This window comes from Bacillus sp. G1(2015b), from assembly GCF_001482475.1.
Taxonomy (GTDB): domain Bacteria; phylum Bacillota; class Bacilli; order Bacillales; family Bacillaceae; genus Bacillus; species Bacillus safensis.
The window spans coordinates 230,686-288,356 of the sequence record NZ_LKIC01000028.1; the positions used below are offsets into that span (position 1 = coordinate 230,686).

Genomic DNA, 57,671 nt, shown 5'->3' on the forward strand with positions numbered 1-57,671 from the left:
TGCACATGTGATGACAAGGCTTGTCGAGCCAGGTCTTTTAAAGAAATACAGTCAGAAAAAACTAAAAAAGAAAAAATTCTCATGCTCTACCTTTATGCTCTATTTAGGATTGGATACCATGTATGATGAACCGCATCATACCATTGTTTTTTCCGATGATTATGCTAGATTCGTCAAAGGCATTACGAAAACATATGAGCTGCCAGATGATCCGTCTATTTATATTCAAAATGCAAGTGTAACCGATGACTCACTTGCTCCAAAAGGAAAATCAGCTCTTTATGTGCTGGCTCCAGTTGCCAATAACCAAAGCGGTATTGACTGGGAAGCGCATCAAGATGAATTTAGAGAGCTTGTGCTGGATACATTGGAGCGGAAAACCGGCTTTCAGAATGTCAGGCAGCATATAGAAGTTGAGCGGATGATCACACCGAAGCAATGGGAGGAAGACCTTTACGTATATGAAGGAGCTACATTTAATCTTGGCCACCAGCTGACGCAGATGATGGTTCTAAGGCCGCACAATGAATTTGATGAATTAAAGCACTGCTGGCTCGTTGGAGGAGGAACACATCCAGGAAGCGGACTGCCAACCATTTTAGAATCAGCGCGTATCACGACAAATGCCATTCTTTCAAAAGAGAAACATTCACATAAAACAATGCGGCATCAAGAAAAGGGGAGCGCCTCATGAAACAACATATATTGATTGCAGGTGGCGGTATTGGCGGAATGATCTCAGCGCTTTATTTGAAAAAAGCGGGACATGATGTCACCCTTGTCGAAAAAAATGAACGGCTTGGCGGGAGACTTGCTTTTGTACGTGAGAAAGGATATAAAGTAGATGAAGGTCCGACCATTGTCCTACTTCCTGACATGTTAAAAGGCATTTTACATGAGGTAGGAATTGACGAATCATCTCTTGATCTGTTGCAGCTTGATCCGCTGTACACAATTCAATATCAAGATGGAACCTCCTATACGAAATACTCTGATGCACGTCGTCAGCTAGATGAAATCAGACGTGTATTTCCAAAAGAAGATCAAGGGTTCCAGAGGTTTATGGAAGAAATGACGGACCGGTTTCAAGAAGGGCAGAAAGCTTTTCTAGAAAAATCATTTCACGAAAAACGTACATTTTTTACAAAAGCCAATATGAAGATTTTAATGAAATTAAAGGCGTATCGAACGGTACAAAGCGCTCTGAAAAAATATTTCTCAGACGAACGCCTGCGAGATGCATACGCACTTCAAACCCTCTATGTTGGGGGAAACCCGTATGAAGCATCGGCTATTTATTCGCTTGTTTCATATAGTGAGCACGCACATGGAATTTACTATTTAAAAGGCGGTTATGCAAGTTTAGTAGATATATTGGAAGGGCAGCTTATCAAAATGGGTGTGCATGTAAGAAAAAATGAAGAAGTCACGCAATTTGAGTTTGAGGGAAAACGGGCAGTCAAAGCAAAAGTGAATGATGAACATGTAGCCGCTGATGCATTTGTGATTAATGGAGATTATCCAGCTGCGTTAAAACAGTTTGGTTTAGACGAACAAGATCGCCGAAAATACGTGCCGTCCTCTGGCTGTATGATGGTGTATCTTGGTTTAAACAAGATGTATCAGGAAGCACCTGTTCATCAATTTTTTATGGGAGAACACTTTGATCAGCATATGAAAGAGGTTTTTCAAACGAAAACGATTCCTCAAGACCCGTCATTTTATATATTTAATCCATCGATCATTGATCCATCTCTTGCCCCAGATGGTTGCAGTGTTCTATACATGCTCGTTCCCGTTCCTTCAGGAGATCATATCAACTGGGAAGAGGAGACAGATTTTGTCGAGAACATGGTGGGTGTCCTTGAAAAAAGAGGTTTTCCGGGATTACGAGAGTCGATTGTCTGGAAAAAGGTCAGGACACCAAATGATTCCTTGCGAGAAGGATTGTTTGAAGGCGGCAGCTTTGGACTTGCGCCTAATTTGTTCCAATCAGGTGTCTTCCGCCCGCAAGTGAAGGTCAGTGAGACAGATAATCTTTATGCGGCAGGTGCTTCCATCCATCCGGGCGGCGGGGTGCCGATCGTGATGCAAAGTGCGAAGCTCATGGCTTCTGTACTACTAAAAGATTTGAATGATAGAAAGGAAGTGAAGTTAAGTGGTTGATGTACAAACAGCATTAAAAGCGTGTGAGGAAACCATTCAAACCCATTCAAAAACGTTTTACCGGGCCTTTTCCATGCTGCCTAAAAAGAAAAGACAGGCCGTCTGGGCCGTGTATTCCTTTTGCCGGAGAGCAGATGATATTGTAGATGAGTCGCCTTCGCCACAAGAGGACCTTGCATCCTTTCGGGAGACGTTTGATCGATTTTTACAAGGTGAGGTAGACCGGAATGATCCGATATGGGTGGCGCTAGAGCATACATTTCAAGAGTTTCGGATGGATGAAGCCCCGTTTCGTGACCTGCTCCAAGGACAGGAGATGGATTTAGAGCAGCAGCGATACGAAACGTTAGATGAACTGCTCATCTATTCCTATCATGTTGCTAGTACCGTTGGACTCATGCTCCTTCCCATTATTGCACCGCGTAAAAAAGAGCAGCTAAAAGAAGCAGCCATTTCGTTAGGGATCGCTATGCAGCTAACCAACATTCTTCGAGATATCGGCGAAGATCAGGCTGAAAGAGACCGCATTTATTTGCCAAAGCAAGTGATGGATCAATTCGGGTACACAGAGCAAGAATTGAAGGAAGGGATTGTCAATCAAGCTTTTCAGCACGTCTGGGAATACATTGCTTTTGAGGCAGAGGCATACTACGAGGAGTTTTTTGACCATCTTCATGAATTCCCGCTATATTCACGTATATCGGTGAAAGCAGCAGCCCACTTTTATAAAGCCATCTTAGATAAAACAAGAGAAAACGAATACCGCGTCTTTACAGAGCGAGCATTTATTTCAAAACAGGAAAAAGCACTTATTTTAGAAGATATTACGTAAAAAAGGACTGCACCCCGCAGTCCTTTCAGCGTGTAGACAAACCCTCGCATTCGGTGTCAGGTCTGCGCTCCGGTGCTCACGAATGTCAAATTCGCTCCGCTCCGGTACTCGCCCTTCCTAGGACTGCAAAGGTTTTCAATCACGCTGAAAAGAAGACAAAGGGCTAAAATAAAAACTATTTTAGCCCTTTGTCAACAATCTAAAAAGGACTGCACCCCGCAGTCCTTTTTATGTGGAAGAAAAACGATACTCCGTCCATACTCTGGAACGCCAGCGCCTATACATAAAGATGCCTCTGACCCATTCATCCACGATAAAAGAAATCCAAACCCCGATGAGCCCCATTTCAAGCTGAATGCCTAACAAGTAAGCGATCGGAAGCCCAATTCCCCACATTGAAATCATCGCCATATACACTGGAAACTTCGCGTCACCAGCAGCCCGCAATGAATTAATAATGACCATATTAAAAGAGCGTCCCGGCTCTAAAATGATCGTCAATAGGAGAAGTGTGGCGGCGATTTGAATGATTTCATGATTGCTAGTGAAAAACGTAAGCAAATGCGTCGATGATAAAGATAAAGCAGTGGAAGAAAGAAGAGAGATCGCAATGGCCCAGTATAAGCTTTTCATACATCTGCGGTAGGCCGCATCGAATTCTTTCGCTCCAATATGGCGCCCAATTAAAATCTGTGTGCCTTGGCTAATGGCTGCACCAAATAACATAATAAACATCATCAAATTTTGAGTGTAGACCTTTGCTGCTAAAGCCTGCGTCCCCATAAATGTAATAAACAATGTAATGATCATTTGAGAGCCGTTATAAGAAAGCTGCTCTCCAGCAGAAGGAATGCCAATTTTCAGCAGCCTTTTTAAATGCGTACGCTGGATGTGAAACATGCTCTTCAGCGAAAAGCGCAGTCCAATTCGGCGGCGGACAATGAGAATCATCGCCATCAATCCGATCAATCGAGCAAGCGAGGTTGAAAAGGCAACACCCATGACACCTAATACCGGAAAGCCAAACGGACCAAAAATGACCAAATAATTGCCGGCAACGTTTAGCAAATTCATTCCGATGGTGACATACATCGTGTCTCTTGTATATCCGTAGCTTTTTAAAATAGCACTATACGTCATAATAAGTGCTTGAATAAAAGAAAGCAGCCCGACAATTTGTAAAAAGACCGCCGCATCCGGCATGAGTTCACTTGATAAGCCCATCATGTGCAGAATTGGAACAGCTAACATAAACATGAGGAGACTAATGACAAAGCTGATCAAGAAGTTGGTCCCTAGTGAGACATAGGCGACTTGAGTCGCTTCCTGCTTGCGGTCAGCTCCTAGAAGCTGCGCAATCACAATGGTCGTTCCTGTTGTAATGAAGCTGAACATGACAATTAATAAATTCAGGAGCTGGTTGCTTACACCTACTGCGGCCACACTGTTATCAGAGTATTGGCTGAGCATAAGTGTATCAGCGCTTCCCATGAGCATATATAAAGAGATTTCGATAAAAATAGGCCAAGTTAATGCAAATAATGAAGGGTGCGTTTTCTCATCTTTGGCTTGAACCTTTTCATATGACAGGGTTTGAGATTTCATCACATAGCCCCCTTTCGTATAAATCCGATTTATAGTGTACCTTGCATCGACTATAATAAGAAGAGATGAAACCGAAACTTATTGGAGAAATACGACTTCATAAGGGGATGAATATGAATCGATTTATTACATTTACTGTACCGCCGTTTCCTATTTATATAGCTTCAGGTAAAGGGATATTTCATCAAGGAGAAAGACATATCTCAAGAACCTTCACTGTATTTGATCTTCTCTATGTCACAAAAGGTGAACTATGGATGACAGAGGAAGAGGAGGCTTTTCACGTAAAAGAAGGTGAATATATGATTCTCTCACCGGGCCTGTCTCATGGCGGACATCTGCCATGTGAAGAGGATACCTACTATGAGTGGCTGCATTTCTCAATTGACCGATTTGAGCTGACGAACCGGCCAAGAGAACACTGGATTGATATGAAACAAAACCAAGCCACCTTCGAAAAGCCGGCAACATATGAATTTAGCCTGCCTCGTTTAGGAAAAGTGAAGGGACGAAGTGTGTTAGAAAAACACCTTTCAGCGATGAGCGCATTAAATCATGATGCATCTGAACTTCCGCTGAAAAAACAGCTTCTATTTGAGGAACTGCTCATTCACCTGCAAAAGGAAGCATTTCATATTCCAAGTGCAAAGGAGACTGTCGCATCAGAAGTGGTTCACTATCTTGAGCATCACTTTATGGAGAAATTGCATATGGAGCAGCTTGCAGAGAAACTGCACTATCATCCTGACTACATGACAAGGTGTATGCAGACGGTGTACGGATTGACGCCAAACCAGTACAGCCATCGTCTCAAGATCGAAAAAGCTAAAAGCATGCTCGCCTCAACAAATGAAAAAATCGCATCCATTGCAGAGCATGTAGGCATTGACGACCCTACTTATTTTTCTAAGCTGTTTCGGCAAAATGAAGGCATGACGCCGATTGAGTACCGTCATCTAGCAAAAAGAACGACAAAGTAAAGGAACGTGAACAGATGAAAAGAGAAAAGGAAGAGCTTGTAAACATACGTCCATTAACCGAAACGGATTTAGAGGCAGTGTGGCATTTAAAATTTAAAGCACCAGACCAGTCCTATCGAAAATGGAATGCCCCTTATTTTTATGAACACGAAATCCCGCTTTCTGCATTTAAGAAACGTTACTTACAGGATGAATCCATTCCCCAAAAGCTATATGGCATTGAAATAGACGGTGATATCAAAGGTACCGTATCATATTATTGGGAGAATGAACGTACACGGTGGCTTGAATGCGGCATTGTCATTTATGACTCACGCTTTTGGAGCGGGGGCATTGGGACAAAGGCATTAAATCTATGGATTGATGTATTATTTACGCATATTGATATCCCTCGAATTGGTCTAACCACTTGGTCAGGGAATGAACGGATGATGCGGTGCGCAGAGAAATGCGGATTTGTCCTTGAGGGGAGACTGAGAAAGGTCCGTTATTATCAAGGAGAGTATTATGATTCGATGCGCTACGGAATGCTGAGAGAAGAATGGCGAAGCCTCCCGCGCAATATCCTCTGAATCATTATTTTTTAGGAAAAAAGCATCGTATAATGGAATGAACTGAAGAAGAAGGGTGGCAGATGAATGTGGGCTGGATCACTGGATGGTTTGTTTCTATTTTAGTCGCAATCTATCTATTGATAGATGCACCAAAACATGGGAAAAATAAATGGTTATGGTCTATTTTAGGTCTTTTATTCGGGCTCTTTGCATTTGGGATATACCTCATCAAAACAGGAAGAAAAGGATTGGGCTGGACAGTTCTGATCGTGTCCATCATCATCTATTCTATTGCTATACTAGCCTATGTCTTTTACTTCCTGTTGCTGATCATCGGATACTCAAACGCATCATAGAGAGCGCGTATACATAATAAGGGGGAGTTTAATCTTGAGAATAACGGGTCTATTCGTTTCACTTGCTGTTGCTATCTATTTATGGTTTGATGCGCCAAAGCATCACAAAGACAAATGGCTGTGGGCCATTTTAGGCGTGCTTTTTAGTACCATCGTACTCGGCATTTATTTGATCAAGACAGAGAGGAAGGGGCTGGGCTGGACGATCTTGATTTTAACCATCTTGTTTTATCTCATGCTGCTCATCTCTGTTTTAATCGGTGTAATTCTTTTTTATCAGGCGCCTTCATGAAGAAGGGCCTTTTTCTTTTACCTTTTGAGCCGGCACACCAGCAATGACGATCTGCTCTTCATGAAAGGAATGATTCACCACGGCATTTGCTCCAATTGAGATATGATTTGCAATATAAATGTCTCCAAACAGCTTAGCACCGGGCCCAATCCATACGTGATCTCCAATGGTTGGTACATCCTTTTCGGAATGGTTTTGACCAATATTCACCCCTTGATGAATATCACAAAATGCTCCAATTTTTGCGTGCTTATTTACAATTAAGAGGCCAGTATGATTGATTCTAAGGCCGGGGCCAAAGACGCCAATTGGGATATCAAAGCCAAGCTGCATCCCTTTCTTTTTATGTAAATAGCGGTAAAACCATTTGCGCAATGTAGCGCCGCTATTAGAATAGTATTCATATTTTCGTAAATACCTTTGATATTTCCATATATCGTCCCCAAACCATTTTGGCCTTCTGCGCGTGATAGCTAATGCTTTCTTATCCTGCGTTAAGTAATGGTGAAGATCGTGCTTTGTTAAAATCATCAAAATTCCCCTCTCCATCCCTTATGTTTCAGAGAAATTATACCACCCAAACCATTTATATCAAGAAAAAACAGTGTGATTTCTTCAATTTTCTACCTTCATTTCATCCAAATTTCTGCATAAAATGAGCGCTTTGAATTGAATAGAACAAATGAACCAGGAAAAATGATTTGTAATTTTTTTCAATGTCAATCCGTCTCATGCGTTCCATCTCCTTATGGCAGTAAGGTTTGTAAAAATTACTCGAAAATACTCATTAAAAAGAGAATATTGTATTCATATGCTTTTCGAATCATCTTTTTGAATACAATTGACTTTCCTATCTCACATCCTCTAGGCTAGTAAATGAAAATGATAATGATAATCTTTATCAATTGGAGGAGTGTTTTATTATGTCCATCAAAACCGTTTCTAAAAATCAGCAATTTTTAGAGCAGCAAAGTCAAAGAGAATCTAATGCAAGGTCTTACCCGAGACGGTTCCCATTAGCCATGCAAAAAGCCGAGGGCATGATCGTGACAGATGCGGATGGCAGAGAGTTTTATGACTGTCTAGCAGGCGCAGGAACACTTGCACTTGGCCACAATCATCCGGTTGTGATAGAAGCTATTGAACGTATGCTTCATGAAAAAAGGCCATTGCATACGTTGGACATAACCTCAGAAATTAAAGAAGAGTTTGTGAATGAAATTTTTTCTCACCTGCCAGAAGAGTTTGCAAAGAGAGCAAAAATTCAATTTTGTGGACCAACTGGCGGTGATGCCATAGAAGCTGCGATTAAATTAGTCAAGACAGCGACAGGAAATCGTTCCATTCTTTCTTTCCACGGTGCTTATCACGGTGCGACACATGGCACGATGTCATTAAGCGGGAATTTGTCTCCAAAGGAAAGAGTGCAAGGGTTAATCCCAGATGTGCATTTCATGCCTTATCCATATGAATATCGCTGCCCATTCGGAATTGGCGGGAAAGATTCACACCGCATTTCCAGCTCTTATATTGAGCGTGTATTAAATGATCCTGAAAGTGGTATTCTTCCGCCAGCAGGTATGATCTTTGAAGCAGTACAAGGTGAGGGAGGCTCAATTCCAGCATCTATTGAATGGATGCAAGAAATGAGAAGAATCACAAATGAAAAAGGTATTCCGCTCATCATCGATGAGGTTCAATCAGGCATTGGCCGAACAGGTAAGATGTTTGCTTTTGAACATGCAGGAATTGTGCCGGACGTCATTGTATTATCTAAAGCCATTGGTGGCAGCCTGCCGCTTTCAGTTGTGATTTATGATAAAGATTTGGATCAATGGAATCCAGGTGCACACATTGGCACATTTAGAGGAAATCAAATGGCAATGGCTGCAGGAACCGCTACGCTTAAATTTATAAAAGAAACGAATCTGCTTGATCATGTTGACCAGTTAGGGAATCGCATGCAGGCTCATCTAAAAGACATTCAAAAAAATGTACCTGCTATCGGTGATGTTCGAGGAAGAGGCTTAATGATTGGTGCTGAAATAGTTAATCCAGATGAAAAGCAGGATGTGGATGGAAGTTATCCAGCAAATCCTGAGCTAGCCAGTCTCATTCAAAAGAATTGCTTCGATAAAGGCTTAATTGTAGAGACAGGAGGCCGTTTCGGCAGCGTCATTCGATTCTTACCGCCATTGATCATGACAGAAGAACAGCTTGAACAAGTTATCGCTATTTTCAAAGAGGCCGTATACGATGCAATCAACTAAAGCTTCTGTGGATTCATTATTTATCAATCAAAGCCAGCTTGGAAGAGAGTCCTTCCAAGCGGCTCTTCATACATCTATCGACAGCTTACAGGACCAATGGCAAAAAGACCAAGGCCCATACAGTGGAATATTGCCTGGGAAATTAGCGGCTAGTGTCGAATCATTATTTCAGTTTCAACCGTCTGGCGAATCAATTGAATCTGTCTTTCAAGATATAAAGCAGCACCTTTTGCCACATCTGGTTGATGTATCGCATCCAAAATGCTTGGCACATTTGCATTGCCCGCCGCTTATACCTGCACTTGCCGCAGAGGTGATAGTAAGTTCATTTAACCAATCAATGGATTCCTTCGATCAAAGCGGTATTGCATCTTTGGTTGAGGAGGAAATTCTAAAGTGGCTATGTGCGAAGTTTTCTTATGGAAATCTAGCAGATGGGACATTTACGAGCGGTGGAACCCAATCTAACTACATGGGGCTGCTTCTTGCAAGAGATGCTTTTTGTGAAAACACATGGCAATGGAATGTTCAGCAGAAAGGCTTGCCGAGTGAGGCTCACCGCATGAGAATTCTTTGCTCTAAGAATGCTCACTTCACTGTGAAAAAATCTGCATCCCAGCTAGGCTTAGGGGAGCAGGCGGTTGTTCTGATAGAGACAGATGAGCATCACCGCATGGACCTCAACGATTTGAAGAAGAAACTTGTTGAGTTAAAGGAACAGGATCTCCTGCCTTTTGCGCTAGTGGCGACTTGCGGGACAACTGATTTTGGCAGTATTGACCCGGTTCGAGATGTGTATGACATCGTCAAACCATACGGTCTGTGGATACACGCAGATGCTGCCTATGGTGGAGCGCTTGTATTAAGTGAAAACTACCGAGATAAATTAGATGGTGTTGAGCTGGCTGATTCCATCACGATCGACTTTCATAAACAATTTTATCAGCCGATCTCCTGCGGAGCATTTTTGCTGAAGGATAAAAGGCATTTCGGCTTGATCAATTATCATGCAGATTATCTTAATCCAAAAGAAGATGAACTGGATGGAATACTACATCTCGTCAATAAATCTGTCCAAACGACGCGCCGGTTTGATGCATTGAAATTGCTTCTTTCTCTTCGTCTGATTGGGGAGGAAGGGTTTGGTGACATGATTGACCATACCATTGATTTTGCGAAGGATGTGGCTGCGCTTATCGAGAGCAATGATCACCTTGAAGTGATCAATCCTGAGCCAGAAATCAATGCAGTGGTGTTTCGATTTAAGGGTGCGGATGACATCAATAAAATCATCCATCGAACGCTATTCACATCAGGAACTGCTGTTATTGCAAAAACAGTGGTGGATGGTCAAACATGCTTGAAATTCACTTTATTAAATCCGAGAACGACAATCACACATATTGAGGAAATCCTTTCTGACATCGTTGATATCGGGATCGCTCATATTCAATCCGGGAGGGTACTACGTTGAGTCAATATAAACAAATGGCTGAAAATGCAACTATGCAAAGCTTTTTAAACTGTTTTTTACGTGAAACAGGAATCGATCGATCTGCAAAAAAAGAGACGAAAGCAGATGGTTCGCTTGTATTCGTGGCAAAACTAGCAAAGCAAGACCTTGAGCTTGTGATTCCGATCCGATATTTTTCAACTGTAGGCCGTCATCTCTTTGATTTTCCGATTCGCTTTCGTCCGAGTGGCAGCGAGCAAGAGGGAACGATCGTCGATTACACGACACTTGTTGCTTTATGTTCAAAGGAACTTCTCATTGCATATGGCCGCACAGATGCAGAGGATGAATTCATGCTTCGCATCATTTTAAGCTGCCGAAATATTGAACGATTCTTAAGGGAGAGAGAAAGTGATCAAGCTGCTTTATCTCAAGCTGATTTTGAGTACATCGAGGCTGAGCAGTCACTTCTCCTTGGGCATTTAACACATCCTACACCAAAAAGCAGACAAGGGATGACAGAGGAGGAGGAAGCCGTCTATTCTCCTGAGCTGAAAGGGGCTTTCCAGCTTCATTACTTTAAAGCGCACCATTCGATTGTGCTTCAGGATTCATCTATTTCACAACCTGCGGCAAGTCTCATTTTAGAAGAGCTTTCGCGTCAAGTGCCAGAAGAAACAGAGAGACTGAATAGGTTAACAGAAAACGGAGAATATGTGCTCATTCCAATTCATCCGCTGCAAGTCAAAGTGGTCACGGAGAAGGCATTCGTGAAGCGGTATATAGAGGAGGGGAAACTGACTTATTTAGGACCGCTGGGGTCTGAATACACAGCGACCTCATCCTTTAGAACGGTCTATCAAAAGGATTCTGCTTACATGCTCAAATTCTCTGTTCCTGTGAAAATTACGAACTCGTTACGCATCAATAAACAAAAGGAACTGGATCGAGGAGTAGAGATGTCCCGCATCTTAAAAACAGAATTAGGCGTTTCTTTATATGAAAAATTCTCTGGATTCCGGGTCATTGAAGATCCTGCATATCTATCTATTCGAGGAGATGAAGCGGAATCTGGCTTTGAAGTGGTCATTCGTCAAAATCCATTCTTGCATCGTGAAAAAGGCGCAAGCTTAATTGCTGGGCTATGTCAGGATCATGCGTACGGAGGAAAATCAAGATTAGCAGGAATTATTCATAAAATTGCAGATGCAGAAGGCCGGTCAACAGAAGCGGTCAGCCAAGATTGGTTTAAACAATACTTAACCATTTCGTTAAAGCCGATGCTCTGGCTGTTTGAAACGTATGGTCTTGCACTCGAGGCCCATCAGCAAAATGCTGTTGTGCAAATGAAGGATGGTTATCCAGACACTTTCTATTACCGTGACAATCAAGGCTACTATTATAGTGAATCAAAAAAAGATAAACTCGCAAATCTAGTTCAAAACTTGAGCGTAAGAAGTGAAACCATTTGTGCGGATGATGTAGCCGTTGAGAGACTCCGTTATTATTTCTTCTTTAATCATTTATTTGGTCTCATTAATGGCTTTGGCACAGAAGGACTAGCAAAGGAAGAAGACTTGCTGGTACTCGTGAGAGATACATTGCTTGCTCATGAGGAGATGTACGGAGCTTCTGATCTGACAAATAGCCTTCTCCGTTCAAAAGAACTTCCTTCAAAAGCGAATTTGCTGACACGATTTGAAGATATGGATGAGCTGACAGGTTCTCTGGAAACACAGTCTCGTTACACAGCTGTCTTGAATCCGCTCTTTTTACATAAGGAGGCGCTGATTGGATGAGGCATCGTATTAGGTTTATTCGTGCTGAATATGAAAGAGACGTCCAGCTTGTTCATAAGTGGATGCAAGAAGAGTATGTTCACCCATTTTGGCATTTGAATATTCCGTTTCCTGATTTTGAAAAGCATTTTTATCAGGCAATACATGATCCGCATCAAACACTTTATTTAGGCACGATTGATGGGACGCCAATGAGTTATTTTGAGGCTTACAACGTGAAAGGGGATGTCATTGAATCCTACTATGAGCCTTCTCCGCATGATCAAGGCATCCACTTGTTAATAGGGGAGCCGGATTATGTGGGAAAAGGATTTGCTGCGCCGCTCCTTCAGGCAATGACATCATTTCAATTTGAGCAGAACAAACGAACAGAAAAAATCGTCGCTGAGCCGGATATTCGCAATGAAAAAATGATTCATGTATTTGAAAAATGCGGCTTTGAACGTGTAAAACCAGTCACTTTACCGGATAAAACAGGTCTTTTGATGTTTTGTGATCGAGAACGATTCGAAAGGAAGTATAACCATGACGCGGTTCAACAAGCAAAATAATATAGTGGATGTAATTGGGATCGGCATTGGCCCGTTTAACCTTGGACTTGCCGCATTATCTGAAGAGGTAAATGAAATCGACGCTTTGTTTTTTGAAAGAAGTGAAGCCTTTCACTGGCACCCAGGGATGCTCATTGAAGGAACGACACTACAAGTCCCATTTTTAGCGGACCTTGTCAGCATGGCAGATGTGAAAAGCAAATATAGCTTTCTCAACTATTTGCAGGAACAAAACCGTTTGTATTCATTTTACTTTCTAGAGGACTTCCATATCCCGCGCAAGGAATACAATCATTATTGCCGCTGGGTCGCTGATCAGTTAGACTCTTGCCGATTTGGCATGAACGTCGAATCTGTCTCACTGATTGAAAAGGCAGGTGAAAAGCGGTATGAAGTGCATGTCCGTCATGTAAAGGATCAAACTGTAGAGGTGTTTGAAAGCAAACATCTTGTCTTGGGAATTGGCACGCAGCCCGCAGTGCCAGCATCGCTCCAGCCAGCATTAGGAGAGAAGGTTTTTCACTCAGCTGACTATTTAAAACGAAAGAAAGAAGGCTGTTTCAAAGGGAAATCTGTCACAGTTATCGGCTCTGGTCAAAGTGCAGCAGAAGTGTTTTATGACATTTTATCAGATGATGAAGCGAAGGATATTCACTGGTTCACACGGTCAAAAGGATTTTTCCCAATGGAATATTCAAACCTAGGGCTTGAGTATTTCTCCCCTGACTATATTGATTTCTTTTATGAGCTTCCGCAAACAAAAAAGGATGCGTTATTAAAACAGCAAGACTTGCTGTATAAAGGCATCAGTTCGGCGATGATTCGTGATATTTATCATTTGCTTTATGAACGTTCTGCCTGCGGAACGCAGTTGAACACAGTGCTTCAAGCCATGACGGAGGTCAACTTGATTGAGGAAACAGCGGGCGGATTATCACTTTCCTGCACGCAATGGGTCAAGGAAGAATCATTTACGCATGAGACAGATATTGTTGTATTGGCGACTGGCTATCAATCCGTTCTGCCGCCATTTATCAACCCTATTTCTCACCACATTCAATGGGATGATCAAGGACGTTTCCAAGTGGAACGTGAATATCGTTTGAAAACAAATACGATGGGTGAAAATGATATTTTTGTACAAAATGCAGAGCTTCATACACATGGGGTCGGCGCTCCAGATTTGGGGCTGGGGGCTTATCGAAACAGTGTGATCATCAATGAACTTGCTCGTCAAACCGTGTATCCACTTTATCAAAAGCACGTCTTCCAGACATTTGGTACACACAAGAACGCACACACATTTGAAGAAATCAAAGGTTAAGGAGGATGAAGCGATGAGTGTACAAGACGAATTGAAAAAAGCGGTGAATCCTGCTGCTTGGAAAAAGGCAAACCAGAGAATGGTGGCAAAAATGCTGTCCGAATACATGTATGAGGACATGCTTCATCCTGTCGAGTTAGATCGTAAGGATGGCATTGCCCAGTATGAATTAATCATTCATGAACATAAGAAATATCGTTATCTGGCAAAACCTCGGTTGTTTGATAGTTTTGATACAATCGCTGAATCAATTGAGTACTGTCAGGATGGAAAGTGGTCAAAGGATGTCAGTGCCATTGTGTTTTTACTAGACATTCAGCCGATCATTCCAATGTCCTCTGACACAACAGGCCATCTTATCAAAGAGCTTCACCATACTTTGTTAGCCGATGTCCATTTGCTGTCGAAAAAAGCACTTCGTGCGGATGAGCTGACAGATACGGATTATGCATGGATTGAAGGAGAAATGACAGGCCATCCTTGGATTGTGTATAACAAAGGGCGTATAGGATTCAGCTACGATGATTACTTAGCCTATGCACCAGAACGTCAAGAATGTGTGCAACTGTCTTGGATTGCTGTTCACAGGGAGCTTGCGACATTCCATGCAGTCGATCATGAAAACTATGAACAGGTAATCGCCAAAGAATTAGATGAAGTCACGATTCGTCAATTTCAACGTGTGTTAAAGGATGAAGGACTGAATGCAGCTGACTATTATATGATGCCTGTTCATCAGTGGCAATGGACGCATATGATTATTCAGCATTTTCCGGAAGATTTGGCCTTGCGCCGGATTGTGTATTTAGGAGAGGGGCTGGATCAATATATCCCGCAGCAGTCGATCAGAACCTTTACAAATATCTCAAATAAAGGCAAGCATCATATTAAACTGCCAATGAGTATTTTAAATACACTTGTGTACCGTGGACTCCCATCAGAACGTACGGTCATTGCCCCGCGCATTACAGCACATATTAAAGGGATTGCGGATCAAGACTCATTTTTATCTGATGTGTGCCGCGTCATTTTACCAGGTGAGAATGCAAGTATCAATGTCGATCATCCATACTACAGCAAACTGCCTGGTGCGCCGTATCAATATCTCGAGATGCTCGGTGTCATTTTTAGAGAAAGCATTTATACGTACTTAGAAGAAGGGGAAAGCCCTGTTACACTTGCGGCACTCACATATGAGGATCATGAAGGAGAGCCGTATATCAAGCAGTTGATTGAAAAATCAGGTCTCTCCGCAAAAGAATGGATGGCGAAGTTTTTCCATGTCGTGATGCCGCCGCTTTTGCACTTTATGTATCAATATGGCACAGTCTTTTCACCGCATGGTCAAAATACGATTCTTGTGTTAAAAAATCATCAGCCGAATCGTTTAGCGATCAAAGATTTCGTTGATGATGTGAATATAAGTGACCAGCCGCTGCCTGAATTAGCTTCACTAGAAGAAGATTTAAAAGAAGTGCTGCGCAGTGAGCCGCCAGAAGGTCTAGTACAATTTATCTTTACAGGATTATTTATTTGCAATCTGCGCTATGTATCCAACGTATTAGACAATCACGATCTGTTAGATGAAACGACTCTTTGGCGTTTGCTTGCTGATGAAATTCAGCAGTATCAAAATCAATTCCCACAGCTAAAAGACCGTTTTGAATTATTTGATCTATTCCAGCCGAAGCTGACAAAGCTTTGCTTAAATCGTAATCGAATGATTGATTATGGCTATGGAGATGGAGATGACCGCCCGCATGCATCAGAGCATGGGAAGGTCACAAATGCACTCGCTCATGTTCTTTCGTCAGTTGGAGAGAAGTAATAAAAAAGCTGTAGACAAACCCTCGCATTCGGTGTCAGGTCTGCGTGCCGGTGCTCACGAATGTCACATTCGCTCCGCGCCGGTACTCGTCCTTCCTATACTGCAAAGGTTTTCTATCACGCTGAAAAGAAGACAAAGGGCTAAAATAAAGATCATTTTAGCCCTTTGTCAACAATCTGAAGCTGTAGACATCAAGTGTCTACAGCTTGTTTGTTTTTTAAGAAAATGCTTGAGAGGCAAGGAAATAGAAAAGGGCGGGATCATTTAGTTTTTCTTTTCCGCGAATCATCATGAAATGGGCTACGTTTGTTTTCGTAAATCCTGCTTCAACAAGTGGTTCATGAAGGCGTTCAGCAGTTTCTTGCTGCATATCTAAACGAATTGCCCCTGAATAAGACGAGATGAGTGATTGGATGAGCGAGAGAGCGGTTTGTTCATCGTTTGCTGCAAGCGGCCCAATCATGAGATTAGCAGGGGTTTCGATGCCAAATGCAAAGCCAGTTGTTTCATGATGTTCATTCTGTGCGATCAGCTGGAACGATGCTCGATCCATTCGCTTTCTTATAAAGCTAGATCGATTGGTGCCTGCACCTTTTTCGTCAAGTGCTTCAATAGTCGGAAGGTCCGCTTCATCAGCAGGAGAAAGGTGAATCCCGCCTGACACACGAAAAGCTGATGGATTCGTGGTCTGTGCTTTGTATGTATGAATATAGCCGGCCGTTTGAAATCCGATTTTTTCATAAACGGGCTGTCCTTGTACAGTAGCGGTTAAAACGACAGGAACGCTTTGATTGCTCCGGCGAAGCAGGGTGTCAATCATTTTCCGTGCAAGGCCTAAGCCGCGATGCGTCTCAGATACAATCACAGCACCAATTGATGCTGCTTTTTCATATTGGAAAAGTCCCGCACATGAGATGACTTGTCCATCCGTTGTTGAAAAACCAGTAAAATATCCGTTTGTTAAAAGAGATGTAAGCTCATCCGCATTGTAATCAGGCCAGTCGACCTCTTTTGACAATGCGATAAGATCGGGTATGTCATCAAGTGTTAAAGTTCGTTGTACAACGTTTTCCAATACACGCAACTCCTTCTTAGCTGATTTCATCTATATGTATCGTACCATAAGAAAGCATAAGAAAAAGGAAAAGGGAGATCCTTTTCCTCTCAGCGTGTATCAAAAAAGAACCCCCAATCACGGAGGTTCTAATCTTAATGAACATTAAAATATCGAGCTTCAGGGTGGGAGACGACGATCGCTGAAACAGATGCTTCAGGTTCCATCATGAATCCTTCTGTCAGGTGGATGCCGATTTTTTCAGGCTGAAGCAGCTTGAACAGCTTTTCTTGGTCCTCAAGATTTGGACACGCTGGATAACCAAAGGAATAGCGCTGCCCTTGATATTTTGCTTGGAATCGTTTTTCCATTGTAAAATCGACTGGGTCAGGGAAGCCCCATTTGTCACGAATCACTTGGTGGGTTCTTTCAGCTAATCCTTCTGCAAGCTCAAGTGCCAGAGCTTGGACAGCATGCATTTTTAAATAATCTCCTTCCTGCTTAAATTGCTGCGCGACTTCACGTATACGTGCGCCGGCTGTGACGGCGAATAAGGCAATATAATCTTTCTCGTTTTCATCACTTTTCCGTACATAATCAGAAATGGAGCGGTACGGGAGCTTCTCCTGCCTTGGAAATTGGAACGTTTCAATGATGCGGTCAGGCTTTTCGGGATCATAAATATGCAAATCATTTCCGTCTGAACCGGCAGGGAAGAATTGATACACAAATGCTGGCGCAAACCAGTTTTTCTCTCTGCCTTCGTTTAGAAGATCTGTGACAAGCTGTTTTAATTCCCATGCTTTTGGGTGCTGTTCAGCTAATAAGGTTTTGACCTTTCCCTTTAAGCCGAGATGATGACCAATGAGCATTTGTTCATTCACATAAGGCATAATATGATGCAAATCGATGTCCCTCACATAATGGCGTGCGGTATCTTCTGGCGTAAATACCGGTGCCTGAGGAAGGGCTGCGCGTTTTTCTAGTAATTCAATGACAGCTTTCGGCTGCTTTCCTTCTTTCTCCTTGAAAGGTGCCACTGGCTCGTCTTCGGGCTTTGTTTGAAATTGCAGTGGATTCGCTTTTAACTCATTAGCTAATGACAGACCGTCCATGGCATCTTTTGCATAAAGAACAGGTCCATCATAATGAGGCGAAATTTTCATTTTCGTAAATTTGCGAGAAAGGGCAGCACCGCCGACCAAAATAGGAACAGAAATATTGGCCTTTTGTAAATCCTGAGCGGTTAATACCATTTGCTGTGCGGACTTTACAAGTAAGCCTGATAATCCGATCATATCTGGTTTTTCCTTTTGCACAGCTTCAATCAATGTTTGAGGTGTCACCTTGATGCCGAGGTCGACTACTTGAAAGCCGTTATTGCTCAAAATGATGTCGACAAGGTTTTTCCCGATATCATGGACATCTCCTTTTACGGTCGCAAGAAGAATCTTTCCTTTCCCGCTGGCATGCTGCTTTTCCATATATTGCTCAAGGAACGAAACAGATGCTTTCATGACCTCTGCTGATTGAAGCACCTCGGCGACAATCAGTTCGTTTTGATTAAAAAGACGACCAACCTCAGCCATTCCCTGCATTAACGGACCATTGATAATATGAAGCGGCGATTCATATTGCTCCAAAGCAAGGGATAGATCATCGATGAGACCTTCTTTCGTTCCTTCGACGACGTAGAGCGCCAGCCTTTCATCAAGTGATAAGGAGACCTTTGGTTTTTTCTCCGTTTTCTTTTTGCCGCGGTAAAATTGGGTGAATTCAGCCAGTGTTTGGTCATTTGTTTCATAAAGTAAGGTTTCAGCTAGTTTGATTTCTTCCTTTGGAATGGATGCGAAGCGCTCAAGCTTTTCCGTATTCACGATGGCATAGTCAAGCCCTGCTTGCACGCAGTGATACAAATAGACGGCGTTTAAGATTTCTCTGCCAACAGGCGGAAGTCCGAAAGATACGTTGCTGATGCCTAAAATGGTGAGGCATTCAGGCAGGGTTTCCTTGATCATTTTAATGCCTTTGATCGTTTCTTCAGCGGCGCCAATATATTGCTCGTCTCCAGTGCCTACGGGAAAGACAAGCGGATCAAAAATAATGTCACTTGCAGGAATTCTATATTTCTTCGTTAACAAATCATGCGAACGTATAGCAATTTCAAGCTTTCGTTCTGCTGTCACAGCCATTCCTATTTCATCAATTGTGCCAACAACAAGTGCACCGCCATATAGCTTCACAAGAGGTAGAATCTCTTCAAAACGTTCCACGCCATCCTCAAGATTAATAGAATTGATGATGGCTTTCCCTTGAGAATAGGTGAGTGCCTTTTCAATCACGTGTTTATCCGTTGAATCAATGACAAAAGGAGCTTTCACCTTTTTCATGGCTTCTTGTAAAAAGCCTTCCATGTCTGCTGCCTCATCACGGTCTGGATCAGCCAGACACACATCAACGACGTGAGCGCCATTTTTCACCTGAGCACGAGCAATTTCTGCTGCTTCTTCAAACTTTTGTTCCGCAATGAGCCGTTTGAATTTGCGAGAACCAATGACATTAGTCCGTTCACCTACAAAAAGAGGACGCATTGAATCCTCATAAATAAGGGGCTCAATTCCTGATACGGTATGCTGCGGTGATTCGCGAGTGATATGACGCGGCTGAATCGTGCGTACTTCATCTGACAATGCTTGAATATGTGCAGGTGTCGTTCCGCAACAGCCGCCGACAATATTTAACCAGCCTTCCTTAGCAAAGGCGGCAATTTTTTTAGCAAGAGAAGCAGGGGATTCATGATATTGGCCTTCTTCATCTGGGAGACCAGCATTCGGATAGCAGCTCACCGCTGACTTTGCGATGGAGGAGAGCGTGCGGATGTGGTCTGTCATAAATTCTGGACCAGTCGCACAGTTCAGGCCCACACTGATGGGTTTCATATGCTCAAGAGAGATATAAAAGGCTTCGATATCCTGACCAGCAAGGGTGGTGCCCATCGGTTCAATCGTTCCTGATACCATGAGTGGTAATTGAATGCCCGTCTGCTGAAAGGCTTCCTGAATTCCTTTGAATCCAGCTTTTACATTCAGCATGTCTTGGCTTGTTTCTAAAAGAAGGGCATCACACTTTCCGTCAATTAGAGCGCGGGCCTGTTCTTCATAGTTTCTGACGAGCTCACTGAAGGTTGTGCCGCCTGTTACAGATAATGTTTTCGTTGTTGGGCCCATTGCGCCTACAACAAAACGTGGCTTATCCGGTGTGGAGAAACGGTCTGCTTCAGCCTTTGCCAGCTGTGCAGCTCGAACATTGAGTTCATAGGCAAGGTGGCCAAGCCCATATTCATCAAGGACGAGCTTTGTCGCGCCGAACGTATTTGTTTCAATGAGATCGGCACTTGCTTCTAGGTATTCCCTATGGATCGCACGGATGATGTGAGGGGCTGTCACATTCAAATACTCGTTACAGCCCTCATACTCTTCTCCGCCAAAGTCCTCTGCTGTCAGGTTGGCGTTTTGAATCATTGTGCCCATTGCACCATCAAGGACGAGGATGCGTTTTTTGAGCTGTTCAGTGATAGTTGACATGGATGTTAGACTCCTTTTCTTTCTGATGGATGTAGGTGGTCAGTTCTGCTGTTAAATCTGATCGAAGGAAAGGAGTAATTAAATAAATGCCATTAAACAATTCGCAGGCTGTATCTAATAAAGAGCGGGCAATCGCTAAACCTTCTGCTCGCTGCTTTTCTTTATCCTCGCCAGCCTTAGCCATAATGTCACGAATAGAATCAGATAATTTGATGCCGGGAATTTCGTGATGAATAAACTCTGCATTTCGGCTGCTTGTTAACGGCATAATGCCGATGTAAATTGGTTTATCCAAGTGGCGGCTTTCCTCATGAATTTTCACAAGCTGTTCTTCAGAATAAACAGGCTGTGAAATAAAATAATCAGCGCCGTATTCGATTTTTTTCTCAAGACGTTTGACCGCTTTATCTATATGACGCACATTTGGGTTAAACGCGCCAGCCACTGAAAAATTGGTCTTTTTGCCAAGAGGCTTTCCTGAGAAAGAAAGGCCTTCATTAAATTGTTTGATGAGACGAATCAAATCAAAGGAGGTTAAATCATAGACAGATGTTGCACCTGGGAAGTCTCCAATTTTAGATGGATCGCCTGTGATCGCTAAAATATCGGTTAATCCAAGGGTGTCGAGCCCCATTAAATGGGATTGTAGCCCAATCAAATTACGGTCGCGGCATGTGATATGAACAAGAGAACGCATATCAAGCTGCTGCTTTAATAATGCGCCGCAAGCGACATTGCTAATGCGCGGAGTCGCAAGAGAATTATCGGCTAACGTTAACGCATCAATGCCAGCATTCTTTAATTCATTTGCAGCAACGAGAAATTTTTCGAAGTTCAGCTTCTTCGGTGGATCGAGCTCTACGATAATCGATCGTTTTTTCACAGCCAGCTCATCAAGACCTGGTTCAGTGCGCTGATCTTGGATGGAAATGATTTCTTCTTTTAACACCTTCACTTCTTTTTCAGTAATCGGTGCTAAATCTTTGACCGCTTCAGCCATTGCGCTAATATGTTGAGGTGTTGTTCCACAGCAGCCTCCGATAATGCGTGCGCCCTGATTTCTAAATTCAAGTGCACTTTTTCGGAAATAATCGTTATCAGTATCATAGACGAGTCTGCCTTCTTCAAGAGAGGGGAGACTACTGTTAGGATAGACAGATAAATGCGAATTTTCTAAAAGTGGAACGCCTTCGAGTGCCTGAATCATGTGATAAGGGCCCAGCCTGCAGTTGATGCCGACGACATCTGCACCAAGAGATGATAACTCAGATAAACCATCCTTCAGCGGGGTACCATCCTGCAAAACGCCTTGTTCATGCATAGAGACATTCATGACAATCGGGAGAGTCGTTTCTTTGCGAGCAATTTGGAGAACAGCCTTCGCTTCTTCTATGTCATAATACGTTTCAAGCAATAATCCGTCAGGCTCTTCATTTAATAGGATGTACAGCTGCTCTCTAAAGCTTCGTTTGATTTCTTCTATAGAGTAGGCATTTTTGTTAAACGTTCGAATGCCGCCAATTGTTCCGAGAACATAAGCAGAGCCAGCGGCTGCTTTTGCAATTTGTACCGCTTTTGTATTGATGCGTTTCGTTTCTTCCTCTAAGCCGTAGCGGGATAGTTTAATATAATTCGCACCGTATGTGTTCGTTTGGATGATGTCAGCGCCTGCCTGCACATATGCTTCGTGTACGCGTTTCACTTCATCCTCTTTCGATAAATTTAATTCTTCAAAACAGCGGTCAATGCCGTAAGAGTATAAAAGTGTTCCCATCGCTCCATCAGCTATCAGTACGCGATTTTGTAAGTCTTGTAATAGGCCCATTGTATTCCTCCTTATTTCTATGTAACAAAAAAAGCCTTCTGATAAGAAGAAGACTTTTTGGCTGTATCGTAATTCTTCTCCTTATCTTCCAAGCAGTTGCTTGCTGGATTTAGCACCTTGGTCATAGAAAATAGATTTCTACTACACCGGTTGCTGAGGCTTCACAGGGCCAGTCCCTCTGCCTCTCTTGATAAGAAAGCAATATGAACATGTCAATGAATTGAACTTCCATCAACTGTAACGAAAAATGCAAAAATAATCAATGGAAAATTTGAAATTTATCGAAAATTTATAAATTGGACATCGATCGGCAAATCAGCCTTACGCATAAGAGAAATAACCTCTTGTAAATCATCTTTATTTTTCCCTGTCACACGCACTTGGTCATCCTGAAATTGTGATTTCACTTTGATACCAGACTGCTTGATGAGTGCGTTGATCTTTTTGGCGTTGTCTTGATCAATCCCGCTGATTAGCTTCGCACGCTGGCGTACTGTACCGCCAAGAGCATGCTCAGTTTTTCCGTAATCGATGTTTTTAGTTGGCACATTTCGTTTGATCAGCTTTGTCACAAGTACATCTTTTAGCTGCTCAAGCTTGAAGTCATCATCAGAAATGAGAACAAGTTCTTCTTTTTCGAGAGAAATATCACTTTTACTTCCTTTAAAATCATAACGGTTTTTAATTTCTTTCAGCGCTGCTTGAACAGCGTTTTGCACCTCAGGCAGTTCGACCTTCGATACAATGTCAAATGAGCTTTCTTTTGCCATCACACATGACCTCCAAGTATTGATATTGCGTCTATTTTATCATGCCAATAGGCGAAGAAGAAACTTTATCGAAGAGATGAGGCAAAGAGTTCAGCCGGCTGCGGTATAAATCGTGTCCAGTTTGTCCACTTTAGCTAACAGAACTAGAGATGTTCATGTGGGGAGAAGTATAGTAGAATAAAGTGAATCAAAAGATGAACGAACGCTCTTTTATGGGCAGATAGGAAGGAAGAGAACATGAGACCAGGTGAGCAACTGACCTTGCAAATAGAGAACGAAATGGAATACGGCTACTTTTTGACAGATGGTGAAGATTCGGTTCTCCTGCACCGCAGTGAAATGACAGAGGATCTTGATGACCGAGATGAAGTAGAGGTCTATTTATATGTAGATCATGAAGAAAGACTCGCTGCCACAATGAAAATTCCTACAATTAACGCACATACATACGGCTGGGTAGAAGTTGTAGACGTGGTAGAAGACATGGGCGCATTTGTCGATGTTGGACTGTCAAAGGATGCACTTGTAGCAACAGAACACCTCCCGCCATTTGAGGAAGCATGGCCGAAAAAAGGAGACAAACTCTACTGTATGCTGAAAGTCACAAGCTACGGCAGAATGTTCGCAAAACCAGCCACAGAAGACGTGATCAGTGAATTGTTTACTGAGGCACCAGAAACCTTAATGAACAAAGAAATTACTGGAACAATCTATCGTTTAATTGCGACAGGTTCTTTTATGCTGACAGATACAGGCGTGCGAGGGTTTATTCACCGCACGGAACGAAAGGAAGAGCCAAGACTAGGATCGACCGTTACAGGACGCGTTATTGCAGTGAAAGAGGATGGAACCGTGAACGTTTCTCTGCTTCCTAGAAAACAGGATGCATTATCTGTCGATGCAGAAGAAATTTTAACCTATATGAGAACAAGAAACGGCGCCATGCCTTACGGAGACAAAAGTGATCCAGAGGATATCCGCGAAAGATTTCAAATGAGCAAAGCAGCCTTTAAACGAGCACTAGGTCATCTGATGAAAAATGATCTCGTTTACCAAAAAGAAGGCTGGACATACGAGAAAAAGTGAGCATTTGCTCACTTCAGCGTGCAGACAAACCCTCGCATTCGGTGTCAGTCCTGCGTGCCGGTGCTCACGAATGTCAAATTCGCTCCGCTCCGGTACTCGTCCTTCCTAGGGCTGCAAAGGTTTTCAGGTCACGCTGAAAAGAAGACAAAGTTCTAAAATAAAGTTCATTTTAGCCCTTTGTCAATGATCTAAAAGTGAGCATTTGCTCACTTTTTTATTTTTGTCTTAAATAATGGATTTTTTCTATGAAAAAAGTCATGAAAACCTTCACTATATCATTGAAACAACGCCCCTCAAATCCGATAAAAAAGGAGTAAGGATGATAAAAGGAGTGTGTTTTTGGATGAAAGTGAAGATTTCATTGCTTCTGATGGCAGCCATGCTTATGGTGCTCGCCGCATGCGGTAATCAACAGGAGGGGTCGCCAAAATCAACTGCGAAGCATATTGGCGTTATGCTCACAGATGATGGTCTTGGTGATCAATCATTTAACGATTCATCATTTAAAGGATTAGAAAAAGCACGTGATGAGCTTGGCATTGAATTTGATTATAGAGAAATTGCAGAAACTGATACATATGAAAAAGGGCTGACAGAACTCGTAAAAGATGGTAATGATCTCATTATCGGTGTAGGTTTTAGTATGCAAGAAGACCTAGAAAAAGTCGCAAAGAAATATCCGAAGAAGCAGTTTCTTCTGATCGATGCCGTATCTGAGCTGAAAAATGTGACCTCTGTGACGTTTAAAGAAGAGGAAGGCAGCTATTTAGCAGGTGCACTTGCTGCGATGACAACGAAAAGCGATGTCATTGGATTTGTTGGCGGTGTTGATGCAGACGTCATTCATCGTTTTGAAAAAGGGTTTCAAAAAGGCGCCAAATCAGTCAATCCAAAAATCAAAATCTTATCTACCTATGCCGGTACATTTAGTGATGCAGGCAAGGGCGGTAAAATAGCCAAAGATATGATCAAAAAGAAAGCAGACGTTTTATATGCTGCAGCCGGTTATTCAGGTGTTGGTGTATTAAAAGAAGCGCAATCGCAGGGCAAATATGCCATTGGTGTTGACAGCGATCAGTACTATACTGCTGAAAAAGCTGTGATTTCATCTATGGTGAAAAAAGTCGATGAAGTGGTTTATCAATTCAGCGAACAGGTCGTTAAGAACAATCAAATTAAAAGCGGGCATGTTGTCTATGACTTAAGCAATGATGGAATCGATATGGCAAAAATCCGGATCTTGAAAAATGCAGAAACACTGACCAAAAAATTAAATGGTCTGAAGCAGACGCTTCTAAAAGAAGAGGGGGGCGCATCATGAGTTTACGCGTCAAAATTTTACTCAACTCACTTATCTCACTTCTTTTAGCAGTTGGCGTCATCGCCTTTATCATTGTCAGCATGACAAAGATCCAATCATCAAATGAAGCAGATGTCCAAACCTTATTAAACGTACAAAAAACGAAGGCAAGCTTTGAAAGTGTCGAGCAAGCGATGACCAATTATTCGATGACACTTTCAGATGAACAGCTAGAGATCGTTCAAAACGATATTTCTACAGCAAAAAAACAGCTGCAAACGTTAAACAAGCATGCAGGAAATTTGAACAAAGAGGCATTAACAAGGTTAAATTCAAAATATGACACATGGACCAAAGAAGCCAACAATGCCATTGGCGAAAAAAACGCCTCGGATGCAAGACGTGTGGCAGCAAGAATTGATGGCGTTTTAAACGATGTGCATACGATGAATAAAAGAGCAGAAGAAGCGTATAAACAAAATCTAGAGGATGCAGCAGACAATGTACAATGGATTATTACAAGTGCACTCGTCTCAGCCCTCACACTGATTGTCATTGCCGTCTTTTTGAATATGGGGTTAACGCGATCCATCGTGACACCTATCAAATCACTATCCTACAGAGCAAAGCAGATCGCAGAAGGGAATCTTGCTGTGGAGCGGACAGATATTCAGCGTAAGGATGAAATCGGCGGCTTGAATGAATCCTTTAATCAAATGACAGATCAGTTGATTAGTTTGATTAAAGAAATCAGCCATGTCTCAAGCCGAGTAGAGACATTCTCGATCCACCTGAATGATGAAAATAAAAAGATGATGGAATCTGCCAATCAAGTATCTGTCTCAACAGACGAAATGGCCAATGGGTCACAAGCGATTTCAGAAGATCTCCAGCATGGCGTCAGCTTGATTGAGAAAATGGACCAGCATGGACGTAAAAATTCCGAACGCTCACAAACGGTCATCCGCAGTACAGAGGATGCCATCGAAGCCGTAGAAAGCGGAAAGCACACGTTAACAGAAACAAAATCAGCGATTGAAAAAAATACACATGCCACGAGACAAATCGAAGAATCAGCAGGAGAATTCACGCAATACGCCAGCGGAATCTCAGCCATGGCCAAAACGGTTTCTGACATTGCGGACCAAACAAACTTACTTTCCTTAAACGCAGCCATTGAAGCGGCAAGAGCAGGCGAAGCTGGAAAAGGCTTTGCCGTTGTAGCAGATGAAATTCGCAAGCTTGCCGATGAATCTTCTAATGCAACAAGACAAATTTTTGACATGGTCAGTCATATTGAAAGAGGGATTCAATCCATTAGTCAAACGGTTCAAGAAGGGGTCAAGCTTTCACTTCAGCAGCAGGATGCGATGGACAAAACCTCACACTCCTTTGAAGATATAGAAACAAAAGCGCAGCATATTAAACAAGAAATGGCGGTCTTAAATGACCAAATTATCCAATCAACAGAACTTGGCGGACAAGTACTGCACTCGATTGAAAATATTAGTGCAGTAGTAGAAGAAACAGCAGCTGGCAGCGAAGAAATTTCTGCCTCAGCCAATGAACAGCTGCAATCGTTCCATCAAATGAACAAACAAGTTGAAGAATTGATGAGTATGACGGCAAGGTTAAATGAAACCGTCCAGCGATTTAAACTTTCATAAGAAAAACACCCTTCCCGTGTTGTGTCAGGGAAGGGTGCTTTTTATGATCATTTGCCTGTAAAAAAGATCGCAAGCGTGCTAGGTCCTGAATGGGACCCCACAGCGGCGCCGATGATATGAATATCAATTTCTTTAGGATGAAATTCGTCTTCAATCAGTTGTTTCATGTCTTCGGCAAGTGCAGGATCATCACCATGACTAATGCCAACCGTTTGATTAGGCCAATCTGTTCCGCGTTCTTTCATTAGTTCAATAATGCGTTTCAGCAGCTTTTTACGTCCGCGGATTTTTTCTAGCGGGATGAGTTTTCCATCTTCGACATGTAAAATGGGTTTAATGCTTAACAAACCGCCCACAAATGCGGATGCTTTACTGATTCTTCCGCCTCTTGCTAAATACGTTAAATCGTCTACAGTAAAAATATGTTGTAAAGATTCACAAAAATGCTTTACAGACGTTTCAATTTCTTGTATTGTATTTCCGTCAATGGCAAGTGACTGAGCGTGTTTGACAGCAAGCCCATAGCCAAGTGAAGCGCATTTAGAATCAATGATTCGTAAATCAAAATCAGGATATTCTTCCTTCACTTCATTTACCATCATCACAGCTGTCTGATATGTACCTGAAAGCTCTGATGAAAAAGCGACATAGATGGCAGATGTATGGGTTTGAGCGGCAGAAACAAAGGCTTCCTTGATCCGGTTTGGTGAAGCCTGTGATGTTTTTGGACTGGCTCCTTGTCTCATCGCATCAAATACTTGTTTTGGTTCAATGGTGATCAAATCCTCAAATTCCTGCTCACCAAGCAACACGCGGAGCGGAATGAGTGTTATGTTATGTTCATCATAATAAGAAAGAGGCAGATCAGCAGCACTGTCTGCTATGATATGAACAGTCATATAAATCCCTTCTTTCTAAAAAATAAGCCATATTTTACATCTTTTTAGCCTAACTATATCATAGAAATCATCTTTTCGTGTTCAAATTCTAAATTTTAGGGAAAACCATAGAGAGAATGGTAAGTGGAGGAATGACAACATGTTCATTGGAGAAGCAAAAAAACTCATTGTCGTCGTTATTGGTGCATTACTCAATGCGATTGGACTGAATTTATTCTTAATCCCAGCTGACGTATATGCGAGCGGTTTTACAGGGGTAGCCCAGCTGCTATCCAGCTTAATCGATCAATATGCGCCATTTTATGTATCAACAGGGATTCTATTATTTATTTTAAACATTCCAGTTGGCATTTTAGGCTGGATGAAAGTTGGCCGTTCCTTTACTTTGTACAGCATCATCAGTGTTGCACTAACAACCATTTTTCTTGGCATTTTACCAGAAACAAGTGTTTCCCACGATATTTTATTAAATGCTGTGTTTGGCGGTGTCATATCCGCAGTAGGGATTGGGATCACGCTCAAATACGGGGCATCGACAGGCGGACTCGACATCGTTGCTATGGTATTAGCAAAATGGAAAGACAAACCAGTTGGTACGTATTTCTTCATTTTAAATGGAATCATCATTTTTACAGCAGGATTATTACAAGGTTGGGAGAAAGCATTATATACGCTTGTCACATTATATGTGACCACAAGGGTCATTGATGCCATCCATACAAGACATGAGAAGCTGACCGCGATGATTGTGACGAAAAAAGCAGATGAAATCAAAGAAGCCATTTACGGAAAAATGGTCAGAGGTATTACGACTGTACCTGCAAAAGGCGCATTCACCAACGAGCAAAAGGAAATGATGGTGATCGTCATTACAAGGTATGAGCTGTATGAACTTGAACAAATTATTAAAGAAGTCGATCCAAAAGCCTTTACAAATATTGTGCAGACAACCAATATTCTTGGATTTTTCAGACGAGATTAAAAAGGTGGGTAGCAGATGAAAAAAGGGTTGGTACTTCTTCTCATTCTATTGTTTTTAGCCGCTTGTGGACAACAAAAAAAGGATGAACCAGACAAGGAGGTTTCCGGTCAAATGGGAGAAAAAACGGTTGTACTCACAGTAGACCCCGTCCAGAAAGGTTCTTCAGTTCAATTTAACATGTCACTGAAAAATGAATCAGATCGAGATATTGAATTTACCTTTAACACAAGCCAAAAATTCGAGCTCAGTGTGTATGACGAAAACGGGAACGAACAATATCGCTATTCGAAAGACCGTATGTTCACACAGGCCATCCAAACTTTTGTGCTGAAAAAAGGCGAGGCCTATGATTTTCAAGACACGTGGTCAAACGGTGTAAAGCCCGGAACATACGAAGCGGTTGTAACGTTTAAAGGAAAAGCAGAAGGGCTGAAACAAATCACGGAGAAGAAAACATTCCAAGTCAAATAAGCAAGGGAATTAGAAAAAGCTGTCCATCAAATGTGAACAGCTTTTTTATGTCAGAGATCATCAAGCAAGTCTTGGAAGGTATGCAGCTGGTTTCTTTCTGCATCTGTCGAATTGGCAAATGCAGAGGATACGGCATTTTTCGCTCGTTTGACTGCCTGTTGACGCTCTAACCCAGATGAAAATGAAGAAGTAAGAGCTTCTTCCGTAAATGATTTGGCTTGATCAAAAAGTTCGTTTCTCACAATGAACCTCCAGAAGCATCAGTCTTCATATTTCCTCTGTCTGACGCTTCTTCAAGTGTCGAACGGTAAGGAAAACGTGCATCATGAAGACTGACTGAATCTTTACCTTGTTGTATAAAGCGTTTCGATTTGCTTCTTTTACCCATTAGGAATCCGCCCCTTTACACAAGCTGACAGGACAACCTGTCTAACGGTAGTATGCCCGTTTCCATCTGCTATGTATGAATGGAAAAATTAAAGCGAGAAGTAATTCGTTAGAAACTTTGCAATCCCGTCTTGTTCATTCGTATCAGTGACTTCATTTGAAACACGTTTCACGGCATCAATTCCGTTGCCCATTGCCACACCGCATCCAGCAAATTCAAGCATTTCTAAATCGTTGTCTTCATCTCCGAATGCCACAATCCGCTCCTTAGGAACACCGTAATAATCACTGATCTTTTGCAATCCAACAGCTTTGTTCATGCCTGTTTTAATGATTTCAATCACGTGCCACGGGGCAGCCCAGCGTCTGTGATCAATCACTTCTGCATGAACATCTGATAAATAGCTTCGAATAGCTCCGACGTCCTCTTCTTTTGCATGAATTAACACGCTCGTCACATTCTCTCCAAGGTTGTCCCTTAGGTCCCCAACAGTGACTTTGTTTGCATTCATATTAAAGATATCAATGAGTTTTTCATCATGATAATGGAAATACAAATCGTCTAACACTTCAGCTAACACATTGTGCACTTTATACTCTTCACTAATGTCTACAAGCTGTTTGACCACTTGAAGATCAAGTGACGTATGAAATCTGCCCCATTTCTCATCAAGAGGATGATGGACAAACGCTCCGTTAAAATTCACAATTGGTGAATCAAGCTGTAATTGCTGATAATAAGGAGAGCTGGATCGAAATGGCCGGCCTGTTGATATACAGACGTGATGCCCGCTGTCTCTCACTTTTTGAATGACGTCAAGTGTGTGCGCAGAAATGGTTTTATCATCTTTTAATAATGTGCCATCCAGGTCAAGTGCGATTAGATAAGGTTTAGTCTCCATAAAATCTCCTTTGATCTGTAAGTGATAGGAGGCAATTCATGTTAGCGCCTCTTTCTATAGTGTATCTTTATCACATCTTTGTTGTCTACATGTTAAAATAAACAAAGACGGGAATGATAAAGGAGGATTCATAGGCTGTGATCACCATTGATGAGCAAATTACGCGCGATATTCCATTTTTACATATCGTAAAAGCTGAAAATAAAGACAAACCGCTGCCGCTTGTATTTTTTATTCACGGATTTACAAGTGCACGAGAGCATAATTTACACTTCGCCTTCCATCTGGCGGAAAAAGGCATGAGAGTCATTTTGCCTGACTGTGCTTATCATGGTGTAAGATCAGAAAACCTCAGCTTAGAGGAACTGGCATCAAAGTTCTGGGAAATTGTCCTGAACGAAATTCGTGAAATCGATATACTCAAAACATACTTTCAAGAAAAACAATTGATTGAAGCCGATTTGATAGGCGTTGCAGGTACTTCCATGGGCGGCATCACCACCTTTGGTGCACTTGCCAAGCATGATTGGATCAAAGCCGCTGTCAGCCTGATGGGGAGTCCGAACTATACGACGTTTCTAAAAGCACAGATCATGGACATGCGTCACAAAGGGTTGATGAAAGACATTACAGACGAAGAGGTTCATCTGCAATTAGACGCCCTGCGCCCATATGATTTAACGCTGCAAACGGATCGATTAAACAAAAGACCGCTGTTATTCTGGCATGCAGAAAATGATCCTGTGGTCCCGTACAGGCACGCAAAATCCCTATACGATGAGTTAGCGGCCACACAATATAAGCAGGATCCGCACCTGATTCGCTTTATCACTGATGGACAAGCTGGCCATAAGGTCTCAAGACAAGCGATGTTTGAAACGATTGACTGGTTTGTGACTCATCTGAAAAGCACAAACGTTTAGTCATAAGAAAAAGTACGTTATACTAATGGAAAAAGGAGTGGATATCATGGATGAAGCATTGAAAGAAAATATTTTAGGCGCCCTAGAACAGGTGATTGACCCTGAGCTGAATGTCGACATCGTCAACCTTGGACTTGTCTATGATGTCGATCTTGATGAGAATGGAAAAGCGGATATCACCATGACCTTAACATCAATGGGTTGTCCTCTTGCACCAATTATTGTGGATGAAGTCAAAAAAGCATTAAGTGATCTTCCAGAAGTAAAAGAAACAGAAGTTCACATCGTATGGAATCCGCCTTGGACACGAGACAAAATGTCAAGATACGCAAAAATCGCGCTCGGTATTCAATAAGCACAAAATGAAAAATGCCTGGTATGAGATAAACTCATGCCAGGTTTTTTTATGAAAAATTAAGGTGCTCTATATTATATTTATGCAGTGCGCTCATGGTCATCTATATCAAAAACGAAAGATAAATCCGCATGTCTCATGAAGATATGCGGTTTTTTTGTTGAAAAAAAATGAAAACAAATATTAAATATACAATTGAATTAATTTTTATACATGTTATAATGTTAAATAATTTCACAAAGATCAAGAGGGTGTATTGACGTTGAAAATAGGTATTATAGGTGCTACAGGGTACGGTGGTGCGGAATTGGTTCGTATCTTCAAGCATCACCCGCATGTGGAGGAATGTATATTGTATTCATCAAGTGGTGATGGGCAATCATACAGTCAATCTTATCCACATCTAACAGCGATTACTGACCAAACATTAAAAACCATTGACCCGGCTGCTATTGTGCAAGAGACAGATGCTGTGTTTTTAGCGACTCCAGCAGGCGTATCAAGTGAACTGACGCCAAAGCTTATGAATCAAGGAGTGCCGATCATTGATTTATCAGGTGATTTGCGCATTCAAGATGGAGACACCTATGAAGCTTGGTATAAACGAAGGGCAGCGGATGAAGCATCTGTTCAACAAGCGGTGTACGGTTTATCCGAACTGAATCGTGACAAAATTCAACAAGCTGAAGTGATTGCCAATCCGGGCTGCTTTCCTACCGCAGTTCTTCTCGGTTTAGCACCGCTCATCAAACAGAATGTCATCGATGAATCTATGATTATAATAGATGCAAAAACAGGGGTGTCCGGTGCCGGACGATCTGCCTCACTTGGAACGCATTTTTCAGAACTAAACGATAACTTTAAAATTTATAAGGTGAATGAGCATCAGCATACGCCAGAAATAGAGCAAATATTAAGAGAATGGAATCCGCAGACGGCGAACGTCACATTTTCTACGCATCTTGTCCCGATGACAAGAGGGATTATGGCGACGATGTATACACAGTTAAAAACGGATGTCACAAAAGAAGAATTGATGAAGCGAATGAAAGGCTTTTACGAAGATTCCTATTTTGTCAGAGTGAGAGATCACGGCGTTTATCCACAAACGAAAGAAGTATATGGCAGTAACTTCTGTGATATTGGCTTTCATTTAGATGAGCGAACAGGGAGACTTACAATCGTGTCGGTCATAGACAATCTCATGAAAGGCGCGGCCGGCCAAGCGGTTCAAAACTTCAACATCATCAAAGGCTTACATGAAGAGGCGGGCCTCACAATGACACCTCTTTATCCATAAGAGAACAGGGGAGACAACAAACATGATCGAATTGAATGAAAAAAGCATTGTCAAAATAGACGGTGACGTATCATCACCAAAAGGCTTTGAAGCGAAGGGGATTCACATTGGCTTGCGCTATTCAAAAAAAGACCTTGGCCTCATCGTCAGCGAAGTACCAGCAGCAAGTGCAGCGGTCTACACACAAAGTCACTTTCAAGCTGCGCCTCTCAAAGTCACACAACAAAGCTTAAAAAAGACAGGACAATTAAAAGGTGTCATTGTCAATAGTGCCATCGCCAATGCATGTACTGGTGAGCAGGGATTAAAAGACGCGTACGACATGCAGGCAGCCTGTGCAGATATGTTAGGTGTAGTACCTGATTACATTGCTGTTTCTTCTACTGGTGTCATTGGGGAATGTCTGGAGATGGATAAAATCAAAAAGGGCATCGCCGAGTTAAAAGAAGCAAAAGCCGAAAAAGGCCATTTTGAAGAAGCGATCTTAACGACAGATACTGTCATTAAAAATACAACATACACCCTTACGATAGACGGAAAAGAGATCATCATTTCAGGCGCAGCAAAAGGCTCTGGCATGATTCACCCGAACATGGCGACAATGCTTGGCTTTGTCACAACAGATGCAAATGTCGAACAGGAAGCGTTACAGCAAGCGCTTCGTGACATTACAGATGTGACCTTTAATCAAATTACCGTCGATGGAGAAACGTCGACAAACGATATGGTGCTCGTGATGGCAAATGGCATGGCAGAAAACGATGTACTCAATGAAGAGCATCCAGAATGGCCATTGTTTAAAGAAGGATTAAAACTAGCTTGTGAGGATTTAGCCAAAGAGATTGCGAGAGATGGAGAAGGTGCAACGAAATTAATCGAAGCGAAAGTCGCTGGTGCTAAAAATAATTTGGAAGCCGGCATCATTGCGAAAAAAATCGTTGGTTCAAGTCTTGTCAAAACCGCCATATATGGTACGGATGCTAACTGGGGCCGAATCGTTGGAGCCATTGGTCATAGCGCAGCTTCCGTCACTCCGGAAGAGGTAGAAGTTTATTTAGGCGGACAATGTTTATTCAAACACAATGAACCGCAGCCATTCTCAGAAGAGGAAGCAAAAGCATATCTAGAGCAGGATGAGATTACGATTTTCATTCAAATGAGTGAGGGAAATGGTGAAGCAGCAGCTTGGGGCTGTGATCTCACCTATGATTATGTGAAAATTAACGCGAGCTATCGCACATAAAGAAGGAGATAGACATGGATAAAACGATCGTGTTCAAGTGTGGAGGCAGTGTCATTCGAGAACTTTCAGATACCTTCTATGAAAATGTCCGCTCACTTCAAGCTGCTGGGTTTAAGCTGGCTATCGTGCATGGCGGAGGACCTGAAATCACCGACATGCTGCAAAAATTAGAAGTGAAAACAGAATTTGTTGACGGTCAGCGTAAAACAACGAAGCCTGTGTTAGAGGTAGCCGAAATGGTTCTCTCGGGAACAGTCAATAAATACTTTGTGTCAGAGCTCGCAAAGCATGATATACCATCTGTCGGCGTATCCGGTAAAGATGGGCAGATGCTTGTCGCCGATTTCCTTGATCAAGACGTTTATGGGTACGTTGGCGAAATCAAAGAAGTTCATCCAGAAATGGCGGAAGCACTCATGGAGAAACAATTCATTCCTGTAATTGCGCCGCTGTCTATGACGGAAGAATGCCAAACCTTAAATGTGAATGCTGATTTAGCAGCATCAGCTGTCGCCGGAGCCATGAAAGCTGATAAGCTCATGTTTGTCACAGATGTTGAAGGCATTTTAAAAAATGGTGAACTATTAGATGTCGTCACCGAACAAGAAGCCCTTTCACTCATTGATGAAGGCATTATTTCCGGGGGAATGATTCCAAAAGTACAATCCGCTTTGAGTGCTTTATCAGGTGATGTAGATGAAGTGATGATCGTAAATGGCAAAGGCAGTATCTTTACAGGAGAAACCTTTAAAGGCACAAGAATCGTAAAACAAAAGGAGGCGGTCCTGTGAGTCATCTTTTTCAAAATTATGGACGGTGGAATGTTGAAATTAAAGAGGCAGCAGGTTCTTGGGCAGTCGATACAAATGGGAAAAAATATTTAGACTTTATCCAAGGCATTGCAGTAACAAATTTAGGCCACAATCATCCAAAGGTCAATCAAGCCATTAAGGAACAGCTTGATCACGTCTGGCATGTGTCGAATCTGTTTGAAAATGGTCTGCAAGAAAAAGCAGCAGAAAAGCTGGCAGCAAACAGTTCAGGCGATCTCGTTTTTTTCTGCAATAGCGGCGCAGAGGCAAATGAAGGTGCCATTAAATTAGCACGTAAAGCGACAGGGAAAACAAATATCATCACATTTTTGCACTCTTTCCATGGGCGCACGTATGCTGGTATGGCTGCCACAGGTCAAGATAAAATCAAAACTGGCTTTGGTCCTATGCTAGAAGGCTTTCACTATGTACCGTTTAATGATCCAGACGCTATGTCAGCCTGTGCAGTCGATGATGTGGCAGCGGTGATGCTGGAGGTTGTGCAAGGTGAAGGTGGAGTGAATCCAGCGACACCAGAATTTCTAGAAGCAGTTCAAGCATTTTGTGAAAAGCATGAAGCACTGCTGATTGTAGACGAAATTCAAACGGGCATCGGTCGTACAGGAACAGCATTTGCGTACGAAGAGACGTGTCTTGATCCTGATATTATCTCTGCAGCAAAAGGGTTAGGAAACGGCTTTCCAGTTGGTGCAGTTATAGGGAAAAAAGCTCTAGGAGATGCATTCTCCCCAGGTTCACATGGTACAACATTTGGTGGAAATATGCTTGCCATGGCCGCTGTGAATGCGACACTCGATGTAATTTTCCAAGAAGAGTTTCTTTCAGAAGTGAAAGAAAAGGGTGATTACTTGTTAGAAAAGCTGCAAAATGTCAAACAGCTGAATATCGTAAAAGAGGTGCGGGGAAAAGGATTGATGGCAGGTATTGAATGTGGTCAGCCAGTCGGTGAATATATCACAGCTCTTAGAGAACTGGGGTTGCTGGTGCTTCCAGCTGGTCCCAATGTCATTCGTTTATTACCTCCGCTGAATGTGAAGAAAGCAGAGCTGGATCAAGCGATCGAAGCAATTGTTCAAGTATTAGCCAATAAAACAGTTTCGGTGTAAATTTTTTTACAAAGAAACGTATAAAAATGCATTTATATCATTAATTATTCAATTTTGGGGTGACATAAGCATGAAAGGTTATTTAAATTTAGAAGATGGAGCCTCTTTTGAAGGAGATCTGACAGGAGAAGCTGGCATCACAGGTGAAGTGGTCTTTTTTACAGGTATGACAGGTTATCAAGAGGTGCTCACAGATCCTTCCTATAAAGGTCAGATCATTGTTTTCACATATCCGCTGATCGGAAATTACGGCATTAATCATGAAGACTTTGAGAGCAAAAAGCCTCAAGTAAAAGCGGTGGTTGTTTACGAGGCAGCAGAGCATTTTTCACATCATCTTGCAGCGGTCAGCTTAAAAGATTATTTACAAAAGTGGAATATTCCGCTTCTGACACATACAGATACGCGCGCAGTCGTGCAAAACATCCGGGCAAATGGAACGATGAACGCTGTGCTCAGTGTAGACGAAAACGAAACGCCGCCTGCAATGAAACAAGACAATGTCGTCGCACAGGTGACAGATAGCGAGATCTACACACAAGGCAGCGGTGAGGAACATGTGGCGCTCATTGATTTTGGCTTTAAAAAATCAATTGCAGATTCGCTTGCAGCGCGCGGCTGTAAAGTAACCGTCATTCCATATAAACAAATGGAAAAGGTGTTTGAGATCAAACCTGATGCCATCCTGCTGTCAAACGGACCTGGAGATCCGAAAACCATGACACCGTATTTAAAAACGATTCATGACATCATGATGACATTCCCGACACTTGGAATCTGCTTAGGTCACCAATTAATCGCTCTAGCACTTGGCGGGGATACGTATAAGTTGCCATTTGGCCACAGGGGAGCGAATCATCCTGTACAGGATACAGAATCCAAACGTGTCTTTATGACAAGTCAGAACCACAGCTATGTGGTGAATGAAAAAAGCATGAATGACAAAGAAGTGGATGTGAAATTCCTTCATGTCAATGATGGATCTGTAGAAGGGTTCATTCATAAAGAAAAGCTGATTATGTCAGTTCAATTTCATCCAGAAGCACACCCAGGGCCTGCTGAAAGTGAATGGGTATTCGATGATTTTATTGAGAAAGTGAAACAAGCAAGGAGAGAAGTCGCACATGCCTAAAGATCAAAGCATACAAACCATTCTAGTCATCGGGTCTGGTCCAATCATCATTGGTCAGGCAGCAGAATTTGATTACTCAGGAACACAAGGATGTATGGCCTTAAAAGAAGAAGGCTACAAAGTCATCTTAGTGAATAATAACCCAGCAACCATTATGACAGACGAGTCATTTGCTGATGAAATCTATTTTGAACCGCTTTCAGTTGATTCAGTGACAAGAATCATTGAAAAGGAAAAACCAGATGGTCTTTTAGCCAACCTTGGCGGACAGACGGCTTTAAACCTTGCTGTCGAGCTAGAAAAAGCCGGTGTGCTGAAAAAGCATGGGGTGACCCTGCTCGGAACGTCAGTTGAAACAATTGAAAACGGTGAAGATCGAGAGAAATTCCGTGCTCTCATGAAGCATTTGAACGAACCTGTGCCAGATAGTGAAATTGTGGATAATGCGGAAGATGCCCTTCAATTTGCAAAAGAAGTCGGCTTCCCAGTCATCCTAAGACCAGCATACACACTTGGCGGTAAAGGTGGCGGAATCGCTCTAACAGAAGAGGCATTTAAGCCGCTCATTGAAGGAGCTCTTTTAGCGAGTCCGATTCACCAGTGTTTGGTTGAAAAAAGCATAGCTGGCTTTAAAGAAGTCGAATATGAGGTCATGAGAGACCGTCAAAATACGTGTATCACGGTATGCAACATGGAAAATATCGATCCAGTTGGTGTGCATACAGGAGACTCAATTGTCGTTGCACCTTCCCAAACACTAACGGATCAGGATTATCAAATGCTCCGTTCAGCGAGCCTGAAAATCATTTCAGCGCTGGATGTAGTCGGCGGCTGTAACATCCAATTTGCCCTTAATCCACTCAGTAAAGAATACTTTGTCATTGAGGTGAATCCTCGGGTCAGCCGTTCATCCGCTCTTGCATCAAAAGCAACAGGCTACCCGATTGCGAAAATGGCAGCTAAGCTTGCGGTGGGGTATACGCTAGACGAATTGAAAAACCCGCTCACAGGCACAACCTATGCTAGTTTTGAGCCGGCACTCGATTATGTTGTCGTGAAATTCCCGCGCTGGCCGTTTGATAAATTTAAACAGGCAGACCGTCAATTAGGCACAAAAATGAAGGCTACTGGCGAAGTCATGGCGATTGATCGGAATTTAGAATCAGCCATCCAAAAAGCAGTTGCATCCCTTGAAATTAAAACGAAGGGCTTCCACTTGCCAGAACTGAAAGACCAAACGACAGAACAATTATTTGAACTCATCAAAACACCAGACGATCGCCGGTTTTTCGCTGTTGTGGAGCTTCTTTCAAGACAAGAAACGGTTGAAACGATTCATCAAACGACGAAAATCGATCGATTCTTCTTACATGTGTTCCAGAATATGATTACGCTCGAGCAAGAATTGAAAGATCATAAGGGGACGCTATCAAAAGATACCTTGAAAAAGGTAAAAGAAAAAGGCTTCCTTGATGAAACGATTGCTCTTCTTACGGGTCAAACGGAAGAGTCAATCAGGCAGCTCCGTCAAGAGTACGGGATTGCTGCTTCATTTAAAATTGTCGACACATGTGCGGCGGAATTTGATGCAAAAACGAATTACTTCTATTCCACCTACTTTGGAAAAAGTGATGGTGAGCATCAAGAAAAAACAAAGCAGCGTGCTCTTATCATTGGCTCAGGTCCGATTCGAATCGGGCAGGGGGTCGAATTTGATTATAGTGCCGTTCATGGCGTTCTTACCTTGCAAAAGCTTGGATTTGAAACCATCATGATGAACAACAATCCAGAAACAGTCAGTACTGATTATGAGATTGCAGATCGTTTATATTTTGAGCCGATTACATTAGAGCACATCCTAAACGTTGTGGAAGCAGAACAAATTGATTTTGTCATTGTCCAATTTGGCGGACAGACTGCGATCAACGTCGCAGAAGGCTTAGAAAAAGCCGGTGTCACGTTGTTAGGTACATCCTTTGCTACGCTGGATGCACTTGAAGACCGTGATTTATTCTATCAGCTTCTTGATGAACTGAACCTTCCTCACGCAAAAGGAGATACGGCTCATTCAAAAGAAGAAGCACTCGTACATGCGAAAAGCATCGGTTACCCTGTATTAATTCGCCCATCGTATGTCATTGGCGGAATGGGAATGATCGTTGTTCAGTCAGAAGCACATTTGGCGTCACTGCTGGATCAGCCAGATCATTTGCCATACCCAATCTTAATTGATGAGTATGTCACTGGAAAAGAAGTTGAAGTGGATCTTATTTCTGACGGAAAAACAGCCTTCATTCCAACGATCGTAGAACATATTGAGAAAGCGGGCGTGCACTCAGGTGACAGCTTTGCCATTTTACCAAGCATCTCGATCAGTGAAGATATCAAACAGCAGGTGCATACCGCGTCTGAACAAATAGCGAAGAAATTAGCGTTCAAGGGCATTATGAATATCCAATTTGTCATCAAAGGTGATCAGGCGCTTGTATTAGAGGTGAATCCGCGGGCAAGCCGGACTGTTCCAGTCGTCAGTAAGGTAATGGGCATTGATATGATCCCAATGGCCACTCAATTATTAGCTGGTGCGGCGCTTGAAGAGCTAAACCCTGTAACGAAAAACAAAGGGGGGACAGCGGTCAAATTCCCAGTGTTCTCATCCCATGCCATTCAAGATATCGACCTCAAGCTGACACCTGAAATGAAAGCGACAGGAGAAGGAATGTGTGTAGGCAAGAACGCCGAAAGCGCCTTGAAAAAAGTGTTTGCACCGATCTGGAAGAAAAAAGGAAGCCTCTTTATACAAGGCAGTGAGCAATTGATCGATGAAGCGAAACATGCAGGCTTTGACGTCTGGACTGGCAGCTTTGAATCCTGGCTGCAGAATGAAGATAAATCCCTTCATATTCATTTAGGAGAAGATGAAGAGGCAAAAGAACAGCGTGTAAAAGCACTCACACACGGCGTTCAAGTCCTAACCGAATATGAAACTGTTCAAGCATTCCTGCAAGGGAAAAATGGAGATGTGTCACCAGTATCGCTCCATGAATTATATAAAAAGGAAGTGACGGCATGAGTCAAATCGACGTGCAACCAGCATTATACGGAAAAGACTTTTTATCGTTAAAAGATTTCTCAATCCATGAGATTGCTTATTTAATTGAAAAAGCGGAAGAAATGAAACAAAACCCATATCAAGATTTATTCAAAGGGAAAACGTTAGCAATGATCTTTGAAAAATCTTCGACTAGAACCCGTGTCTCGTTTGAAGCGGGAATGACGCAGCTAGGAGGACATGCGCTCTTTCTCAGTTCAAATGATTTGCAAATTGGCAGAGGGGAAACCATCAGTGATACAGCGCAGGTGCTGTCTGGCTATGTCAACGGTATTATGATTCGAACCTTTGAGCATGAGAAGGTTGAAGAGCTTGCACAATACGCGTCCATTCCAGTCATTAATGGCTTAACGGACTACTCACATCCATGTCAGGCACTTGCTGATTTATTAACGATTAAAGAAACAAAAGGCACGTTAAAAGGAATCAAAGTGGCCTATATCGGTGACGGAAATAACGTGGCGCACTCCTTGATGGTCGGCTGTGCGCAGCTAGGCTGTGACATTGCGGTTGCATCACCAAAAGGCTATGAACCACTTCAAGAAGTAACAGACACTGCCCGTGAGTTTGCGAAACAATCAGGCGCAGAAGTGACCGTGACGACAGATGCTGTTGCAGCTGTAAAAGATGCAGATGTTATTTATTCAGATGTGTTTACAAGCATGGGACAGGAAGCAGAAACAGAGAAACGTCTTGCTGAATTTAAAGAATATCAAATCAATGACGAACTGATAAGTCATGCGGCAAAGGACTATATTTTCCTTCATTGCCTCCCGGCGCATCGCGGCGAAGAAGTGACGGCAGATATTATTGACGGGCCGCACTCAAAAGTATTTCAACAGGCAGAAAACCGCCTGCATGTGCAAAAAGCGTTAATGAAAGAACTTATGTATCAACCATCCAAATAAATCAAAGTGTCCCTGACTCGTATGAGCAGGGACTTTTTGCATAAAGGATTGGAGAGGCAAGGGACGGGACATAATAACATCAATCGAGAAAGGAGGATGAAAATGGGTCAGCAGCATCAGTTTAAATCAGGGAATAAAGCACCGAATAATGGTGTGTATATCGAGATCGGCGAAACTGGCAGTATGGTAAAAGATCCTTTAAAGATTAAACTTAAAGCAGGCGATGTCTTTCCTGATAACTCGAACCATAATCGTGTTTGGACTTACCAAAGAAAGCCGTAAGCAATTGACTAAGAGTCAACAGGAATAAGACTTTAGAGGCATGTGTCATGCCTCTTTTTTCTTTATAATAAAAAGCAATTAAGTTCCAATTTTCAAATAAATAGTATGGATAAACTATAATGTGTAATTGGAAAATATTGTTGAAAGGATTTGTGTGATGGAAAAGATGAATCTCAGTGAAAGTGTTTGGAATAAACGCTTCACCTCATTATTCATATCAAGACTCATTAAAAACACAGGGGAAAGTTTTGCTTTTACATCCGTCCTTTGGCTATTGATTTTAAGAGGGGATGGAGCGCTCGGTACAGGACTTCTTCTAGCAGTAACTGTTCTCCCTTCATCTTTGTTAGCCCCAATATTAGGACCTCTTATGAAAAAGCATCATTTGTCTAAATGGATGTTCGCTTCAGATGTTGTTCGAGCAACAATTGTACTCATTATTCCACTTCTGCACTTTTCGCATCTATTGCCTCTATGGTTATTGATCTCATTAATGGTTATTCAATCGGCAACAGGTGCAGCATATAATCCAGCTTCGGTGGCCATCTTACCGCAGATTGTTCCAAAGCATCTCATTCAAAAAGCTAATGCGATCCTGCAATCTTCTTTTGAGATTGTTGCACTTGCAGCAGTCATGGTGGCTGGTCTTTTGGTTAAATTAATTGGACCTGCTGATACCCTGCTGATCACCACTGCTTTATTTGTTATTTCTGGTCTGTTTATTATCGGGGTTAAGCTGAAGAAAACCGATGAAGAAAAAGCAGCAGGCATTAAACAAGCGAAGAATACATATTTGTATAACTTAAAAAGAGGGTTTCTCGTTGTCAAAAACCATCACATTTTATTTGCACTCACACTTTATTGTATCTTAATGAATGTCGCAGCAGCTCCGTGGCAGGCGCTCTCAGCGGTATACGTAGCAGAAGCGCTGCAAAGCGACTCCATGGTGTATTCCATTTTAAGAGGCGTTGCTGCAGTTGGCGCATTTATGATGGGCTTTGCTCTAGCGAAGGTCAAAATTAAGAGATTTGGTTTGTTCTTTATTGTCGCTGGCATGATTGAAGGGGCAGCGTTCTTTATTACAGGGATGAGTACATGGCTGCCGGTCGTTCTGCTTGCTTCCTTTATTTTCGGAGCTGCTGTCAGTGCGATCAATGTACCGGAAATGGTCATTATTCAAACGTCTGTTGACCAAGAGGATCAGCCGCAAGTATATGCTGTGATCAATGCGTCATCAAATGTCTTTCTCCCGCTTGCAGCTGTCGTATCAGGCGTTCTGGCAGAAAGATTTGGAGCGGGACCTGTCATTGCTGGCGGAGGAATCCTTGAAATTTTATCAGGTATCGCGATCTTCCTGTTTACAGGGCTTGCGAAAAGCCATTTGACAGCGGACAAACAAAAGTCCGAAACCGTCGAGGTGTGAACAATAAAAACCCCCTGTATGTTATAGACAGGGGGTTTTAGCATGCCGCTTTTCAATCACGTAGAAAAAAAGAAAAAGAGCTAAACATCATTTTAGCTCTTTTTCACAAATCGTTTTCTTGCATATTAAGAGTGTTTTGTTGAACTTTCCGTTTCTTTCATTGGACTTACTTCAGCAAAGATGAATAAAATAACCGTAAACACAACTGCAAGAATGGAAGTGAGCGTAAAATCATAAGCAGCTCCATTCATAGAGGCAACGATGTAACCAGCCATATGTGTCAGCAGAAAAGTCCAAATGAGGGTGATAATATAATGCATAATCCCACCGTCCTTTATGTAACAATCTATTGATTATCATACCATAGATGCAAGTGAAGGGAAAAGACTGTTTTCCGCCTTTATGTGACCATTTTTAGACCTTCTGCTATAAAAATAAAAAGAATTCTTCTGTCTTTAGGGGATTTCCTTATTCCTACAAGAGTTGTTGTTCATATCATAGAAAGCAGAATCACTGAAAGGAGGCTGGCCATATGGGTGTAAGCGAACGTTTTTTCCAGCTTGGTTCCCAGTGGAACATCATTCACCTTCCTCAAAAACCAAATGGCTTTGGCATTCTAATCCTCGGTGACCGAAATCACTTTGTGCAGGAAAATACATCATTCTGGCTTCAGCATTATGGAAGAAACCAGCTTTTAACTGCCTTAAAGGATGAAGGATATACATTGTTTAATAGTCAACTTCATGGGAATCACTGGGGATGCGAAGATGCTGTTTTTAGTGCCAAGCAGCTCGTGCATCACACATTAAAACAAGAAATATTAAACCGGGAAATTCATGTGCTCGCAGAGGGAATGGGCGCACTTGTTGCCATGAGCCTTGCTGAGGAGATGCCTGAAGTGTTAAGGTCCATTGCGATGATGAATCCATGTCTGAATCTGGATGCACAACGAGAAAGAGAAAAGGAACACAAATTCTTTTACAAGCAGCTGATCAAAGAGTTAGCAGAGAGCTATGGCTGTTCTGAAAAGGAAGCTGAAACGTATCCACTGCCTTCTTGCCCTGTTCATTCTGCTCATGTGCCGATTCATATATGGCAAAGACTAAACGGCGCACCTTATGCATATGAACTTCACGCAAAACCTTTTATTGATCAGCATATGAAAAATCCAGAACATTGTCAGATCGATCTCACACTGCATATGTTTGATCATCCGAGAAGAATCTTTCAATCCATTCACAAGTTTTATAAATCGCATGAAAGAGAATTGTGATGAATAGGATGATAACAGCCCTTCATAGAAAGGGCTCTTCTTTTTATTCGATATTAAAAAAGGGGACATGAACATGGAAACAGGACTGATCATAGGGGCAGATGAATTTTTTGGCCTGACACTTTGTGAATATATGATGAAAGAGGGCATTCAAGTGGATATCACGCGTCCTCATGATCTTAAAGAAGAACAAAAGGAACTGTTAGAAGAGCGGATGATGTGGCTGGGCAGAAATGATCTCGTTCGTGTCATTGACCTTCAGGATAGCAAAGACACGTATGATCTCATTTTTATTCAATCAGAGGAACCGCATAACAGGCAGGAAGACATCAAAGCAAAGCATGGCATGTACAGGATTCTTTTTCATAAACCTGAAAACGAATCAGCAAAACAGAATGTACCGGCAGTTATTCTTCCTCACATGTTCGGACCATGGACACTCAATGAAGATCAAACAAAGCGTGCAGATTCATTTTTTGTAGAAGATGTGGCGAAGAACTTGTTACAATGGGCATCAGACACAGGTCAAAGACAGGACATGACGTATGAATTGAAGGTAGAAAGCGAAACAGATGACAAAAAAGCAGAAGATATGATAGCTGAATGGAAAAGACAAAACTCAACATTTTTCGACAAAAAGCAAGAATGATCTTCCATCTTATCTTTTTTCAGTATAAAATAAACCTATATTTAACATACAGGTTCATCACTGCATGTTGCAAAAGGGAGTTGAACATGGCATGAAGTACCAGCGGCTTGTCATGATCTTTTCGTTCCTTCTTCTATTATCTGCCTGCTCGCAGGCGCCTTTAAAAGGAAAAATTGAGAAGGTGGGTTTACTCGTCCCCGATACGATCAATGATCAAGTTTGGGGAACGAAAGGTTATAAAGGCTTATTAAGTATCCAATCAACATTTGGTGTAGATGTTTATTATAAGGAAGGAATGGTCGACAAGGAGAAAATCGTTGATGCCATTGAAGAATTCCATAAAAAAGGAGTCAATTTGATTATTGGCCATGGCAATGAATACAGTGAAATTTTCAACTTGATCAGTGAAGATTATCCAAACATACAATTTATTACGGTCAATGGAAACAAGCCTCAGGCGGACAATGTCACAAACGTGACATTTAAAGGTGAAGCGATGGGCTTTTTCGGAGGCATGACAGCTGCACATATGTCTAAAACAAAAAAGATTGGTATTCTTGCTACATATGATTGGCAAAGTGAGGTAGACGGCTTTATCAAAGGGGCAAAATATCAAGATGAACATGTACAAGTGTTAGCAGAGTTTGTCGAAAACTGGGATGATGCTGACAAAGCGGTGGAGCTCTATCAAAAATTAAAAAAGCAGGGCGTAGATGTTGTGTATCCCGCAGGTGATGGTTATAATATCCCTGTCATTGAACAAATCAAAGCCGATAATTTATCAGCGATCGGGTACGTGACCGATCAATCCAACCTCGGAAGTCATACGGTTTTAACGAGCACTGTCCAGCATGTTGATAAAGCGTACAGCATCATTGCAAAGAAATTTAATGAAGGCAAGCTAAATGAACAAGGTGAGTACTCCTTTGATTTTAAAGAAGGAGTGATCGAGATGGGGAAATTTAGCACCACCATTGACGACGCTTTTGTGAAAGACATTGAAAGTGATATTGCGTCTTACAAAAAAACTGGCAAACTGCCAAATGAAAAGTGAGGAGACGACGATCATGCAGCACGAAAAATCGATGGAATTTTTACAAATTGCCATGAAGTATTTTCCGCAGGCAAAGGAAGAATTAGATAAAGCAGGGATTCAGCTTGAGCCTGAAGCGCTTCAGCCGCTGCTAACATTATTTACATCTGTCATGCAGGAAGCATACGAGCTTGGAAAAGCAGATGCAGAATCAGAAAAAGCCACAGAATAGTGGCTTTTTTTTATGATAATTTTTTCTTGAAGGCACTAATCATAGGACCAACATCTTTAAACACAGGCTTCAGCTCATCGATGGAGTTCATAATGTTCCCAATTTGATTCATGACATGCATGTAGTCAATTGAGTCATCACTTGAAGATGTCTCCGCACGTTCCTCCTTTGCCTCTGACTTGGTTTTCTCCTTTTCAATCGGCTGTCCAAACATCATTGCTGAGAAAATATCTTTTTGCGCCATATCACATGTTCCTTTCTACTATTGGTATATATCATTAATCTATGAAAAAAGTGAGAGGAAAGGTTAGACGTTTGTATTGCCAAGAAGAAAAAAATAAGGTAAAATTAGTACCAGATACTAATATAAGATCACAATATCACATGCTCGTATGAGTAAAAGGAGTCTTATTCAATGAATGCTGGAATTATTGGCCTTGGCCGCTATATACCTGAAAAAGTATTAACAAATCATGATTTAGAAAAAATGGTTGAAACTTCTGACGAGTGGATTCGTACTAGAACAGGTATAGAAGAAAGAAGAATTGCATCTGATGATGTCAATACATCTCATATGGCGCTTGCTGCTGCAAAAAAAGCATTAGCTGACGCAGATGTGGCTGCAGAAGATATCGATATGATTCTTGTGGCGACAGTCACGCCAGATCAAGCATTTCCGACAGTCGCTTGTATGATTCAAGAGCAGCTCGGTGCACATAAAGCATGTGCAATGGATATTAGCGCTGCGTGTGCTGGCTTTATGTATGGGCTTGTTACTGGAAAACAATTTATCGAATCAGGAACTTACAAACACGTGCTTGTCGTCGGTGTTGAAAAACTTTCTCGCATTACCGACTGGGATGACCGCAATACAGCTGTTTTGTTTGGAGATGGAGCTGGCGCTGCTGTGCTGGGAGAAGTCAGCGAAGGCAAAGGAATTCTATCATTTGAACTCGGAGCAGATGGAAGCGGCGGGAAGCACTTGTACTTAGATGAAAAAGATCATACAATCATGAATGGACGAGAAGTATTTAAATTTGCTGTAAGACAAATGGGCGAGTCAAGTGTAAACGTCATTGAAAAAGCTGGACTATCAAAAGAAGACGTTGACTTCTTGATCCCGCATCAAGCAAATATTCGCATTATGGAAGCAGCACGCGAACGCTTAGAGCTGCCAGTTGAAAAAATGTCGAAGACTGTCCATAAATATGGAAACACATCAGCAGCTTCTATTCCAATTTCACTATGTGAAGAAATCGAAGCCGGAAAAATTCATGACGGCGATGTGATTGTAATGGTTGGTTTTGGCGGCGGATTAACTTGGGGCGCAATCGCTATGCGATGGGGCCGATAAAAGAGTGGGGTGCACAAATTAATGGATAAGAAACGAGTAGTTGTTACAGGATTAGGTGCTTTGACACCACTTGGCAACGATGTAGAGTCAACATGGAAAAATGCTTTAGCGGGTGTATCAGGGGTTGGACCGATTACACGTGTCGATTCAAGTGAATATACCGCAAAAGTAGCAGCAGAACTAAAAGATTTTAACATTGAAGATTACATGGAGAAAAAAGAAGCGCGAAAAATGGCACGCTTTACGCAATATGCAGTCGTTGCTGCTCAAAAGGCGCTCGAAGATTCACGTCTTGAAATCACAGATGAAATCGCACCGCGTGTTGGTGTATGGGTTGGGTCTGGTATTGGCGGACTTGAAACATTTGAAGAGCAGTTCGAAGTGTATTCAAATAAAGGGGCAAGACGCGTAAGTCCATTCTTCGTCCCAATGATGATTCCTGATATGGCGACAGGTCAAATCTCTATTGCACTTGGTGCAAAAGGAGTTAACTCTTGTACAGTGACAGCATGTGCAACAGGTACAAACTCAATTGGTGATGCATTTAAAGTGATTCAGCGCGGAGATGCAGATGCAATGATCACAGGCGGAACAGAAGCGCCGTTAACAAAAATGTCGTTTGCGGGTTTCTGTGCGAACAAAGCCCTTTCGACAAATCCTGATCCAAAGACAGCAAGCCGTCCGTTCGACAAAAACCGTGACGGATTTGTCATGGGTGAAGGTGCAGGGATTATTGTTCTTGAAGAACTTGAGCATGCGTTAAAACGTGGTGCGACCATTTATGCTGAAATCGTTGGTTATGGTTCAACTGGAGATGCCTACCATATTACGGCGCCAGCTCCAAACGGTGAAGGCGGCGTCCGTGCAATGCAAGAAGCGATTCGAGATGCAGGTTTGTCTGTGGAAGACATTGATTATATCAATGCCCACGGAACAAGCACACCTTACAATGATAAATTTGAAACAATGGCGATTAAAGAAGTGTTCGGAGAGCATGCGAACCAGCTTGCAATCAGTTCAACAAAATCAATGACAGGTCACTTACTTGGCGCAGCAGGCGGAGTAGAAGCTATTTTCTCTGTTCTTGCGATTAAAGACAGCGTCATTCCTCCGACCATTAATCTTGAAACACCGGATGAAGAATGTGATCTTGATTATGTAGCAAATGAAGCACGTTCAAAAGAAGTACAAGTTGCTTTAAGTAACTCACTTGGTTTTGGCGGGCATAATGCGACAATTATTTTCAAAAAATACGAAGCGTAATACTTCCTGAGAAAGCGGCGGTCGATAAACAGATCGCCGCTTTTTTGCATATGATGAAAATGGAGGTGTTCAGCGGTATGGGTCTGATCAATACACAATATCTCATTCATCAATCATCATCATTTCAGGAGCTTGCGGCGCGCTTTGTTCCTTATTTTAAAGGGGCAGAGGAAAAAGAATGGTCGTCTATCCTCGCTCACCTGCAGCATCACGGTATGGTTCGGTCTTGGAGCTCGTGTAAAAACATGATCGACAAGCTCAAAGAAAAAGGGTACTTCAAGCTTGTCATGAAAGAATACCAAACGCTTCAAAAAGAGTGGAAAGGTCCTGACATCCCTGTGTTTATTTTACCTGTCAACGAGAGCAGCAGAGAAATCAGAGAGCAATTTTATTATCAATCCGGCATGGCATTTGATGACAAGGTCTTTCTTTTTTTGTCTCCAAATACCCCGAAGGAGCGAATCGGTACATTGCTGACTCACGAGTATCACCATGTATGCAGGCTGCATTTTCTCTCAAAAGAAGAAAAAGACTTTACATTCCTCGATACAATCATGATGGAGGGGCTCGCTGAATATGCTGTGTATCATAGATATGGAGAAAGCTATACAGCGAAATGGACCACCTTCTATAGCGAATCCCAGCTTCAGCGCATGTACAAGAAATGGGTATCCAGTCATCTTGATCAAAAAGTCCAGGACGACGAAAGGCTGATACAGAATCTTCTTTATGGAAAAGGGAACTACCCTAAAATGCTTGGTTACGCCACTGGGTTCTATATCGTGAAAAAATATTTTAATGAGCACCGAATCAGCGAGGAGTCTATGATTGCAGAGCCGTCAGAAACTTTTTTAAAGGCGATAGAATCAAAAAGTGAGTAATTCACATAAAAAGAGACATATTACAAATTTACTAAATACTTCTTGATTTCGTCATAGCGATGTAATAATATACAAATAATTCTTTTTATTTTAAAAAGACGGAATATTCAGGTTCAATTCTATTGATCTATGGAGAAAGGGGCGAATGAATGAGCACGCTGCTTGAAGTGCAAAACTTAAAAACATATTTTTTTCGAAAAAAGGAACCGATACCTGCTGTTGATGGCGTTGATTTCAGCATCAACAGAGGAGAAACTGTCGCGTTAGTCGGTGAGTCTGGATCTGGCAAAAGCATTACGTCCTTATCCATTATGGGTCTGATTCATGGAACTGGTGGGAAAATTATGGACGGTTCTATCAAACTTGATGGAAAGGACCTTGTTACATATAGTGAAAAGGAATTATGCAGCATCCGTGGTAATGAAGTATCTATGATCTTTCAGGAACCCATGACCTCACTTAATCCCGTCTTAACCATCGGAGAACAAATAACAGAAATCCTCATCTATCACAAAAAATTTTCAAAAAAAGAAGCGGTCAAAAAAGCGGTTGATCTGCTGAAGCTTGTTGGTTTTTCCCGTCCGGAGCAAATCATGAAAGATTATCCGCATCGATTATCAGGCGGCATGCGGCAAAGAGTAATGATTGCCATAGCGCTCAGCTGTGATCCGAAGCTTCTCATTGCAGATGAACCGACAACAGCCCTGGATGTGACCATTCAAGCACAGGTCCTCACATTAATGAAAGATTTATGCTCTACCTTTGGTACTTCTATTCTTCTTATCACACATGATTTAGGTGTCGTGTCTGAAGTAGCAGATCGAGTGATTGTCATGTACTGCGGACAGGTTGTTGAAAATGGAACCGTGGAAGAGTTGTTTGAACAGCCGCTTCATCCTTACACAGAAGGGCTGCTTGAATCAATTCCTGTCATTGACGGAGACATCCAGCCGTTAACAGCCATCAAAGGAAATGTTCCTGCGCCAGATCAGCTTCCAGCCGGCTGCCGCTTTGCTCCTAGATGTCCGCAAGTGAAGGAACGCTGCCTGGGTGAACTGCCTAAGCTGAGAACATTTGAAGATGGCAGAAGCGTCAGATGTTTCTTATATGAGGAGGCAGATCAAACATGACCCTTGCTCAAAATCAAACACAAATAACGGAATTACCAGAGAAAGAAACGATTCTTGAACTGAAACAGATTCGAAAACATTTTCCGATTAAAGCGGGTGTCTTTCAGAAAAAAGTCGGTGCAGTAAAAGCTGTTGACGGCATAGACTTGAAGATTTATAAAGGTGAAACGTTAGGTATTGTCGGGGAGTCAGGATGCGGTAAATCCACATTAGGACGGACCATGATTCGTCTATATGAACCAACTGACGGTCAAATCTTTTTTAAAGGGCAAGACATCACGCGCGTATCAGAATCAAAGCTAAGACAATCTACACGAAAAAACATCCAAATGGTTTTTCAAGATCCCTTTGCATCACTCAACCCTAGAAAAACACTTCGAAGCATCATCAAAGAACCCTACAAAACACATCACTTATATTCCTTAAAAGAAAGAAATGAAAAAGTAGAACAGCTTTTATCAAAGGTAGGTCTACATCCAAGCTTTGCGAACCGCTATCCCCATGAATTTTCAGGCGGGCAGAGGCAGCGAATCGGCATCGCTCGTGCGCTTGCCATGAATCCCGACATGATCATCGCAGATGAGCCTGTATCGGCACTTGATGTATCCATTCAGGCGCAGGTCATTAATCTAATGGAGGAGCTTCAGGAGGAATTTGACCTTACCTATCTATTTATCTCTCACGATTTAAGTGTGGTCAGGCATATTAGCGATAGAGTCGGCGTCATGTATCTCGGCAAAATGATGGAGCTTGCCGATAAACATAGTCTATACGATGAACCGCTCCATCCATATACACAGGCTCTGCTTTCTTCCGTTCCTGTCACCCGTAAAAAAGGGCAGGTGAAAAGAGAACGCATTATGCTGCAAGGCGACCTGCCGAGTCCTGCAAATCCGCCAAAAGGCTGCGTATTTCACACAAGATGCCCGCATGCGAAAGAAATCTGTAAAGAAAAAGTACCAGCATTTCAGGAGTTAAAAACGAACCACTTTGTTGCCTGCCACCTCTACAACGCTTGATCAAGCTTGTATGATCTCATCTTTGAGAGGGGGGATGAAACAGGATTCTGTCATGATTTTTAAAAAAGAATAGGGGGAATTGTCTATGAAAGTTAGAAATAGAAAGTCCATTTTGGTCAGTTTACTGCTGATTTTTACATTAATCCTAGCTGCTTGTTCTGGTGGAAATAAAACATCTGGAGACAGTGAAAAGAAATCCACTGGTAAACCGGTACAAGGCGGAGATCTTGTCATCGGTTCAATTGCAGAGCCAACATTATTTAACTCTCTGTATTCTACAGATGTGGCAAGCTCTGATATTGAAGAAAGAATCTACAGCTTCTTACTTCAAACAGACGGAAAGCTGAACCCTCAGCTATCGCTGGCAGAGGATATTAAAGAATCGGATGACGGCAAGCAGTTTGATGTCACCATTAAAAAAGGTGTGAAGTTTCATGATGGTGAAGAACTGACTGCTGATGATGTTGTGTTTACATACAGCATTCCAATCAATAAGGACTACAATGGGGAGCGCGGATCAGGCTTTGAAGTATTAGAGTCTGTTAAAAAGACAGGGGACTACTCGATCGAATTCAAGCTCAATAAAAAAGATCCTTATTTTTATAATGTTACATTAGGAAGCTACGGCATTTTACCTAAGCATATTTTAGGTGATGTGCCTATAAAGGATCTCGGTGAAAACGAATTTAACCGAAAAAAACCAATCGGTTCTGGTCCATTTAAATTTGCAGAGTGGAAAGAAGGAGACTACGTCAAACTAGAAGCCTTTGACGATTATTGGGATGGACGTCCATACCTTGATACAGTCACGATTAAAACGATTCCTGACCAAAATGCAGCCATTGCTCAGCTGTCAGCAGGCGATATTGATTTCTTTGCTGTACCAGGAGCAGAGCTGCAAACAGCTGAAAAAGTCAGCAACATTAAAATTGAATCTGACCTAGGCCTGAATTATTCATACATTGGCTGGAACCAGAAAAATGAACTTTTTAAGAGTAAAAAGGTTCGCCAAGCGCTGACACATGCCATTGATCGTCAAACGATTGTTGACCAAGTGTTAGATGGAGACGGCAAAGTAGCTAACATTCCAGAAAGTCCGCTGTCCTGGAACTATCCAAAGGATGAAAGTGTTCCAGTATTTGAATTTGATCAAGAAAAAGCCAAAAAGATGCTGAAAGAAGAGGGATGGGAGGATACAGATGGAGACGGCTATCTTGATAAGGATGGCAAGAAATTCTCCTTTGTCATAAAGACCAACCAAGGAAATAAAGTTCGTGAAGATATCGCTGTCGTTGTCCAGCAGCAGCTCAAAGAAATTGGTGTGGAAGCGAAGCCGCAAATTGTGGAATTCAGTGCACTCATTGAGCAGACGACACCGCCTAAATGGGATTATGATGCACTGCTGCTCGGCTGGAGCCTTGCGACATTCCCTGATCAATTTAGCATCTTCCACTCAAGCCAGTCAGAAAAAGGCTTAAATAACATCTGGTATAAAAATAAAGAGGTCGATAAGCTGTTAGTCGATGCTAAAAAATTAAGCGATCGAAAAGATTATTCAAAGGCATATGAAAAAATTTATAAACTGATCGCAGAGGATCAGCCATATACGTTCCTTTACTATGCTAACTCACATCGCGCTATGCCATCTAATCTTCAAGGCTATTCTTACCACCCGAAAGATGAGTATTACAAAATCGAAAAATGGTGGCTTGAACAGTAGGCTGATAGTGAAGAGGGGGAGGATTCTCCCCTTTCATCGTGAGAACAATTCCTTGCATTTGGTGTCCGGTCTTTGCGTGGTGCTAATCGCGCTCTGCATCAGCACGAGAATTCAAGGGGGGTTATATCACGCTGAAAAGAAGACAAAGGGCTAAAATAACTTCATTTTAGCCTTTTTTTCACAGAATGGCGATCCGATGAAAAAGGAGTTGTGCATATGGTTACATATATCATTAGAAGGACATTGCTCTCTATTCCTATTTTATTAGGGATTACCATTTTGTCCTTTGCCATTATGAAAGCAGCACCAGGCGATCCGATGTCACTCATGATGGACCCTACCATTAGTGCGGCAGACCGGGAAGCATTTATTGATAAGTACGGCTTGAATGATCCGGAATATGTGCAATATATGAAATGGCTTGGCAATATGCTTCAAGGTGACTTTGGCACATCCATTGTCAAAAAGGGAACGCCCGTGGCTGATTTGATTTTTGCCCGGCTGCCAAATACCCTCATCCTCATGATTTTTTCTACATTAGTTGCCCTGCTGATCGCCATCCCATTTGGTGTTCTTTCAGCAAAACGTCCGTATACAAAGCTTGACTATGGGATTACGGTTACATCTTTTATCGGACTGGCTATTCCAAACTTTTGGTTAGGTCTCATCCTCATTATGGTTTTATCCGTGAACCTAGGGTGGTTCCCGACTGGCGGAGTCTCTACCTTGAATGCTGATTTTAATGTGTTTGATCGGCTCCATCACATTATTTTACCTGCCTTTGTTTTAGCAACGGCTGATATGGCAGGGCTGACCCGGTATACAAGGTCGAGTATGCTTGATGTCATGAGGCAGGATTACATTCGCACCGCAAGAGCGAAAGGCTTTAGAGAAAACAAAGTTATTTTTAAGCATGGTTTACGAAACGGTCTTATGCCTGTCATAACGATTTTCGGATTGATGATACCATCCTTTATTGGCGGCGCAGTCGTGGTGGAACAAATCTTCACCTGGCCTGGACTTGGAAAGCTGTTCATTGATTCTGCCTTTTCGAGAGATTATCCGGTCATTATGGCGATGACCGTTATTTCCGCAGTGCTCGTGGTGGTGGGAAATTTAATAGCGGATATTTTATATGCGATCGTTGATCCGCGTATTGAATATTAGAAGGGAGCTGAAGGACAATTGGCACAGCCTAATATGGGAACACCTCCTGTTGATATCAAATTAAAGGAGGGCCTTCCGCCAAAGCCAGAGACAATGCTGCGTTTATTTTGCGAGAAATTTTTCAAAAATAAATTGGCAGTTGCCGGCTCCGTGATCTTATTGGTCATTATTTTTTCTGCCATTTTTGCTCCAGTGATCGCTCCATATGCACCAGAGCATCAAGATTTATTGAAGCGGCTCCAGCCGCCAAGTGCTGAGCATTTTATGGGGACAGACAAGTTTGGCCGCGATATTTTCTCAAGGGTGCTATATGGCGCGCGCGTTTCTTTATTGGTCGGTTTCGTCTCGGTGGTTGGTGCAATCACTATTGGAACTGTCGTTGGCGCGGTCGCGGGGTATTTCAAAGGGTTTGTTGATTCCTTGTTAATGAGGTTTGTGGATGTCGTGTTGTCGATTCCAGATATTTTTCTATTGATCACGCTCGTCACCATTTTCAAACCGGGCATTGATAAATTGATTTTAATCTTTGCTCTGACTGGCTGGACAACAACCGCCAGGCTCATTCGCAGTGAATTCTTATCACTTCGAACTAGAGAATTCGTACTCGCGGCAAGAACCATTGGAACGAAAAATCATGTCATCATCTTTTCGCATATTTTACCGAACTGTATCGGTCCTATTATTGTGTCAGCTACATTAAAAGTAGGCTCTGTCATTTTAGCTGAATCAACGCTCAGCTACCTTGGCTTTGGTATTCAGCCACCAACGGCAAGCTGGGGCAACATGCTGCAAGATGCACAAAATTTCTCGATTATGGTGCAAGCGTGGTGGTACCCGCTTTTCCCAGGCTTACTCATTTTGCTGACTGTTTTATGCTTTAATTTTTTAGGAGATGGGCTGAGAGATGCGCTTGATCCTAAAAAGCTGAAGTAAGGTTTAAAGGGGCTCTGCGTGCGCTCTCCGTTTCCTGAATGAAATAAAGACACGAAGCCGTCATTCATCCAGCTTGAAGTTTTGATAAAGTTGGAATAATTTCTCTATCCCTTGCCCATACTGTGGACAACAGTTTTTATAAAGTGAGGGATTGGTTATGTTATTTCTTCATGACGTATGGGTGAATTGGTTTGAAGGGGAAGAAAATGGCTACAATGTGTGTCATTTTCATGAGTGGCGTAAGGAGGACAGCGTTGAGCTGTTAGATCAAGTGCCTTTACTTAAGGTGCAGAGTCCTTTGTTTGATTACATAGAGAATGATCTTTCAGAGCTGCCAAAGACGCTGCTAGAGTCTGTATTTGAGAAATCATATATTCGAAAAAATCATGAGCGCCGTAAATTAGAGTATTGTTTTGTAGTCACAGATGGCATACGAATCATTGCCGTGGATACGATTGGGTATTCCATTCCTGTGAGAAAAAGCCGCTTGATCCCAAGGCAGGAGCAATTGGTCTATGAAATGGTGAAAGATGTGAAAGCAGAAGAATATGAATTCTCTAAGGACAGTCTTGAATCGACGAAGGAGTACCACATTCTATCACTGCCGCCGCAGCATATCAGCGGATTAACGAGAAAAGAAAGACAGCTGAAGCAGCTGATGTTTATGGCGCTCGATCAATTAAAGGGGCTCCAAAACAGGGCGGAGATTGTGTATTGGTATACGGAATGGAACCCGCGCATGTACAACCAAATCAAACGAATGTCATTCGAAGAGATTTGGAACATGCTTTACAATGAAACGATTGATGGATGGTCAGAAAATCATTTAGCTTTCTGTGAAAAAATGATTAAAGGACAGCCATTTTTCGAAAAGCTTTGGGAAATGGAAAACGAATCAAAAGTAAATTAGAAAAAAGCTTGCAGCGGGTAGTGCTGCAAGCTTTTTTTATTTGCGTTTTCTGCCAAGACCCATCGCATTCTCCATTTTTTTCAGCATTTTGTTTGCTGCGCGGTTTGCTTTTTCAGCACCTTCGTCTAGAATACGGTCAAGCTCGTCTGATTCAATCAGTTCATAGTAACGATCTTGAATTGGTTTTAAAGCATCAACGACAACGTTCGCAAGATCTCCTTTAAACTCACCATATCCTTTGCCTTCGTACTTTTGCTCCAGCTCTGCAATCGATATGTTGCCTAATACAGAATAAATTGTCAGCAAGTTGGCAATTCCAGGCTTGTTCTCTTTGTCATACTTGACGATGCCTTCTGAATCCGTCACAGCACTTTTGATTTTCTTTTCAAGCTGCTTTGGTTCATCTAATAAGGTAATGAAGGATTTTTGGTTCGGATCGGATTTGCTCATTTTTTTCGTTGGATCTGTTAAAGACATTATCCGAGCGCCTTCTTTTGGAATTTTCACTTCAGGCACAGTGAAGATGTCATTGTATTTTCGGTTAAAGCGTTCA

General features: G+C 42.2%; 55 protein-coding genes and 1 riboswitch (2 of these 56 only partly in view). Of the genes, 42 read left to right on the plus strand and 13 right to left on the minus strand.

What is annotated here, in order from left to right:
- The 3 genes in view from AMR95_RS15790 to AMR95_RS15800 are tightly spaced (each overlapping or abutting the next) and all read left to right on the plus strand, a layout consistent with a single transcriptional unit that may run on beyond the window.
- Positions 1-694: the end of a phytoene desaturase family protein gene (locus tag AMR95_RS15790; RefSeq protein WP_039177682.1), read on the plus strand. It extends 824 nt beyond the left edge of the window; the window shows 694 of its 1,518 coding nt (coding positions 825-1,518); the start codon falls outside the window, past its left edge; its stop codon occupies positions 692-694.
- On the plus strand, positions 691-2,166 hold the full coding sequence (locus AMR95_RS15795; protein WP_058838821.1) for a phytoene desaturase family protein: 1,476 nt from the start codon (positions 691-693) through the stop codon (positions 2,164-2,166). The genes AMR95_RS15790 and AMR95_RS15795 overlap by 4 nt, the downstream gene beginning before the upstream one ends.
- Entirely contained in the window at positions 2,159-2,998 is an 840-nt protein-coding gene (locus tag AMR95_RS15800) for a phytoene/squalene synthase family protein (RefSeq protein ID WP_058838822.1), read from the plus strand. Before AMR95_RS15795 ends, AMR95_RS15800 begins: the two co-directional genes overlap by 8 nt.
- 228 nt (positions 2,999-3,226) lie before the next feature.
- Here AMR95_RS15800 and AMR95_RS15805 read toward each other — a convergent pair whose 3' ends face one another.
- Positions 3,227-4,603 (minus strand): MATE family efflux transporter, encoded by a 1,377-nt coding sequence (locus tag AMR95_RS15805; RefSeq protein WP_039177690.1) that lies wholly within the window; start codon positions 4,601-4,603, stop codon positions 3,227-3,229.
- Between the two features lie 113 nt (positions 4,604-4,716).
- Between AMR95_RS15805 and AMR95_RS15810 the strand changes: the two genes are divergently transcribed.
- The 4 genes from AMR95_RS15810 (at position 4,717) to AMR95_RS15825 (ending at position 6,785) form a co-directional block, all read left to right on the plus strand.
- Complete coding sequence (locus tag AMR95_RS15810) at positions 4,717-5,583, plus strand: AraC family transcriptional regulator (RefSeq protein WP_058838823.1); 867 nt, start codon at positions 4,717-4,719, stop codon at positions 5,581-5,583.
- A gap of 14 nt (positions 5,584-5,597) precedes the next feature.
- Complete coding sequence (locus AMR95_RS15815) at positions 5,598-6,155, plus strand: GNAT family N-acetyltransferase (protein WP_058838824.1); 558 nt, start codon at positions 5,598-5,600, stop codon at positions 6,153-6,155.
- A gap of 62 nt (positions 6,156-6,217) precedes the next feature.
- Entirely contained in the window at positions 6,218-6,493 is a 276-nt protein-coding gene (locus AMR95_RS15820; RefSeq protein WP_058838825.1) for a hypothetical protein, read from the plus strand.
- Positions 6,494-6,527: 34 nt separating this feature from the next.
- Positions 6,528-6,785 carry a hypothetical protein gene (locus tag AMR95_RS15825; RefSeq protein ID WP_039177699.1) on the plus strand — a complete coding sequence of 86 codons (258 nt, stop codon included), beginning with the start codon at positions 6,528-6,530 and terminating at the stop codon, positions 6,783-6,785.
- Here AMR95_RS15825 and AMR95_RS15830 read toward each other — a convergent pair.
- Positions 6,780-7,316 (minus strand): serine O-acetyltransferase, encoded by a 537-nt coding sequence (locus AMR95_RS15830; protein ID WP_041089754.1) that lies wholly within the window; start codon positions 7,314-7,316, stop codon positions 6,780-6,782. The two genes, AMR95_RS15825 and AMR95_RS15830, sit on opposite strands and share 6 nt — an antisense overlap.
- Positions 7,317-7,708: 392 nt before the next feature.
- On the opposite strand from AMR95_RS15830, the gene AMR95_RS15835 reads away from it, so the two are divergent.
- Genes AMR95_RS15835 through AMR95_RS15860 form a run of 6 tightly spaced genes read left to right on the plus strand, consistent with a single transcriptional unit; the run spans position 7,709 to position 16,010 of the window.
- Positions 7,709-9,055 (plus strand): aspartate aminotransferase family protein, encoded by a 1,347-nt coding sequence (locus tag AMR95_RS15835; RefSeq protein WP_058838826.1) that lies wholly within the window; start codon positions 7,709-7,711, stop codon positions 9,053-9,055.
- Positions 9,042-10,529 carry a pyridoxal phosphate-dependent decarboxylase family protein gene (locus tag AMR95_RS15840; RefSeq protein WP_058838827.1) on the plus strand — a complete coding sequence of 496 codons (1,488 nt, stop codon included), beginning with the start codon at positions 9,042-9,044 and terminating at the stop codon, positions 10,527-10,529. The genes AMR95_RS15835 and AMR95_RS15840 overlap by 14 nt, the downstream gene beginning before the upstream one ends.
- The gene (locus AMR95_RS15845) at positions 10,526-12,307 is read left to right on the plus strand and encodes an IucA/IucC family protein (RefSeq protein WP_058838828.1); all 1,782 of its coding nucleotides are present in this window, start codon (positions 10,526-10,528) and stop codon (positions 12,305-12,307) included. The genes AMR95_RS15840 and AMR95_RS15845 overlap by 4 nt, the downstream gene beginning before the upstream one ends.
- Positions 12,304-12,858 (plus strand): GNAT family N-acetyltransferase, encoded by a 555-nt coding sequence (locus AMR95_RS15850; RefSeq protein ID WP_058838829.1) that lies wholly within the window; start codon positions 12,304-12,306, stop codon positions 12,856-12,858. The genes AMR95_RS15845 and AMR95_RS15850 overlap by 4 nt, the downstream gene beginning before the upstream one ends.
- Positions 12,833-14,182: a lysine N(6)-hydroxylase/L-ornithine N(5)-oxygenase family protein gene (locus AMR95_RS15855; RefSeq protein ID WP_058838830.1), complete on the plus strand. Its 1,350-nt coding sequence runs from the start codon at positions 12,833-12,835 to the stop codon at positions 14,180-14,182. The genes AMR95_RS15850 and AMR95_RS15855 overlap by 26 nt, the downstream gene beginning before the upstream one ends.
- Positions 14,183-14,195: 13 nt before the next feature.
- Positions 14,196-16,010: an IucA/IucC family protein gene (locus AMR95_RS15860; protein WP_058838831.1), complete on the plus strand. Its 1,815-nt coding sequence runs from the start codon at positions 14,196-14,198 to the stop codon at positions 16,008-16,010.
- 217 nt (positions 16,011-16,227) lie between these two features.
- Here AMR95_RS15860 and AMR95_RS15865 read toward each other — a convergent pair whose 3' ends face one another.
- The 4 genes from AMR95_RS15865 to AMR95_RS15880 all read right to left on the minus strand — a co-directional run bounded on the left by AMR95_RS15865 (position 16,228) and on the right by AMR95_RS15880 (position 23,243).
- Positions 16,228-17,085, minus strand: coding sequence for a GNAT family N-acetyltransferase (locus AMR95_RS15865; RefSeq protein ID WP_058838832.1), 858 nt, complete (start codon positions 17,083-17,085; stop codon positions 16,228-16,230).
- Between the two features lie 134 nt (positions 17,086-17,219).
- Positions 17,220-20,648, minus strand: coding sequence for a methionine synthase (gene metH, locus AMR95_RS15870; RefSeq protein ID WP_058838833.1), 3,429 nt, complete (start codon positions 20,646-20,648; stop codon positions 17,220-17,222).
- Positions 20,632-22,473: a bifunctional homocysteine S-methyltransferase/methylenetetrahydrofolate reductase gene (locus tag AMR95_RS15875; protein WP_058838834.1), complete on the minus strand. Its 1,842-nt coding sequence runs from the start codon at positions 22,471-22,473 to the stop codon at positions 20,632-20,634. Before AMR95_RS15875 ends, metH begins: the two co-directional genes overlap by 17 nt.
- A gap of 78 nt (positions 22,474-22,551) precedes the next feature.
- A riboswitch (SAM riboswitch) is annotated at positions 22,552-22,670 on the minus strand.
- A gap of 81 nt (positions 22,671-22,751) precedes the next feature.
- The gene (locus AMR95_RS15880; RefSeq protein WP_012009527.1) at positions 22,752-23,243 is read right to left on the minus strand and encodes a YajQ family cyclic di-GMP-binding protein; all 492 of its coding nucleotides are present in this window, start codon (positions 23,241-23,243) and stop codon (positions 22,752-22,754) included.
- 237 nt (positions 23,244-23,480) lie between these two features.
- On the opposite strand from AMR95_RS15880, the gene AMR95_RS15885 reads away from it, so the two are divergent.
- The 3 genes from AMR95_RS15885 to AMR95_RS15895 all read left to right on the plus strand — a co-directional run bounded on the left by AMR95_RS15885 (position 23,481) and on the right by AMR95_RS15895 (position 27,296).
- Positions 23,481-24,329 carry a CvfB family protein gene (locus tag AMR95_RS15885; protein WP_041089776.1) on the plus strand — a complete coding sequence of 283 codons (849 nt, stop codon included), beginning with the start codon at positions 23,481-23,483 and terminating at the stop codon, positions 24,327-24,329.
- A gap of 343 nt (positions 24,330-24,672) precedes the next feature.
- A complete protein-coding gene (locus AMR95_RS15890; RefSeq protein ID WP_039177730.1) occupies positions 24,673-25,650 on the plus strand; it encodes a BMP family lipoprotein in 978 nt (325 codons plus the stop codon).
- On the plus strand, positions 25,647-27,296 hold the full coding sequence (locus AMR95_RS15895; RefSeq protein ID WP_058838835.1) for a methyl-accepting chemotaxis protein: 1,650 nt from the start codon (positions 25,647-25,649) through the stop codon (positions 27,294-27,296). Before AMR95_RS15890 ends, AMR95_RS15895 begins: the two co-directional genes overlap by 4 nt.
- 47 nt (positions 27,297-27,343) lie before the next feature.
- Here the strand turns inward: AMR95_RS15895 and AMR95_RS15900 are convergent, their stop codons facing one another.
- A complete protein-coding gene (locus tag AMR95_RS15900; RefSeq protein WP_058838836.1) occupies positions 27,344-28,195 on the minus strand; it encodes a DegV family protein in 852 nt (283 codons plus the stop codon).
- Between the two features lie 139 nt (positions 28,196-28,334).
- Here AMR95_RS15900 and AMR95_RS15905 point away from each other — a divergent pair, with 139 nt between their 5' ends.
- Complete coding sequence (locus AMR95_RS15905; protein ID WP_024425072.1) at positions 28,335-29,177, plus strand: YitT family protein; 843 nt, start codon at positions 28,335-28,337, stop codon at positions 29,175-29,177.
- A 15-nt stretch (positions 29,178-29,192) separates the two neighbouring features.
- Positions 29,193-29,648, plus strand: a complete 456-nt coding sequence (locus AMR95_RS15910) for a BsuPI-related putative proteinase inhibitor (protein ID WP_039177744.1) — start codon at positions 29,193-29,195, stop codon at positions 29,646-29,648.
- 50 nt (positions 29,649-29,698) lie between these two features.
- Here the strand turns inward: AMR95_RS15910 and AMR95_RS15915 are convergent, their stop codons facing one another.
- The 3 genes from AMR95_RS15915 to AMR95_RS15925 all read right to left on the minus strand — a co-directional run bounded on the left by AMR95_RS15915 (position 29,699) and on the right by AMR95_RS15925 (position 30,937).
- Entirely contained in the window at positions 29,699-29,890 is a 192-nt protein-coding gene (locus AMR95_RS15915; RefSeq protein WP_024425070.1) for a DUF3813 domain-containing protein, read from the minus strand.
- Positions 29,887-30,036: a hypothetical protein gene (locus AMR95_RS15920; protein ID WP_024425069.1), complete on the minus strand. Its 150-nt coding sequence runs from the start codon at positions 30,034-30,036 to the stop codon at positions 29,887-29,889. The genes AMR95_RS15915 and AMR95_RS15920 overlap by 4 nt, the downstream gene beginning before the upstream one ends.
- 88 nt (positions 30,037-30,124) lie before the next feature.
- Positions 30,125-30,937 carry a Cof-type HAD-IIB family hydrolase gene (locus AMR95_RS15925; protein ID WP_024425068.1) on the minus strand — a complete coding sequence of 271 codons (813 nt, stop codon included), beginning with the start codon at positions 30,935-30,937 and terminating at the stop codon, positions 30,125-30,127.
- 137 nt (positions 30,938-31,074) lie between these two features.
- Here AMR95_RS15925 and AMR95_RS15930 point away from each other — a divergent pair, with 137 nt between their 5' ends.
- The 11 genes from AMR95_RS15930 to AMR95_RS15980 all read left to right on the plus strand — a co-directional run bounded on the left by AMR95_RS15930 (position 31,075) and on the right by AMR95_RS15980 (position 43,554).
- Positions 31,075-31,860 carry an alpha/beta fold hydrolase gene (locus AMR95_RS15930; protein WP_024425067.1) on the plus strand — a complete coding sequence of 262 codons (786 nt, stop codon included), beginning with the start codon at positions 31,075-31,077 and terminating at the stop codon, positions 31,858-31,860.
- Positions 31,861-31,906: 46 nt separating this feature from the next.
- On the plus strand, positions 31,907-32,215 hold the full coding sequence (locus AMR95_RS15935; protein ID WP_024425066.1) for a metal-sulfur cluster assembly factor: 309 nt from the start codon (positions 31,907-31,909) through the stop codon (positions 32,213-32,215).
- A gap of 262 nt (positions 32,216-32,477) precedes the next feature.
- Entirely contained in the window at positions 32,478-33,515 is a 1,038-nt protein-coding gene (gene argC / locus AMR95_RS15940; protein WP_058838837.1) for an N-acetyl-gamma-glutamyl-phosphate reductase, read from the plus strand.
- A 22-nt stretch (positions 33,516-33,537) separates the two neighbouring features.
- Positions 33,538-34,758, plus strand: a complete 1,221-nt coding sequence (argJ, locus tag AMR95_RS15945) for a bifunctional ornithine acetyltransferase/N-acetylglutamate synthase (RefSeq protein ID WP_058838838.1) — start codon at positions 33,538-33,540, stop codon at positions 34,756-34,758.
- Between the two features lie 14 nt (positions 34,759-34,772).
- On the plus strand, positions 34,773-35,549 hold the full coding sequence (gene argB / locus AMR95_RS15950; protein ID WP_039177767.1) for an acetylglutamate kinase: 777 nt from the start codon (positions 34,773-34,775) through the stop codon (positions 35,547-35,549).
- Positions 35,546-36,697, plus strand: a complete 1,152-nt coding sequence (locus tag AMR95_RS15955; RefSeq protein ID WP_039177771.1) for an acetylornithine transaminase — start codon at positions 35,546-35,548, stop codon at positions 36,695-36,697. Before argB ends, AMR95_RS15955 begins: the two co-directional genes overlap by 4 nt.
- A gap of 70 nt (positions 36,698-36,767) precedes the next feature.
- On the plus strand, positions 36,768-37,829 hold the full coding sequence (locus tag AMR95_RS15960; protein ID WP_039177774.1) for a carbamoyl phosphate synthase small subunit: 1,062 nt from the start codon (positions 36,768-36,770) through the stop codon (positions 37,827-37,829).
- A complete protein-coding gene (locus AMR95_RS15965) occupies positions 37,822-40,902 on the plus strand; it encodes a carbamoyl phosphate synthase large subunit (RefSeq protein ID WP_058838839.1) in 3,081 nt (1,026 codons plus the stop codon). The genes AMR95_RS15960 and AMR95_RS15965 overlap by 8 nt, the downstream gene beginning before the upstream one ends.
- Positions 40,899-41,849: an ornithine carbamoyltransferase gene (argF, locus tag AMR95_RS15970; RefSeq protein WP_047201780.1), complete on the plus strand. Its 951-nt coding sequence runs from the start codon at positions 40,899-40,901 to the stop codon at positions 41,847-41,849. The genes AMR95_RS15965 and argF overlap by 4 nt, the downstream gene beginning before the upstream one ends.
- Before the next feature lie 102 nt (positions 41,850-41,951).
- Positions 41,952-42,131: a YjzC family protein gene (locus tag AMR95_RS15975; protein ID WP_008348517.1), complete on the plus strand. Its 180-nt coding sequence runs from the start codon at positions 41,952-41,954 to the stop codon at positions 42,129-42,131.
- Positions 42,132-42,288: 157 nt separating this feature from the next.
- Complete coding sequence (locus AMR95_RS15980) at positions 42,289-43,554, plus strand: MFS transporter (RefSeq protein WP_024426491.1); 1,266 nt, start codon at positions 42,289-42,291, stop codon at positions 43,552-43,554.
- A gap of 125 nt (positions 43,555-43,679) precedes the next feature.
- On the opposite strand, the gene AMR95_RS15985 is transcribed toward AMR95_RS15980, so the two are convergent.
- A complete protein-coding gene (locus tag AMR95_RS15985; RefSeq protein ID WP_003211779.1) occupies positions 43,680-43,874 on the minus strand; it encodes a YjzD family protein in 195 nt (64 codons plus the stop codon).
- 212 nt (positions 43,875-44,086) lie between these two features.
- Between AMR95_RS15985 and AMR95_RS15990 the strand changes: the two genes are divergently transcribed.
- From AMR95_RS15990 to AMR95_RS16005, 4 genes are all read left to right on the plus strand, one after another.
- Entirely contained in the window at positions 44,087-44,827 is a 741-nt protein-coding gene (locus tag AMR95_RS15990) for a hypothetical protein (RefSeq protein WP_047201782.1), read from the plus strand.
- Between the two features lie 73 nt (positions 44,828-44,900).
- The gene (locus AMR95_RS15995; RefSeq protein ID WP_039177788.1) at positions 44,901-45,476 is read left to right on the plus strand and encodes a hypothetical protein; all 576 of its coding nucleotides are present in this window, start codon (positions 44,901-44,903) and stop codon (positions 45,474-45,476) included.
- Between the two features lie 91 nt (positions 45,477-45,567).
- Positions 45,568-46,530, plus strand: a complete 963-nt coding sequence (locus AMR95_RS16000) for a BMP family ABC transporter substrate-binding protein (RefSeq protein WP_058838840.1) — start codon at positions 45,568-45,570, stop codon at positions 46,528-46,530.
- Positions 46,531-46,543: 13 nt separating this feature from the next.
- The gene (locus AMR95_RS16005) at positions 46,544-46,741 is read left to right on the plus strand and encodes a ComZ family protein (RefSeq protein WP_024425054.1); all 198 of its coding nucleotides are present in this window, start codon (positions 46,544-46,546) and stop codon (positions 46,739-46,741) included.
- Positions 46,742-46,751: 10 nt separating this feature from the next.
- On the opposite strand, the gene AMR95_RS16010 is transcribed toward AMR95_RS16005, so the two are convergent.
- Entirely contained in the window at positions 46,752-46,985 is a 234-nt protein-coding gene (locus tag AMR95_RS16010) for a hypothetical protein (protein WP_058838841.1), read from the minus strand.
- A 171-nt stretch (positions 46,986-47,156) separates the two neighbouring features.
- Between AMR95_RS16010 and AMR95_RS16015 the strand changes: the two genes are divergently transcribed.
- From AMR95_RS16015 to AMR95_RS16055, 9 genes are all read left to right on the plus strand, one after another.
- Entirely contained in the window at positions 47,157-48,095 is a 939-nt protein-coding gene (locus AMR95_RS16015; RefSeq protein WP_024425052.1) for a beta-ketoacyl-ACP synthase III, read from the plus strand.
- A gap of 21 nt (positions 48,096-48,116) precedes the next feature.
- Positions 48,117-49,358: a beta-ketoacyl-ACP synthase II gene (fabF, locus tag AMR95_RS16020; protein ID WP_039177794.1), complete on the plus strand. Its 1,242-nt coding sequence runs from the start codon at positions 48,117-48,119 to the stop codon at positions 49,356-49,358.
- Positions 49,359-49,435: 77 nt separating this feature from the next.
- Positions 49,436-50,239 carry a DUF2268 domain-containing protein gene (locus AMR95_RS16025; RefSeq protein WP_058838842.1) on the plus strand — a complete coding sequence of 268 codons (804 nt, stop codon included), beginning with the start codon at positions 49,436-49,438 and terminating at the stop codon, positions 50,237-50,239.
- Positions 50,240-50,388: 149 nt separating this feature from the next.
- Positions 50,389-51,369 carry an ABC transporter ATP-binding protein gene (locus AMR95_RS16030; RefSeq protein WP_039177799.1) on the plus strand — a complete coding sequence of 327 codons (981 nt, stop codon included), beginning with the start codon at positions 50,389-50,391 and terminating at the stop codon, positions 51,367-51,369.
- On the plus strand, positions 51,366-52,388 hold the full coding sequence (locus AMR95_RS16035; RefSeq protein WP_041089820.1) for an ABC transporter ATP-binding protein: 1,023 nt from the start codon (positions 51,366-51,368) through the stop codon (positions 52,386-52,388). Before AMR95_RS16030 ends, AMR95_RS16035 begins: the two co-directional genes overlap by 4 nt.
- 85 nt (positions 52,389-52,473) lie before the next feature.
- The gene (locus AMR95_RS16040) at positions 52,474-54,108 is read left to right on the plus strand and encodes a peptide-binding protein (protein WP_039177804.1); all 1,635 of its coding nucleotides are present in this window, start codon (positions 52,474-52,476) and stop codon (positions 54,106-54,108) included.
- A 216-nt stretch (positions 54,109-54,324) separates the two neighbouring features.
- Complete coding sequence (locus AMR95_RS16045) at positions 54,325-55,275, plus strand: ABC transporter permease (RefSeq protein WP_058838843.1); 951 nt, start codon at positions 54,325-54,327, stop codon at positions 55,273-55,275.
- A 33-nt stretch (positions 55,276-55,308) separates the two neighbouring features.
- Entirely contained in the window at positions 55,309-56,208 is a 900-nt protein-coding gene (opp4C, locus tag AMR95_RS16050) for an oligopeptide ABC transporter permease (RefSeq protein WP_080772319.1), read from the plus strand.
- 157 nt (positions 56,209-56,365) lie between these two features.
- Positions 56,366-57,118 carry a YjbA family protein gene (locus AMR95_RS16055; protein WP_041089828.1) on the plus strand — a complete coding sequence of 251 codons (753 nt, stop codon included), beginning with the start codon at positions 56,366-56,368 and terminating at the stop codon, positions 57,116-57,118.
- Between the two features lie 36 nt (positions 57,119-57,154).
- On the opposite strand, the gene trpS is transcribed toward AMR95_RS16055, so the two are convergent.
- Positions 57,155-57,671: the 3' portion of a tryptophan--tRNA ligase gene (gene trpS / locus AMR95_RS16060; protein ID WP_024425046.1), read on the minus strand. The gene runs 479 nt beyond the window's last position; the window shows 517 of its 996 coding nt (coding positions 480-996); the start codon falls outside the window, past its right edge; the stop codon is at positions 57,155-57,157.

Excerpts from the sequence above, each read along its gene's own strand:
- AMR95_RS15795 (WP_058838821.1), top strand. The coding sequence starts at position 691 with ATGAAACAACATATATTGATTGCAGGTGGCGGTATTGGCGGAATGATC.
- AMR95_RS15805 (WP_039177690.1), bottom strand. The coding sequence starts at position 4,603 with ATGAAATCTCAAACCCTGTCATATGAAAAGGTTCAAGCCAAAGATGAG.
- AMR95_RS15810 (WP_058838823.1), top strand. The coding sequence starts at position 4,717 with ATGAATCGATTTATTACATTTACTGTACCGCCGTTTCCTATTTATATA.
- AMR95_RS15815 (WP_058838824.1), top strand. The coding sequence starts at position 5,598 with ATGAAAAGAGAAAAGGAAGAGCTTGTAAACATACGTCCATTAACCGAA.
- AMR95_RS15820 (WP_058838825.1), top strand. The coding sequence starts at position 6,218 with ATGAATGTGGGCTGGATCACTGGATGGTTTGTTTCTATTTTAGTCGCA.
- AMR95_RS15830 (WP_041089754.1), bottom strand. The coding sequence starts at position 7,316 with ATGATTTTAACAAAGCACGATCTTCACCATTACTTAACGCAGGATAAG.
- AMR95_RS15835 (WP_058838826.1), top strand. The coding sequence starts at position 7,709 with ATGTCCATCAAAACCGTTTCTAAAAATCAGCAATTTTTAGAGCAGCAA.
- AMR95_RS15840 (WP_058838827.1), top strand. The coding sequence starts at position 9,042 with ATGCAATCAACTAAAGCTTCTGTGGATTCATTATTTATCAATCAAAGC.
- AMR95_RS15850 (WP_058838829.1), top strand. The coding sequence starts at position 12,304 with ATGAGGCATCGTATTAGGTTTATTCGTGCTGAATATGAAAGAGACGTC.
- AMR95_RS15855 (WP_058838830.1), top strand. The coding sequence starts at position 12,833 with ATGACGCGGTTCAACAAGCAAAATAATATAGTGGATGTAATTGGGATC.
- AMR95_RS15860 (WP_058838831.1), top strand. The coding sequence starts at position 14,196 with ATGAGTGTACAAGACGAATTGAAAAAAGCGGTGAATCCTGCTGCTTGG.
- metH (WP_058838833.1), bottom strand. The coding sequence starts at position 20,648 with ATGTCAACTATCACTGAACAGCTCAAAAAACGCATCCTCGTCCTTGAT.
- AMR95_RS15875 (WP_058838834.1), bottom strand. The coding sequence starts at position 22,473 with ATGGGCCTATTACAAGACTTACAAAATCGCGTACTGATAGCTGATGGA.
- AMR95_RS15880 (WP_012009527.1), bottom strand. The coding sequence starts at position 23,243 with ATGGCAAAAGAAAGCTCATTTGACATTGTATCGAAGGTCGAACTGCCT.
- AMR95_RS15885 (WP_041089776.1), top strand. The coding sequence starts at position 23,481 with ATGAGACCAGGTGAGCAACTGACCTTGCAAATAGAGAACGAAATGGAA.
- AMR95_RS15890 (WP_039177730.1), top strand. The coding sequence starts at position 24,673 with ATGAAAGTGAAGATTTCATTGCTTCTGATGGCAGCCATGCTTATGGTG.
- AMR95_RS15895 (WP_058838835.1), top strand. The coding sequence starts at position 25,647 with ATGAGTTTACGCGTCAAAATTTTACTCAACTCACTTATCTCACTTCTT.
- AMR95_RS15900 (WP_058838836.1), bottom strand. The coding sequence starts at position 28,195 with ATGACTGTTCATATCATAGCAGACAGTGCTGCTGATCTGCCTCTTTCT.
- AMR95_RS15905 (WP_024425072.1), top strand. The coding sequence starts at position 28,335 with ATGTTCATTGGAGAAGCAAAAAAACTCATTGTCGTCGTTATTGGTGCA.
- AMR95_RS15910 (WP_039177744.1), top strand. The coding sequence starts at position 29,193 with ATGAAAAAAGGGTTGGTACTTCTTCTCATTCTATTGTTTTTAGCCGCT.
- AMR95_RS15920 (WP_024425069.1), bottom strand. The coding sequence starts at position 30,036 with ATGGGTAAAAGAAGCAAATCGAAACGCTTTATACAACAAGGTAAAGAT.
- AMR95_RS15925 (WP_024425068.1), bottom strand. The coding sequence starts at position 30,937 with ATGGAGACTAAACCTTATCTAATCGCACTTGACCTGGATGGCACATTA.
- AMR95_RS15935 (WP_024425066.1), top strand. The coding sequence starts at position 31,907 with ATGGATGAAGCATTGAAAGAAAATATTTTAGGCGCCCTAGAACAGGTG.
- argJ (WP_058838838.1), top strand. The coding sequence starts at position 33,538 with ATGATCGAATTGAATGAAAAAAGCATTGTCAAAATAGACGGTGACGTA.
- argB (WP_039177767.1), top strand. The coding sequence starts at position 34,773 with ATGGATAAAACGATCGTGTTCAAGTGTGGAGGCAGTGTCATTCGAGAA.
- AMR95_RS15960 (WP_039177774.1), top strand. The coding sequence starts at position 36,768 with ATGAAAGGTTATTTAAATTTAGAAGATGGAGCCTCTTTTGAAGGAGAT.
- AMR95_RS15965 (WP_058838839.1), top strand. The coding sequence starts at position 37,822 with ATGCCTAAAGATCAAAGCATACAAACCATTCTAGTCATCGGGTCTGGT.
- argF (WP_047201780.1), top strand. The coding sequence starts at position 40,899 with ATGAGTCAAATCGACGTGCAACCAGCATTATACGGAAAAGACTTTTTA.
- AMR95_RS15975 (WP_008348517.1), top strand. The coding sequence starts at position 41,952 with ATGGGTCAGCAGCATCAGTTTAAATCAGGGAATAAAGCACCGAATAAT.
- AMR95_RS15980 (WP_024426491.1), top strand. The coding sequence starts at position 42,289 with ATGGAAAAGATGAATCTCAGTGAAAGTGTTTGGAATAAACGCTTCACC.
- AMR95_RS15985 (WP_003211779.1), bottom strand. The coding sequence starts at position 43,874 with ATGCATTATATTATCACCCTCATTTGGACTTTTCTGCTGACACATATG.
- AMR95_RS15990 (WP_047201782.1), top strand. The coding sequence starts at position 44,087 with ATGGGTGTAAGCGAACGTTTTTTCCAGCTTGGTTCCCAGTGGAACATC.
- AMR95_RS15995 (WP_039177788.1), top strand. The coding sequence starts at position 44,901 with ATGGAAACAGGACTGATCATAGGGGCAGATGAATTTTTTGGCCTGACA.
- AMR95_RS16000 (WP_058838840.1), top strand. The coding sequence starts at position 45,568 with ATGAAGTACCAGCGGCTTGTCATGATCTTTTCGTTCCTTCTTCTATTA.
- AMR95_RS16005 (WP_024425054.1), top strand. The coding sequence starts at position 46,544 with ATGCAGCACGAAAAATCGATGGAATTTTTACAAATTGCCATGAAGTAT.
- AMR95_RS16010 (WP_058838841.1), bottom strand. The coding sequence starts at position 46,985 with ATGGCGCAAAAAGATATTTTCTCAGCAATGATGTTTGGACAGCCGATT.
- AMR95_RS16015 (WP_024425052.1), top strand. The coding sequence starts at position 47,157 with ATGAATGCTGGAATTATTGGCCTTGGCCGCTATATACCTGAAAAAGTA.
- fabF (WP_039177794.1), top strand. The coding sequence starts at position 48,117 with ATGGATAAGAAACGAGTAGTTGTTACAGGATTAGGTGCTTTGACACCA.
- AMR95_RS16025 (WP_058838842.1), top strand. The coding sequence starts at position 49,436 with ATGGGTCTGATCAATACACAATATCTCATTCATCAATCATCATCATTT.
- AMR95_RS16030 (WP_039177799.1), top strand. The coding sequence starts at position 50,389 with ATGAGCACGCTGCTTGAAGTGCAAAACTTAAAAACATATTTTTTTCGA.
- AMR95_RS16035 (WP_041089820.1), top strand. The coding sequence starts at position 51,366 with ATGACCCTTGCTCAAAATCAAACACAAATAACGGAATTACCAGAGAAA.
- AMR95_RS16040 (WP_039177804.1), top strand. The coding sequence starts at position 52,474 with ATGAAAGTTAGAAATAGAAAGTCCATTTTGGTCAGTTTACTGCTGATT.
- AMR95_RS16045 (WP_058838843.1), top strand. The coding sequence starts at position 54,325 with ATGGTTACATATATCATTAGAAGGACATTGCTCTCTATTCCTATTTTA.
- opp4C (WP_080772319.1), top strand. The coding sequence starts at position 55,309 with ATGGGAACACCTCCTGTTGATATCAAATTAAAGGAGGGCCTTCCGCCA.
- AMR95_RS16055 (WP_041089828.1), top strand. The coding sequence starts at position 56,366 with ATGTTATTTCTTCATGACGTATGGGTGAATTGGTTTGAAGGGGAAGAA.